The organism is Pseudomonas putida (assembly GCF_001941965.1).
In the GTDB taxonomy this organism is placed as follows: domain Bacteria; phylum Pseudomonadota; class Gammaproteobacteria; order Pseudomonadales; family Pseudomonadaceae; genus Aquipseudomonas; species Aquipseudomonas putida_L.
On record NZ_MKZO01000035.1, the window covers coordinates 1 to 57249 of the forward strand.

Annotated in this window: 52 protein-coding genes; 29 read left to right on the plus strand and 23 right to left on the minus strand. The window is 65.1% G+C overall.

The annotated features are described in order from the left end of the window. The coding region (locus PSEMO_RS19335) for a glycosyltransferase (protein ID WP_075804580.1) at positions 1–1068 on the plus strand (1068 nt) is incomplete at its 5' end. Here PSEMO_RS19335 and cobF read toward each other — a convergent pair. Further along, entirely contained in the window at positions 1029–1784 is a 756-nt protein-coding gene (gene cobF / locus PSEMO_RS19340; protein ID WP_075804581.1) for a precorrin-6A synthase (deacetylating), read from the minus strand. The genes PSEMO_RS19335 and cobF overlap by 40 nt on opposite strands. A gap of 259 nt (positions 1785–2043) precedes the next feature. Between cobF and PSEMO_RS19345 the strand changes: the two genes are divergently transcribed. Continuing rightward, the gene (locus PSEMO_RS19345) at positions 2044–2403 is read left to right on the plus strand and encodes a histone-like nucleoid-structuring protein, MvaT/MvaU family (protein WP_075804582.1); all 360 of its coding nucleotides are present in this window, start codon (positions 2044–2046) and stop codon (positions 2401–2403) included. A 217-nt stretch (positions 2404–2620) separates the two neighbouring features. Further along, positions 2621–3142 (plus strand): lactoylglutathione lyase, encoded by a 522-nt coding sequence (gloA, locus tag PSEMO_RS19350; protein WP_075804583.1) that lies wholly within the window; start codon positions 2621–2623, stop codon positions 3140–3142. Between the two features lie 192 nt (positions 3143–3334). Here gloA and PSEMO_RS19355 read toward each other — a convergent pair whose 3' ends face one another. Next, positions 3335–4735, minus strand: coding sequence for a purine-cytosine permease family protein (locus PSEMO_RS19355; protein ID WP_075804584.1), 1401 nt, complete (start codon positions 4733–4735; stop codon positions 3335–3337). 329 nt (positions 4736–5064) lie between these two features. Here PSEMO_RS19355 and PSEMO_RS19360 point away from each other — a divergent pair, with 329 nt between their 5' ends. The 10 genes from PSEMO_RS19360 (at position 5065) to PSEMO_RS19405 (ending at position 12665) form a co-directional block, all read left to right on the plus strand. Then, a complete protein-coding gene (locus tag PSEMO_RS19360; RefSeq protein WP_075804585.1) occupies positions 5065–5550 on the plus strand; it encodes a flavin reductase family protein in 486 nt (161 codons plus the stop codon). Between the two features lie 70 nt (positions 5551–5620). Then, complete coding sequence (locus PSEMO_RS19365) at positions 5621–6664, plus strand: LLM class flavin-dependent oxidoreductase (protein ID WP_075804586.1); 1044 nt, start codon at positions 5621–5623, stop codon at positions 6662–6664. Between the two features lie 91 nt (positions 6665–6755). Beyond that, positions 6756–6992, plus strand: coding sequence for a hypothetical protein (locus PSEMO_RS19370; protein WP_075804587.1), 237 nt, complete (start codon positions 6756–6758; stop codon positions 6990–6992). Positions 6993–7249: 257 nt separating this feature from the next. Further along, positions 7250–7840: an amino acid synthesis family protein gene (locus PSEMO_RS19375; RefSeq protein WP_075804588.1), complete on the plus strand. Its 591-nt coding sequence runs from the start codon at positions 7250–7252 to the stop codon at positions 7838–7840. Positions 7841–7904: 64 nt separating this feature from the next. Continuing rightward, positions 7905–8738, plus strand: coding sequence for an alpha/beta fold hydrolase (locus PSEMO_RS19380; protein ID WP_075804589.1), 834 nt, complete (start codon positions 7905–7907; stop codon positions 8736–8738). Further along, complete coding sequence (locus tag PSEMO_RS19385) at positions 8735–10216, plus strand: aldehyde dehydrogenase (protein WP_075804590.1); 1482 nt, start codon at positions 8735–8737, stop codon at positions 10214–10216. The genes PSEMO_RS19380 and PSEMO_RS19385 overlap by 4 nt, the downstream gene beginning before the upstream one ends. Before the next feature lie 13 nt (positions 10217–10229). After that, positions 10230–10715 carry a flavin reductase family protein gene (locus PSEMO_RS19390; protein WP_075804591.1) on the plus strand — a complete coding sequence of 162 codons (486 nt, stop codon included), beginning with the start codon at positions 10230–10232 and terminating at the stop codon, positions 10713–10715. A 151-nt stretch (positions 10716–10866) separates the two neighbouring features. Then, complete coding sequence (locus PSEMO_RS19395) at positions 10867–11256, plus strand: carboxymuconolactone decarboxylase family protein (RefSeq protein WP_075804592.1); 390 nt, start codon at positions 10867–10869, stop codon at positions 11254–11256. A gap of 90 nt (positions 11257–11346) precedes the next feature. Next, the gene (locus PSEMO_RS19400) at positions 11347–12099 is read left to right on the plus strand and encodes a GntR family transcriptional regulator (protein ID WP_075804593.1); all 753 of its coding nucleotides are present in this window, start codon (positions 11347–11349) and stop codon (positions 12097–12099) included. Between the two features lie 2 nt (positions 12100–12101). Beyond that, the gene (locus PSEMO_RS19405; RefSeq protein ID WP_075804594.1) at positions 12102–12665 is read left to right on the plus strand and encodes an NUDIX hydrolase; all 564 of its coding nucleotides are present in this window, start codon (positions 12102–12104) and stop codon (positions 12663–12665) included. Here the strand turns inward: PSEMO_RS19405 and PSEMO_RS19410 are convergent. Beyond that, on the minus strand, positions 12655–13536 hold the full coding sequence (locus PSEMO_RS19410; protein WP_075804595.1) for a LysR family transcriptional regulator: 882 nt from the start codon (positions 13534–13536) through the stop codon (positions 12655–12657). The two genes, PSEMO_RS19405 and PSEMO_RS19410, sit on opposite strands and share 11 nt — an antisense overlap. Positions 13537–13697: 161 nt before the next feature. Between PSEMO_RS19410 and PSEMO_RS19415 the strand changes: the two genes are divergently transcribed. Then, positions 13698–14717, plus strand: a complete 1020-nt coding sequence (locus PSEMO_RS19415) for an alpha/beta hydrolase (protein WP_075804596.1) — start codon at positions 13698–13700, stop codon at positions 14715–14717. Positions 14718–14921: 204 nt separating this feature from the next. Here PSEMO_RS19415 and ycaC read toward each other — a convergent pair whose 3' ends face one another. Next, on the minus strand, positions 14922–15539 hold the full coding sequence (gene ycaC / locus PSEMO_RS19420; RefSeq protein ID WP_075804597.1) for an isochorismate family cysteine hydrolase YcaC: 618 nt from the start codon (positions 15537–15539) through the stop codon (positions 14922–14924). Between the two features lie 57 nt (positions 15540–15596). Beyond that, positions 15597–17435, minus strand: a complete 1839-nt coding sequence (locus PSEMO_RS19425) for an amidohydrolase (protein WP_075804626.1) — start codon at positions 17433–17435, stop codon at positions 15597–15599. Positions 17436–17859: 424 nt separating this feature from the next. On the opposite strand from PSEMO_RS19425, the gene PSEMO_RS19430 reads away from it, so the two are divergent. Further along, a complete protein-coding gene (locus PSEMO_RS19430; RefSeq protein ID WP_075804598.1) occupies positions 17860–20634 on the plus strand; it encodes an ATP-binding protein in 2775 nt (924 codons plus the stop codon). Here the strand turns inward: PSEMO_RS19430 and PSEMO_RS19435 are convergent. Further along, positions 20620–21996 (minus strand): ATP-binding protein, encoded by a 1377-nt coding sequence (locus tag PSEMO_RS19435; protein ID WP_256721163.1) that lies wholly within the window; start codon positions 21994–21996, stop codon positions 20620–20622. The genes PSEMO_RS19430 and PSEMO_RS19435 overlap by 15 nt on opposite strands. Before the next feature lie 331 nt (positions 21997–22327). Between PSEMO_RS19435 and PSEMO_RS19440 the strand changes: the two genes are divergently transcribed. Beyond that, positions 22328–23473, plus strand: a complete 1146-nt coding sequence (locus tag PSEMO_RS19440) for a GGDEF domain-containing protein (protein ID WP_075804599.1) — start codon at positions 22328–22330, stop codon at positions 23471–23473. 50 nt (positions 23474–23523) lie between these two features. Here PSEMO_RS19440 and PSEMO_RS19445 read toward each other — a convergent pair whose 3' ends face one another. From PSEMO_RS19445 to PSEMO_RS19470, 6 genes are all read right to left on the minus strand, one after another. Then, a complete protein-coding gene (locus tag PSEMO_RS19445) occupies positions 23524–25935 on the minus strand; it encodes a TonB-dependent siderophore receptor (protein WP_075804600.1) in 2412 nt (803 codons plus the stop codon). Positions 25936–26048: 113 nt separating this feature from the next. After that, a complete protein-coding gene (locus PSEMO_RS19450) occupies positions 26049–26876 on the minus strand; it encodes a FecR family protein (RefSeq protein ID WP_075804601.1) in 828 nt (275 codons plus the stop codon). Then, on the minus strand, positions 26873–27406 hold the full coding sequence (locus PSEMO_RS19455) for an RNA polymerase sigma factor (RefSeq protein ID WP_075804602.1): 534 nt from the start codon (positions 27404–27406) through the stop codon (positions 26873–26875). Before PSEMO_RS19455 ends, PSEMO_RS19450 begins: the two co-directional genes overlap by 4 nt. A gap of 180 nt (positions 27407–27586) precedes the next feature. Next, entirely contained in the window at positions 27587–28225 is a 639-nt protein-coding gene (locus PSEMO_RS19460; protein WP_218641247.1) for a LysE family translocator, read from the minus strand. Then, complete coding sequence (locus PSEMO_RS19465; protein ID WP_075804603.1) at positions 28218–28625, minus strand: DUF2000 family protein; 408 nt, start codon at positions 28623–28625, stop codon at positions 28218–28220. The genes PSEMO_RS19460 and PSEMO_RS19465 overlap by 8 nt, the downstream gene beginning before the upstream one ends. 51 nt (positions 28626–28676) lie before the next feature. Continuing rightward, a complete protein-coding gene (locus PSEMO_RS19470) occupies positions 28677–29531 on the minus strand; it encodes an AraC family transcriptional regulator (RefSeq protein WP_075804604.1) in 855 nt (284 codons plus the stop codon). Between the two features lie 81 nt (positions 29532–29612). Here PSEMO_RS19470 and PSEMO_RS19475 point away from each other — a divergent pair, with 81 nt between their 5' ends. After that, positions 29613–30065 carry a MaoC family dehydratase gene (locus tag PSEMO_RS19475; RefSeq protein ID WP_075804605.1) on the plus strand — a complete coding sequence of 151 codons (453 nt, stop codon included), beginning with the start codon at positions 29613–29615 and terminating at the stop codon, positions 30063–30065. A 92-nt stretch (positions 30066–30157) separates the two neighbouring features. Here the strand turns inward: PSEMO_RS19475 and PSEMO_RS19480 are convergent, their stop codons facing one another. Next, positions 30158–30598, minus strand: coding sequence for a multidrug/biocide efflux PACE transporter (locus tag PSEMO_RS19480; RefSeq protein ID WP_075804606.1), 441 nt, complete (start codon positions 30596–30598; stop codon positions 30158–30160). 91 nt (positions 30599–30689) lie between these two features. Here PSEMO_RS19480 and PSEMO_RS19485 point away from each other — a divergent pair, with 91 nt between their 5' ends. From PSEMO_RS19485 to PSEMO_RS19500, 4 genes are all read left to right on the plus strand, one after another. Further along, on the plus strand, positions 30690–31556 hold the full coding sequence (locus tag PSEMO_RS19485) for a LysR family transcriptional regulator (protein WP_075804607.1): 867 nt from the start codon (positions 30690–30692) through the stop codon (positions 31554–31556). A 172-nt stretch (positions 31557–31728) separates the two neighbouring features. Beyond that, the gene (locus PSEMO_RS19490) at positions 31729–32223 is read left to right on the plus strand and encodes a sigma-70 family RNA polymerase sigma factor (protein WP_075804608.1); all 495 of its coding nucleotides are present in this window, start codon (positions 31729–31731) and stop codon (positions 32221–32223) included. Positions 32224–32227: 4 nt separating this feature from the next. Beyond that, on the plus strand, positions 32228–33166 hold the full coding sequence (locus PSEMO_RS19495) for a FecR domain-containing protein (RefSeq protein WP_075804609.1): 939 nt from the start codon (positions 32228–32230) through the stop codon (positions 33164–33166). 104 nt (positions 33167–33270) lie between these two features. Further along, complete coding sequence (locus tag PSEMO_RS19500) at positions 33271–35706, plus strand: TonB-dependent siderophore receptor (protein WP_075804610.1); 2436 nt, start codon at positions 33271–33273, stop codon at positions 35704–35706. A 118-nt stretch (positions 35707–35824) separates the two neighbouring features. On the opposite strand, the gene PSEMO_RS19505 is transcribed toward PSEMO_RS19500, so the two are convergent. Both PSEMO_RS19505 and PSEMO_RS19510 read right to left on the minus strand, forming a co-directional pair. Beyond that, a complete protein-coding gene (locus PSEMO_RS19505; RefSeq protein ID WP_256721164.1) occupies positions 35825–36910 on the minus strand; it encodes an XAC2610-related protein in 1086 nt (361 codons plus the stop codon). Between the two features lie 54 nt (positions 36911–36964). Then, a complete protein-coding gene (locus PSEMO_RS19510; protein ID WP_075804611.1) occupies positions 36965–37738 on the minus strand; it encodes an AraC family transcriptional regulator in 774 nt (257 codons plus the stop codon). Between the two features lie 113 nt (positions 37739–37851). Here PSEMO_RS19510 and PSEMO_RS19515 point away from each other — a divergent pair, with 113 nt between their 5' ends. Continuing rightward, a complete protein-coding gene (locus PSEMO_RS19515) occupies positions 37852–39075 on the plus strand; it encodes an MFS transporter (RefSeq protein ID WP_075804612.1) in 1224 nt (407 codons plus the stop codon). Between the two features lie 113 nt (positions 39076–39188). Here the strand turns inward: PSEMO_RS19515 and PSEMO_RS19520 are convergent, their stop codons facing one another. The 3 genes from PSEMO_RS19520 to PSEMO_RS19530 form a co-directional block, all read right to left on the minus strand. Further along, positions 39189–41669: a TonB-dependent siderophore receptor gene (locus PSEMO_RS19520; RefSeq protein WP_075804613.1), complete on the minus strand. Its 2481-nt coding sequence runs from the start codon at positions 41667–41669 to the stop codon at positions 39189–39191. Between the two features lie 105 nt (positions 41670–41774). Continuing rightward, positions 41775–42710 (minus strand): FecR domain-containing protein, encoded by a 936-nt coding sequence (locus tag PSEMO_RS19525; protein ID WP_075804614.1) that lies wholly within the window; start codon positions 42708–42710, stop codon positions 41775–41777. 3 nt (positions 42711–42713) lie between these two features. Next, positions 42714–43223 carry a sigma-70 family RNA polymerase sigma factor gene (locus PSEMO_RS19530; protein ID WP_075804615.1) on the minus strand — a complete coding sequence of 170 codons (510 nt, stop codon included), beginning with the start codon at positions 43221–43223 and terminating at the stop codon, positions 42714–42716. A 315-nt stretch (positions 43224–43538) separates the two neighbouring features. Between PSEMO_RS19530 and PSEMO_RS19535 the strand changes: the two genes are divergently transcribed. Next, the gene (locus PSEMO_RS19535) at positions 43539–44951 is read left to right on the plus strand and encodes a purine-cytosine permease family protein (RefSeq protein WP_075804616.1); all 1413 of its coding nucleotides are present in this window, start codon (positions 43539–43541) and stop codon (positions 44949–44951) included. Positions 44952–45333: 382 nt separating this feature from the next. On the opposite strand, the gene argE is transcribed toward PSEMO_RS19535, so the two are convergent. From argE to PSEMO_RS19550, 3 genes are all read right to left on the minus strand, one after another. Further along, a complete protein-coding gene (argE, locus tag PSEMO_RS19540; RefSeq protein WP_075804617.1) occupies positions 45334–46494 on the minus strand; it encodes an acetylornithine deacetylase in 1161 nt (386 codons plus the stop codon). Next, positions 46487–47164 (minus strand): DUF1028 domain-containing protein, encoded by a 678-nt coding sequence (locus tag PSEMO_RS19545; protein WP_075804618.1) that lies wholly within the window; start codon positions 47162–47164, stop codon positions 46487–46489. Before PSEMO_RS19545 ends, argE begins: the two co-directional genes overlap by 8 nt. 155 nt (positions 47165–47319) lie before the next feature. Beyond that, positions 47320–48813: an aldehyde dehydrogenase gene (locus PSEMO_RS19550; protein ID WP_086937245.1), complete on the minus strand. Its 1494-nt coding sequence runs from the start codon at positions 48811–48813 to the stop codon at positions 47320–47322. A gap of 341 nt (positions 48814–49154) precedes the next feature. On the opposite strand from PSEMO_RS19550, the gene PSEMO_RS19555 reads away from it, so the two are divergent. After that, positions 49155–50471 carry a flavin-containing monooxygenase gene (locus PSEMO_RS19555; protein WP_075804630.1) on the plus strand — a complete coding sequence of 439 codons (1317 nt, stop codon included), beginning with the start codon at positions 49155–49157 and terminating at the stop codon, positions 50469–50471. Continuing rightward, entirely contained in the window at positions 50471–50881 is a 411-nt protein-coding gene (locus tag PSEMO_RS19560) for a RidA family protein (protein ID WP_075804620.1), read from the plus strand. The genes PSEMO_RS19555 and PSEMO_RS19560 overlap by 1 nt, the downstream gene beginning before the upstream one ends. A gap of 161 nt (positions 50882–51042) precedes the next feature. Here the strand turns inward: PSEMO_RS19560 and PSEMO_RS19565 are convergent, their stop codons facing one another. Together PSEMO_RS19565 and PSEMO_RS19570 are read right to left on the minus strand one after the other, a co-directional pair. Beyond that, complete coding sequence (locus PSEMO_RS19565) at positions 51043–51951, minus strand: LysR substrate-binding domain-containing protein (protein WP_075804621.1); 909 nt, start codon at positions 51949–51951, stop codon at positions 51043–51045. A 91-nt stretch (positions 51952–52042) separates the two neighbouring features. Continuing rightward, positions 52043–52942 (minus strand): LysR family transcriptional regulator, encoded by a 900-nt coding sequence (locus PSEMO_RS19570; RefSeq protein WP_075804622.1) that lies wholly within the window; start codon positions 52940–52942, stop codon positions 52043–52045. Positions 52943–53140: 198 nt separating this feature from the next. Between PSEMO_RS19570 and PSEMO_RS19575 the strand changes: the two genes are divergently transcribed. The 4 genes from PSEMO_RS19575 (at position 53141) to PSEMO_RS19590 (ending at position 56974) form a co-directional block, all read left to right on the plus strand. Then, on the plus strand, positions 53141–54481 hold the full coding sequence (locus PSEMO_RS19575) for a dicarboxylate/amino acid:cation symporter (RefSeq protein WP_075804623.1): 1341 nt from the start codon (positions 53141–53143) through the stop codon (positions 54479–54481). 48 nt (positions 54482–54529) lie between these two features. Next, positions 54530–55429, plus strand: coding sequence for a L(+)-tartrate dehydratase subunit alpha (ttdA, locus tag PSEMO_RS19580; protein WP_075804624.1), 900 nt, complete (start codon positions 54530–54532; stop codon positions 55427–55429). Continuing rightward, positions 55426–56034 carry a L(+)-tartrate dehydratase subunit beta gene (gene ttdB, locus PSEMO_RS19585; protein WP_009407255.1) on the plus strand — a complete coding sequence of 203 codons (609 nt, stop codon included), beginning with the start codon at positions 55426–55428 and terminating at the stop codon, positions 56032–56034. The genes ttdA and ttdB overlap by 4 nt, the downstream gene beginning before the upstream one ends. Positions 56035–56107: 73 nt before the next feature. Then, positions 56108–56974: an isocitrate lyase/PEP mutase family protein gene (locus tag PSEMO_RS19590; RefSeq protein ID WP_075804625.1), complete on the plus strand. Its 867-nt coding sequence runs from the start codon at positions 56108–56110 to the stop codon at positions 56972–56974. Positions 56975–57249 lie beyond the last annotated feature (275 nt).

A 57249-nucleotide genomic window follows, 5' to 3' on the forward strand; every position in this document is an offset into this window, starting at 1 on the left:
GCCCCGGGCAGCCCGCTCCAGCAGATCCTCGACCGCTTCCTCGCCCACGGTTGGCAAGTGACTCCCGGCGACCCTGCCCCGGACATCGTGCTGTTCGACGGCCACAGGATGGAGGAACAATTCGGCGCCCACATCGAACAGCAGCATCCCAACGCCCTGCGCGTCCTCACAATCCCGCTCCTGCACAGTCTGCGCGAAGCGCGCCAGGCCCTGCTGCGCCGGCGCCTGGTGACGGGCCTGGACCCCAACGATTTCCGCGAACTCTTCACCACCTCCGGCTCCGACCTGTACCAGCAGATGGCCCCGACCGAGCTGGCCCAGCGCGAAATCGCCGCGATCCATCGCAGCGACCTGAGCCTGGTAACCTCCGACGTCGAGATCGACCTGCTGGTCAACGGTTTCGGCGTGCCGCCCGACCTGCTGCACTGGTGCCCGCCGTTGCTGTTGGCACCGCAGGCGATGGCACCCTTTGGCGAACGGGAACACATGGTCGGTTTCGTCGACTTCCGCGACCCGGCCGACTGGGATGCCGTGCTCTGGCTCAGGCACAACATCTGGCCGATGACCCGCCGTCATCTGCCCGATGTGCAATTGCGCCTGTACGGCCCTTCCCCCACGGAAAAGGCCCTGGCACTGCATGACCCTGTCGGCGGCCTGCTGATTCACGAACAGCCCGAAGTGCCGCTGGACGTCATGAGCAAGGCCCGCCTGTGCCTGGCGCCACTGCGCTTTGGCGCCGGAACCAAGGCAGTACTGGCCAACGCCCTGCTCGCCGGCACCCCCGCCATCATCACGCCGATCGGCAGCGAAGCCATGCATGGCAACCAGCCCTGGCCGGGGCTGGTATCGGGCACGGCAGAAGGTCTGGCCAAAGCCGCGATCAGCCTGTACAGCGACGAAGCCCGCTGGAACCAGGCACAGCGGGATGCCCGACAGGTCCTCGAGCGGCACTTCAACCCGCAGTGGCACGGCGCCGCGCTCGTTCAGCGCATCCAGCAAACCCTGATGGGCCTGGCCGACCAGCGTCTCTACAACTTCACCGGCGCCATGCTGCGTCGCAGCAGATAGGTGTCCATGATCCAGCCCTTGTCGGCCCGCGCCTGCTCGCGGGCGGCAAGAATCTGCGCCTTGACCTCCTGCAACGGCCCGCTGACCAGGATTTCGTCCGCCGTGCCCAGGTAAGCGCCCCAATAGATGTCCAGTTCGGGATCGTCGAGCGCGGCGAACGCGCACTTGCCGTCGAGCATCACCACCAGATTGTCGATCCGCTGCACCTCGGCCAGGCGCCGCCCGGGGAGGATCTGCAGCGGCTCGCCGATGCGGTTGAGGGGGATGCGATGGCGCGCCGCCAAGGCCTGGACGCTGCTGATGCCGGGAATCACTTCGAGGCTGAACGCCGGGCCCTCGATCAGTTCGAGGATGCGCAGGGTGCTGTCGTACAACCCCGGTTCCCCCCAGAGCAGGAAGGCGCCGCATTCGCCCACCCCCAGTTCATCGGCGAGCAGCCGGCCGTAGAGCGCGGCGCGCTGACGGTGCCAGTCCTGTACCGCGCCTACATAGTCGGCGGCCTCGCTGTCGCGCTGCGGATCATCCACCTGAACCAGGCGGTACGGTTGCGCGGCATGCTGCGCCAGCAGCTCCTTGCGCAGACGCAGCCTGTCGTCGTGCTCCTGGTGCTTGTCCAGGACGAAGAACACGTCGACGCGCTGCAGCGCATCGATGGCCTCCAGGGTGATCTGCCGCGGATTGCCCGGGCCGATACCGATCAACAACAGATGTTTCATGGATGAGGCTCCGCAGGTTGCAAGATCGACAAGTTATAGCCGGGGTACACCGCTTTTCACCCAGGTCAGGCCTTAACTTTTACTCGACGCGGCAGAACATCGGCAACTTTGAAAGTTCCTGCCGCCGCATAATAAAAGTTTACTGTTAGTCCATCCCGAGTTGGCTACACTGTCAAACATGCTGTTAGTTACCGCCACCTGTGGTCGTTGTTTCTCCCTGTATCTGAACAGCGCCCACCCTCGATAAGGAGTGACTCCCATGTCCAGACTTGCAGAGTTTCGCGCCGCCGAAAAAGCCCTTCAGGAACAGCTCGCACAGCTGGAGACCATGAAAAAGGACGCCGGCCTTAAACGCGAAATCGAATTCGAACGCAAACTTCTTGATTTGATGAAAGCCCACGACAAGGGCCTGCGCGACATCATCGCCATTCTTGATCCTGCCAGTGTCGGCAAATCGGTTGCCCGCCCCCCGAAAACCCGTCGGGCACGGGTGGTCAAAGTCTATGAGAACCCGCATACCGGCGAACTGATCGAGACCAAGGGCGGCAACCATCGCGGCCTCAAAGCATGGAAGGAACAGCATGGCGCGGCGACGGTCGACAGCTGGTTGCGCAAATGAAATGCACTTCACATATTTTTCACACGTGATGGATCAGGATGAAGGCTGCTAAAGGACTAGCGCCCCAATGCGCCCGCTTCGGCGGGCTTCTAATTCCAACGCCTCGTGGCCGCCACCACGGGGCGTTGTTGTTTGCGCAATGGTTTCAGTTCCGTATCATGGCTGCCTGTCTTTTCCGCTGGCGCTTCTGGCGCCGGCCTTTTCAAGCGGAGTGCCCATGAGCCTGCAAGATCTCGATAACCTCCCTGGCGTCACCGCGCAACCCGATGCCGCCACCCGCAACTTCGTCTTCAACCACACCATGCTGCGGGTCAAGGACGTCGCCAAATCCCTGGACTTCTACACCCGCGTGCTGGGCTTCAGCCTGGTGGAAAAGCGTGACTTCCCGGAGGCCGAGTTCAGCCTGTACTTCCTCGCCCTGGTGGACAAGGCGCAGATCCCGGCCGATGCGGCCAAGCGTACCGAGTGGATGAAGTCGATCCCCGGCATTCTCGAACTGACCCATAACCATGGCACCGAGAACGACGCGGACTTCGCCTACCACAACGGCAACACCGACCCGCGTGGTTTCGGTCATATCTGTATTTCCGTGCCGGATATCCGTGCGGCCTGCGAGCGTTTCGAAGCACTGGGCGTCAACTTCCAGAAGCGCCTGAGCGATGGCCGCATGAAGCACCTGGCGTTCATCAAGGACCCGGATGACTACTGGGTCGAGATCATCCAGCCGACCGAGTTCTGATTCGGTTGCTGAAATGAAAAATGCCGCGGATAGTCCGCGGCATTTTTGTTTGTACTCATCCTTCAGAGCCAACACCGACCCTGTGGGAGCTGGCTTGCCAGCGATAGGGCCAGCAGGAACAAAGATGTTGTCTGGCCTGGCCTCATCGCTGGCAAGCCAGCTCCCACAGGGTTCAGCGGTGCTCTCAGGAGATCATTGTGCCCGCCAGGCCGCCACCAATGCCTCCTTGCGCCCACGGGTCGCCAGGCAGTAATACAGCGGCACCGTCACCACCAATCCCACCAGCCACGACAGGTCCGCGCCTTCCACCAGGTTGGCATACGGCCCGACATACAGCGAGGTATTGGCAAACGGCAACTGCACCAGGATCCCGCAGGCATAGGCAATGATCGCGTGCATGTTGAAGCGGCCATAGATCCCGCCATCCGCCGCGAAGATCGACTTGATGTCGTAATTGCCACGCTTGATCAGGTAGAAGTCGATGATGTTGATCGATGCCCACGGCACCAGTACCAGCAGCAGCGCGAGGATCAGGCCGATGAAGTGGCCGATGAAGTCCGAGGTGGCGCTCAATGCGGTCAGGCAGCAACCCAGCAGGATCACGCTGGCCAGCACCACGCGGACCTTGATGCTCGGGGTCCAGTTGGCGGCGAAGGTCTGGATCGAGGTGACGATCGACAGCACCGCACCGTACAGGTTGAGGGCGTTGTGGCTGATGATGTTGAGCAGGAACAGCACCATCAGGATCGGCCCCAGCCAGCCGGTGGCCTGCTTCACCGCGTCCATCGCCTCGGTACCTTCCGGGACCATCAGCACGGCAATGGCACCGAAGCTGAAGCACAGGATGGTGCCCAGGGTCGCGCCGAAATAAGTGGCCCAGAACGGCTTGGCGATTCCTACTTCACGAGGCAGGTAGCGCGAGTAGTCCGAGGTGTAGGGCGAGAAGCTGATCTGCCAGATCACCCCCAGCGACACCGTGGCGATCCAGCCCGACAGGTTGAAGGCGCCGCGGGTGAAGAAGTCCGCCGGCAGGTCCTGGGCGAACATCATGATGAAGCCGGCCAGCAGCGCCGAGCCCATGACCCAGGTGCCGATGCGGTTCAGAGTATGAATGAAGCGATAGCCGATCACCCCGATGGCGGTGGCGCTCAGCGCGCCGATGATGATCGACGCCGGCATCGGCACACTCGGGGCGATGCCGTGGATCGACTTGCCAGCAAGCACGATGTTGGAAATGAAGAAGCCGACGTAGATCAACGCGGTGAAGAACACGATCAGCAGCGCGCCATAACGGCCGAACTGCCCGCGGCTCTGCACCATCTGCGGAATGCCCAGTTGCGGCCCTTGCGCCGAGGCCAGGGCGATGACGATACCGCCGAGCATATGGCCGAGGACAATGGCCACCAGCCCCCACAGCAGGTTGAGGTGGAACACCTGGACCACCATGGCCCCGGTGACGATGGGCAACGGCGCGATGTTGGTGCTGAACCACAGCGTGAACAGATCCCGCGCCTTCCCATGGCGCTCTGCTGGCGGTACGTAATCGACCGTATGGTTTTCGATCAACTGGTGTTGCGAAGACGACTGGGACATGGGCAAAAAGCTCGAAAGGTTCTGTTTTTATCTTTGTAGGAAACCACTTGCGGCACGCTGCAAGCGGCGTCGAAGCTGAAGACCATATTATGGTATTCCAAGCTTTTGACAACACTGATTCGTCCTTTTGCCGACCAACTGATCTGCTTTTTACCGCCTCGCTTTGCTCCCCTTAACGGCGCCAGGCCCCGGATTCATTGGGCGTTGACCTGGATCAACGCGTTCGTCAGGGCAGGAAAAATCCTCTTGCAAATTAGGTATTACGGTATACCATCAGACACATCAACGATAAAAACGCGGACCCACCGCTGCATCACGAGGATCACGCCATGATCGACGCAACCGTCTACAAGAACGTCCTGGGCTCCTTCCCGTCCGGCGTTACCGTCATCACCACCCTGGACGACGACGGCCAGATCGTCGGCCTCACCGCCAGTGCCTTCAGCTCCCTGTCCATGGAGCCACCGCTGGTGCTGTTCTGCCCCAACTACAGCTCCGACTCCTACCCGGTGCTGATCCGCAGCAAGAAATTCGCCATCCACCTGCTCTCCGGCCAGCAACAGGCCGAAGCCTATGCCTTTGCCAAGAAAGGCAAGGACAAGGCCCAGGGCATCGAGTGGACCCTGAGCGCGCTGGGCAACCCGCTGCTGGCCAATGCCACGGCGATCATCGAATGCGAACTGTGGCGCGAATATGAAGGTGGCGACCACGCCATCATGGTCGGCGCCGTGAAAAACCTGATCGTCCCGAACGAAGCGCCGAGCCCGCTGGTGTATTGCCGCGGCAAGATGGCCAGCCTGCCAGCTTTCGCCTGAGCCCCTATTCTTCTTAATGCGCCCGGCTGATCCGACGGGCGCCCGATAACAAGAGCCGAGGAAACGCCTCATGAAATTTTCGTTGTTCGTACACATGGAACGCTGGGATGAACAGGTCAGCCACCGCCAACTGTTCGAAGACCTGACCGAGCTGACCCTGATGGCCGAGAAAGGCGGGTTCAGCACCGTGTGGATCGGCGAACACCACGCCATGGAATACACCATCTCGCCAAGCCCGATGCCGCTGCTGGCCTACCTGGCCGCGCGCACCGAGACCATCCACCTCGGCGCCGGCACCATCATCGCGCCGTTCTGGAACCCGATCCGCGTCGCCGGCGAATGCGCCCTGCTCGACGTGATCAGCAACGGCCGGATGGAAGTGGGCCTGGCCCGTGGTGCCTACCAGTTCGAGTTCGACCGCATGGCCAACGGCATGCCGGCCTCCGAAGGCGGCGCGGCGCTGCGCGAGATGGTCCCGGCGGTGCGCGCCCTGTGGCAGGGCGACTATGCCCACGACGGCGAGATCTGGAAATTCCCCACCTCCACCTCCGTGCCGAAGCCGATCCAGCAGCCGATGCCGCCGCTGTGGATCGCCGCCCGCGACCCGGATTCGCACAATTTCGCGGTGAAGAACGGCTGCAACGTCATGGTCACCCCGCTGATGAAAGGCGACGAGGAAGTGGTCGACCTGAAGAACAAGTTCGAAGCGGCCCTGGCCAACAACCCGGACGTCCCGCGTCCGCAACTGATGGTCCTGCGTCACACCCACGTCCATGCCGAGAACGACCCGGAAGGCTGGAAGATCGGCGCCCAGGCGATCAACCGCTTCTACCGCACCTTCGACGCCTGGTTCGGCAACAAGCAGACCCCGGAAAACGGCTTCCTCGCGCCAAGCCCGGAAGCCAAGTTTGCCGAGCGTCCGGAGTTCGAACTGGAAAGCCTGCACAAGACCGCGATGATCGGTACCCCGCAGGAAGTCATCGAGCGCATCCGTTACTACAAGGAGCTGGGTGTCGACGAGTTCAGCTTCTGGTGCGACAACAGCCTGCCCCATGAAGAGAAGCGCAAGTCGCTGAAACTCTTCATCAAGGAAGTCGTACCGGCGTTTCGCTGAGTCATGACGTTCGTCGGACCGGGGCAGCCTGGTCCGACGCTGTGGTATATCGATAGGAGACTTCCGATTTTCCCGCAGCGAGGTCAGTACCATGCAAAGTCTCCATTGCGACTACCGTGGCTACACCATCACCGCCAGCGTCGAATCCCATCCCGGGATCCCCACCCCTTATGCCGGCGGCTGTCTCATTACCGATCCCCAGGGCCATACCGGAACGCGCAGGTCGTTGCCGCTGAGCATGGCCTGGATGTCCGACCTGGAAAATGCCCAGCATGCGTCGCTGGCCCATGGTCGATGGCTGGTGGATCAACAGCTCGCCAAGCACTGATAACTCCTTTGCCCTTCAGGGCCTCATCGCTGGCAAGCCAGCTCCCACAGGTTTCGCGGTGCACGCGGTCACTGTGGGAGCTGGCTTGCCAGCGATAGCTATGGCCAGAACACCACACCCCTCAAGCCCTGCCCCCTCCTCCTGACAACCACTTATCCCCTCCCCCACAGAAATTTCCTGCAACCCCTTGCACATCAAATATTATGGTATACCATCAGACAACAAGACCTAAACACACTCCACAGGAGCCCCGCCCCATGAGTTTCGAAATCCGCAAGATCGTCACCTACTCCGAAGAAACCCGCATCGAAGGCGGCAAGGCCACCGACAAGCCGGTGACCATGGTCGGCCTGGCTGTAGTGATCAAGAACCCATGGGTCGGCCGCGGCTTCGTCGAAGACCTCAAGCCGGAAATCCGCGCCAACTGCTCCGACCTCGGCGCACTGATGGTCGAGCGCCTGATCGCCGCCATCGGCGGTGCCGACAAGATCGAGGCCTACGGTAAAGCTGCCGTGGTCGGCGCCGACGGCGAGATCGAGCACGCCTCCGCCGTGATCCACACCCTGCGCTTCGGCAACCACTACCGTGAAGCGGTCCAGGCCAAGAGCTACCTGAGCTTCACCAACAAGCGCGGCGGCCCTGGCACCTCGATCCAGATCCCGATGATGCAGAAGGACGACGAAGGCCAGCGCTCGCACTACATCACCCTGGAAATGCAGATCGAAGACGCCCCGCGTGCCGACGAGATCGTCGTGGTCCTCGGCGCCTCCGACGGCGGCCGCCTGCACCCGCGCATCGGCAACCGCTACATCGACCTGGAAGAGCTGGCTGCAGAAAAAAACCAATAACAACAATGTCCACCGGGCCGGGGCGTGGGTCGCACCACGCCCGACTCTGAAGGAGCGCCCCACCATGATTCAGCCTGTCGCTGAACGTACACCTGCCGGCACCAGCTACCTGTCCACCGGCCAGGGCCAACCCGTGGTACTGATCCACGGCGTGGGCCTGAACAAAGAAATGTGGGGCGGACAGATCGTCGGCCTCGCCAGCGATTACCGCGTCATCGCCTACGACATGCTCGGCCACGGCCAGAGCCCGCGCCCGCAGGCCGGTACCCCGCTCAAGGGCTATGCCGAGCAACTGCTGGAGCTGCTCGACCACCTGCAGATCACCCAGGCCACGGTGATCGGTTTTTCCATGGGCGGCCTGGTCGCTCGCGCCTTCGCCCTGCACTACCCGCAACGCCTGGCGGCGCTGGTGGTGCTCAACAGCGTGTTCAACCGCAGCCCCGAGCAGAGCGCCGGCGTGATCGCCCGTGCCGCCCAGGCCGCCGAACACGGCCCCGACGCCAATGCCGAAGCGGCCCTGGCGCGCTGGTTCAGCCGCGAATACCAGGCGGCCAACCCGGCCCAGGTCGCGGCCATCCGCCAGACCCTGGCCGGCAACGACCCGCAGGGCTACCTGACCACTTATGAGCTGTTCGCCACCCAGGACATGTACCGTGCCGACGACCTCGGCAGCATCCAGGTACCGACCCTGATCGCCACCGGCGAGCACGACCTCGGTTCGACCCCGACCATGACCCGCGAACTGGCCGCGCGCATTCCCGGCGCCCAGAGTGTGGTCCTGGCCGAACAGCGGCATATGATGCCGGTGGAGTCGCCGCGCCTGGTCAACCAGATGCTGCTGGACTTCCTCGGGCACGCCCGCACTCTCTCCGACTCAGCCAAGGGGATCGTTGCATGACTCTCTCCCGTTTCCAGATGTGCATCGACGGCCAGTGGCTGGATGCACAAAGCGGCAAGACCTTCGACAGCCTCGACCCGGCCACCGCGCAAGTCTGGGCACAACTGCCCGACGCCGCCGAAGCCGATGTCGAACTGGCCGTTCAGGCCGCGCAGAACGCCTTCGACAGCCAGGCCTGGCGTGGCCTTACCGCCACCGCCCGGGGCAAGCTGCTGCGCCGCCTCGGCGACCTGATCGCCGAGAACAAGGAACACCTGGCCCAGCTGGAAAGCCGCGACAACGGCAAGCTGATCCGCGAAACCCGCGGCCAGGTCGGCTACCTGCCGGAGTTCTTCCACTACACCGCAGGCCTGGCCGACAAGCTCGAAGGCGGCACCCTGCCCCTCGACAAGCCGGACCTGTTCGCCTACACCGTGCATGAGCCAATCGGCGTGGTCGCTGCGATCATCCCGTGGAACAGCCCGCTGTACCTGACTGCGATCAAGCTGGCCCCGGCCCTGGCCGCCGGCAACACCATCGTGATCAAGCCGTCCGAGCACGCCTCGGCGACCATCCTCGAACTGGCCCGCCTGGCCCTCGAAGCCGGCTTCCCGGCCGGCGTGGTCAACGTGGTCACCGGCTACGGCCCGAGCACCGGCGCGGCGCTGACCCGTCACCCGCTGATCCGCAAGATCGCCTTCACCGGCGGCGCCGCCACCGCGCGTCACGTGGTGCGCAGCAGTGCCGAGAACTTCGCCAAGCTGTCCCTGGAACTGGGCGGCAAGTCGCCGAACATCATCTTCGCCGACGCCGACCTCGACAGCGCGATCAATGGCGCCGTGGCCGGCATCTACGCCGCCTCGGGCCAGAGCTGCGTGGCCGGTTCGCGCCTGCTGGTGCAGGACGAGATCTTCGACGAATTCGTCGAGCGCCTGATCGAACGGGCCAAGCGCATCCGCATCGGTAACCCGCAGGACGAAACCAGCGAAATGGGCCCGATGGCCACCGCCCAGCAACTGGCTGTGGTCGAAGGCCTGGTCGCTGCGGCCAATGCCGAAGGTGCGCGCCTGCGCATGGGCGGCAAGCGTGCCGAGGTCGAGGGTGAAGGCTGGTTCTACGAGCCGACCCTGTTCGAGTGCGACAGCAACTCGATGAAGATCATGCAGGAAGAAGTCTTCGGCCCGGTCGCTGCGGTGATCCGCTTCAAGACCGAGGAAGAGGCCCTGGCCATCGCCAACGACTCGCAGTTCGGCCTCGCCGCCGGCATCTGGACCCGCGACCTGGGCCGTGCCCACCGCCTGGCCCGCGACGTGCGTTCGGGGATCATCTGGGTCAACACCTACCGCGCCGTGTCCGCCATGGCGCCGATCGGTGGCTTCAAGAACAGTGGTTATGGCCGCGAAAGCGGTATTGACTCGGTGCTGGCCTACACGGAACTGAAAACGGTCTGGATCAACCTCTCGACCGCGCCCATGCCCGACCCCTTCGTGATGCGCTGAAAGGTGAACTGAAATGATCGAACCCGGCATCTACAAAGACGTGATGGGCTCCTTCCCGTCCGGCGTGACCGTCGTCACCACGCTGGATGCCGAGGGCGGCATCGTCGGCATCACCGCCAGCGCCTTCAGCGCGCTGTCGATCGAACCGGCGCTGGTGCTGTTCTGCCCCAACTACGCCTCCGACACCTACCCGATCCTGCGCGACAGCAAGCGTTTCGCCATTCACTTGCTGGCCGCCGGGCAAACCGCCGAAGCCTACGCCTTCGCGGGTAAAGGCAAGGACAAGGCCAAGGGCATCGAGTGGAGCCTGAGCGAACTGGGCAACCCGGTGCTGGCCCATGCCACGGCGGTGATCGAATGCGAGCTGTGGCGCGAGTATGACGGTGGCGACCACGCGATCATCGTCGGCGAAGTGAAGAACCTGATTCTTCCCGAGCAGCCGGCGACGCCGATGATCTACCACAAGGGCAAGCTGGGCGCCCTGCCGAACCTGGGCTGACCTTTCGGGCCTCACCCGATCCCTGTGGGAGCTGGCTTGCCAGCGATGAGGCCCTCAAGAACACCCAAGCTTTCAGGGGTGCCGCCGAGCAACCACTCACCTTCGGTTTGCGGCACCCCGTTTTTCATCACCCCATGCAGGAACCCCGGGCATGAGCAACGAGAAGTACGAAAAAGGCCTCGCCATCCGCACCCAGGTACTGGGCGAGGACTACGTCAACCGCTCTATCCAGAACGCCGACGACTTCACCAAGCCGCTGCAGGAACTGGTCACCGAGTACTGCTGGGGCCATGTCTGGGGCCGAGACGGTTTGTCGCTGAAAGAACGCAGCATGATAAACTTGGCAATGATTTCCGCGTTGAACCGGCCCCACGAACTCAAGCTGCACATCCGCGGTGCCTTGCGCAACGGACTGAGTCGTGAACAAATACGCGAGATTCTGCTCCAGGTCGGTATCTATTGCGGTGTACCCGCGGCGGTGGACAGCTTCCGCCTGGCCCGCGAAGCCTTCGCCGAGGCCGACTCGGAGTCAACCAGTTAATACTGGCTGTTCTTGACCCACCGCAGGACGCACCCGATCGGCGAGTGCGTCGATGTCGCTGGCGCAACAGCCAATTGCAGAGCGCAGAAGATGAAACGCCAGCCACTCGACGACAGCTTCAAGGTCAACCGCAACCCCGTTACCCTGCGCGAAATCGTGCTCGACAAACTGCGCAGCGCGATCATGAATTTCCACCTCCTGCCCGGCGACCGCCTGGTCGAACGCGACCTCTGCGACCGCCTCGGCGTCAGCCGCACCTCGGTACGTGAAGCCCTGCGCCACCTGGAGTCCGAAGGCCTGGTGGAATTCGCCGATGCCAAGGGCCCGCGCGTGGCCATCATCACCCTCGAAGACGCCCGCGATATCTACGAGCTGCGCTGCGTGCTCGAAGGCCTGATCGTCCAGTTGTTCACCCTCAATGCCAAGGCCAAGGACATCCGCGCCCTGGAGAAGGCCCTTGAGGAGAACCGCAACGCCCTCACCGACGGCGAGCTGCAACAGGTGCTGGAATCGGTGCAAGGCTTCTACGACGTGCTCCTGGAAGGCTCCGGCAACCATGTCGCCGCCACCCAGCTGCGCCAGTTGCAGGCGCGTATCAGCTACCTGCGCGCCACTTCCGTGTCCCAGGAAAACCGCCGTGGCGCGAGCAACCGGGAGATGGAAAAGATCGTCGAGGCGATCAAGAGCGGCGACCCGCTGGCCGCGCACCAGGCCTCCGTCGATCACGTCCGCGCCGCCGCCAAGGTCGCCCTGGACTACCTGCGCTCCAAGCAGGAAGACAACAGCAAGATCCGTGAGATCGCCACGCCGATCGCCATCAAAGAACCCCGCATAGGTCGCTGATCATGCCCGCCGTCCCGCGTTTCTGCCCGCAATGCTCCGCCGCGCTGCACCAGGGACGGCCGGACGGCGATACCCACGAGCGCCTGATGTGCGGCGGCTGCGGGTACATCCACTACATCAATCCGAAGATCATCGCCGGCTGCATCATCGAGCGCGACGGCAAGTACCTGCTGTGCCAGCGCGGCATCCCGCCGCGCCCCGGCACCTGGACCCTGCCGGCGGGCTTCATGGAGGCCGGGGAAACCACCGAGCAGGCGGCGCTGCGCGAGGTCTGGGAAGAAACCGGGGTGCGCGGCGACATCGTCTCGCCCTACTCGATCTTCAGCGTGCCGAAGATCAGCGAGGTGTACATCATCTTCCGCGCCGTGGCCCTGGAGATCACCGGCCAGTGGGGCCCGGAAACCATGGACTGCCGCTTCTTCGCCCCCGATGAAATCCCCTGGGACGCCATCTACTACCCGGCGATCCGGCAGATCCTCGAACGCTACATCGAGGAACGCCAGGCCGGGGTCTATGGCATCTACATGGGCAACGACGACAGCGGCAAGGTGCACTTCATGCGCTGAGGCGCTCGCGCATGAACTCGATCAGCGCCTGCACCGGGCGCGCACTCTGCCGGTGTTGCGGATAGACCGCCGAAAGCTGCAACGGCTCGGTGACGAAGTCCTGCAGGACCGTCACCAACTGACCCGCCGCCAAGGCTTCGCCGACGATGAAGGTCGGCAGGTAGGTAATCCCCATCCCCTTCACCGCCGCATCGCGCAGCAGCTCACCGTTGTTCGCGCGCATGCGCCCGCACACCGTCACCGTGCGCGACTTGCCCTGTTCGAGGAAACGCCATTGCACCTGGCGGCCGTGGCCGTAGGGCAGGCAGTCGTGGTCGACCAACTGGTCCGGGTGTGACGGCGTGCCTTTGCGCTGCAGGTACTCGGGGCTGGCGCAGTAGACCCGGTCAACCGCCGCCAGGCGCCGGGCGATCAGGGTCGAGTCTTCCAGCACGCCAATCCGCAGGGCCAGGTCGTAGCCTTCGCCGAGCAGGTCCACCGAGCGGTCGCTCAGGTCCACCTCGACGCTGACCTGCGGATAACGCTGGAGAAATTCCGGGAGCAGGCAGCCTAGATGGGCCACGGCAAACGACAGCGGCGCACTCACGCGCACCGTGCCACGGGGTTCGCTGGTCTGCCCGGCGATGCCCTGCTCCACCTGCTCGACCTCGTTGAGCAGGCGCAGGGAGGACTCGTAGTAGCTCTGGCCCAGGGGCGTCGGGTCGAGGCGCCGGGTCGAGCGGTTCAGCAGGCGCACGCCCAGGCGCTCTTCCAGGGCCATCAGCCGGCGGCTGACGAACTGCTTGGACAGGCCCAGCTTGTCGGCCGCAGCGGTAAAGCTGCCGGACTCCATGACCTGGGCAAACACACGCATATCTTCAAACGGGTTCATTGTCTCTTTCCAGTGGACAGTTAAACGCTTTATAGCGGCTTTTTCACTTCCGCGCATCCCAATAATCTAGCCACACCTTACAGCGCAGCCCAAACCAACCGCGGCGCTGATGGCTTCAAACCTTGCTGCCCACACCTCATACGAAGAAAAGGAATCTCACCATGAAACTGATCAACAAAACCCTCGGCGCCACCCTTCTCGCCCTGTCCATCGGCAACGCTTTCGCGGCCGGCAGCCCTGGCGTCGAACAGCAGACCCAGGCCTTCCTCGAAGCCCTGGAAAAAGGCGGCGGCAAACCGCTGGAGCAACTGGCCCCGAAGGATGCCCGTGCAGTGCTGACCGGTGCCCAGGCTTCGGTCCAGGTGGACCTCTCCGGGATCGAAGTCAGCGAGAAGATCATCAGCGTCGGCCAGGACAAGGTCACCCTGAAGATCGTCCGTCCGGCCAAGGTCGCCGGTGAGTTGCCGGTGTTCATGTTCTTCCACGGTGGCGGCTGGGTCCTCGGCGACTTCCCGACCCACCAGCGCCTGATCCGCGACCTTGTGGTCGGTTCCGGTGCCGTCGCGGTCTACGTTGACTACACGCCATCGCCGGAGGCCCATTACCCCACCGCGATCAACCAGGCCTACGCTGCCACCCAATGGGTCGCCGAGCATGGCAAGGAAATCGGTGTCGACAGCAAGCGCCTGGCGGTGGCCGGCAACAGCGTCGGCGGCAACATGGCGGCGGTGGTCGCGCTGATGGCCAAGGAAAAGAAAACCCCGGCCCTGCGCTTCCAGTTGCTGCTGTGGCCGGTGACCGATGCCAGCTTCGAGACGGCTTCGTACAAGCAGTTCGGTGAAGGGCACTTCCTGACTACCGGGATGATGAAATGGTTCTGGAACAGCTACACCACCGACCAGGCCCAGCGCGCCGGCATCCATGCCTCGCCGCTGCGGGCCAGTGCCGAACAGCTCAAGGGCCTGCCGCCAGCGCTGGTGCAGACTGCCGAGTTCGACGTGCTGCGTGACGAAGGCGAAGCCTATGCCCGCAAGCTGGACGCGGCCGGGGTCGATGTCACGGCGGTGCGCTACAACGGCATGATCCACGACTACGGCCTGCTCAACCCGCTGGCCAAGGTGCCGGAAGTGCAGGCGGCGATGCGTCAGGCGGCTTTGGAGCTGAAGGCGCATCTGAACTGAAAGGCAGGAAATGGGATGGGCCGCAAACGCGGCCCCTTTTGTTTTCTGTGTTGTTCTTTCGGGCCTCATCGCTGGCAAGCCAGCTCCCACAGTGTCCGCGGCGCCGCTAAACCCTGTGGGAGCTGGCTTGCCAGCGATGAGGCCATCAGCCACACAAGAAAAATCGCGGCGAGCCCAAGAGCCTGCCGCGACCCGAACCTGCTCTTACTTCAGAGCCGCATAGCTGTTCATCAGGTTGCGATAGTTGGGAATCCGCTGCGACAGCAGGTTGCCCAGGCCTTCGATATCGTTGCGCCAGTCGCGGTGCAGCTCACAGGCCACCGAGAACCAGTTCATCAATTGCGCGCCCGCAGCACTCATCCGTGCCCAAGCCGCCTGCTGCACGGTGTCGTTGAAGGTGCCGGACGCATCGGTCACCACGAATACTTCATAACCTTCCGCCAGCGCCGACAGGGTCGGGAACGCCACGCACACATCGGTCACCACACCCGCGATGATCAGTTGCTTGCGCCCGGTGTTCTTGATCGCCTGGACGAAGTCGGCGTTGTCCCAGGCATTGATCTGGCCAGGACGGGCGATGTACGGCGCATCCGGGAACAGTTCCTTCAGTTCCGGCACCAGCGGGCCGTTCGGGCCTTGTTCGAAGCTGGTGGTGAGGATGGTCGGCAGGCCGAAGAACTTGGCCAGGTCGCCCAGGGCCAGCACGTTGTTCTTGAACTCGTTGGGCGAGAAGTCCTGTACCAGCGAGATCAGGCCAGTCTGGTGATCCACCAGCAACACCACCGCGTCGTCTTTGTTCAGGCGTTTGTAGTCGTTGCTCATTTCATGACTCCTCTACAGAGAAAGAGGCGCGGGCCCCTGCCCGCGCCGGGGTGGAACTCAGAAAGCGAAGCAGGAACAGCCGAACGCGCCCCAGAAGCCCTGGAAGTCGCTGACCGGTACGTTGGACATCCGCGCGCGCTCATGGCTGTGCGAATGCACGCCGCACGGGCCGCTGCACTGGTGCACCTGGGCCTGCAACGGCGAAGACGGACGCCAGTGCCCCGGGACCTTGACCACCGGCGACCAGTCCGGCAGCACCGGAATGTCCTTCGGACCCAGCGGCCCGAACTCGCCGGCACCGTAGACCACCTTGCCGCCAACCACGGTCAGCAGCGACTCGATCCACTTGATGGCCTCTTCCTCGACGCTGAAGAAGTCGGCGCTGAGCACCGCCACGTCCGCCAGTTGACCGACCTTGATCTGGCCTTTCTTGCCCTGCTCGGAGGAGAACCAGGCGCTGCCATGGGTGAACAGTTCCAGCGCGGTGGAGCGCGGCAGGCCTTCCTGGTGCAGGGCCAGGCCGCCGACGGTGCGGCCGCTGACCATCCAGTACAGCGAAGTCCACGGGTTGTAGCTGGAGACACGGGTCGCATCGGTACCGGCGCCCACCGGCACGCCTTCGGCCAGCATGCGCTTGATCGGTGGCGTGGCCTCGGCCGCCTGGGCGCCGTAGCGGTCGACGAAGTACTCGCCCTGGAAAGCCATGCGGTCCTGGATCGCGATACCACCGCCCAGCGCCCGGACCCGCTCGATGTTGCGCGGGGTGATGGTCTCGGCGTGATCGAAGAACCACGGCAGGCCGTTGAACGGGATATCGCGGTTCACTTTCTCGAACACATCGAGCATGCGGCTGATGGATTCGTCATAGGTGGCGTGCAGGCGGAACGGCCAGCGCTGCTCGACCAGGTGACGCACCACCGGTTCCAGATCCTGCTCCATGGACGGTGCCAGGTCCGGGCGCGGTTCGAGGAAGTCCTCGAAGTCGGCAGCGGAGAACACCAGCATCTCGCCGGCACCGTTGTGCCGCAGCATGTCGTCGCCCTGGTGCAGCTTGACGCTGCCGGTCCAGTTCTTGAAGTCGGCCAGCTCTTCCTTGGGCTTCTGGGTGAACAGGTTGTAGGCGATGCGTACGGTCAGCTGGTCTTCCTTGGCCAGATGCTCGATCACCTCGTAGTCGTCCGGGTAGTTCTGGAAGCCGCCACCGGCGTCGATGGCGCTGGTCAGGCCAAGACGGTTGAGCTCGCGCATGAACTGGCGGGTCGAGTTGATCTGGTATTCCAGCGGCAGCTTCGGCCCCTTGGCCAGGGTCGAGTAGAGGATCATCGCGTTCGGCCGCGCCACCAGCATGCCGGTCGGCTCGCCACGGGAATCACGGACGATCTCGCCACCCGGCGGGTTCGGCGTGTCCTTGGTGTAGCCCGCCACGCGCAGGGCCGCGCGGTTGAGCAAGGCGCGGTCATACAGGTGGAGGATGAACACCGGGGTGTCCGGCGCGGCCTGGTTGATTTCCTCCAGGGTCGGCATGCGTTTTTCGGCGAACTGGAATTCGTTCCAGCCACCCACCACCCGCACCCATTGCGGGCTCGGCGTACGCTCGGCCTGGTCCTTGAGCATGCGCAGGGCATCGGCCAGGGACGGCACGCCCTCCCAGCGCAGTTCCAGGTTGTAGTTGAGGCCGCCACGGATCAGGTGCAGGTGCGAGTCGTTGAGGCCGGGAATGGCGCAGCGGCCCTTGAGGTCGATGACCTGGGTGGCGCTGCCACGGGCGGCCATGGCTTCGGCATCGGTGCCGACGGCGACGAAGCGCCCGTCCTTGATGGCCACGGCGCTGGCTTCGGGTTTTTCCCGGTCCACGGTGTGGAAGCGGCCATTGAACAGAATCAGATCGGCATTCATTGCAGGTCCCTGGTCTGGAGTGAGTGAGGCGAAGGACAACCGCGGCAGCAAGGTCGCCGCCGCGGTCAGGAGGGATCCGGCGGCCAGCAGGCGGCGCCGGGTCGGGTCGTTGCGGTCATCCTGGTCGGTCATGAAGGACGTTCCGATGGTGTGTGCCGGGAATTCTTCAGGGCGGGTGGGGGATGTACGAGTTAATCGTTGTTAATTATCTCCCCTTGCCCTGTAGGCCTTTGTCCAACCGGTCAAAGCCGCGTAGACCGGGCTTTTGCCAGCGAGGCGTGACAAGCGTAGCCGGGGCAAAAAGCCACCAAGGCCCAAGGAAGCATTGCCTTGTCGGGCAAACCTCCCCAACATGCTCGCAAACCACAGGCCAGAGCCCTTCCATGGCCCTTGCCGGCAGTCGGAACAGCGTCAGGAGTATGAAGTGAGCCGTCACCGTGAACAGGCCGTGCAGTTCGGCCCTTATCGGGTCTTTCCCGGCCAGCGCCTGATCGTAGAAAACGACCGCCCCCTGCGCCTCGGCCGGCGCGCCATGGACATTCTCCTGGCGCTGCTGGAACACCCCGGTGAAGTGCTGGGCAAAAGCGAGCTGATGGCCCGGGTCTGGCCGGATACCGTGGTCGAGGACATCAGCCTGCGGGTGCATATCGCCGCCCTGCGCAAGGCTCTTGGCGATGGCCAGGGCGGGCAGCGCTACATCGTCACCGTCGCCCAGCGCGGCTACAGCTTTGTCGCCCCCTTGCGCGCCCAGACCGAGGAGCCCCTGGCACCGACCCAGGTGCCGCACAACCTGCCCCTGCGGCGCACCCGCCTGATCGGTCGGCAGATCCTGGTCAATCAACTGCTCGGGCAACTGACCCGCCAGCGCCTGCTGACCCTCGCCGGCCCCGGCGGCATCGGCAAGACCACCGTGGCCCTGCGGGTCGCCGAGCAACTGATCGGCCAGTACCGCGACGGCATCCGTCTGCTCGACCTCAGCACGCTCACCAGCCCGTCCACCATCGTCAGCAACCTGGCCGGGGTGCTCGGCCTCGCCCTGCCCGACCAGGCGCCGCTGGAGGCGCTGTGCGAACACCTGCGCGAGCGGCATCTGCTGTTGCTGCTCGACAATGCCGAGCACCTGGTGGACTCGGTCGCCAGCCTCTGCGAGCACCTGCTGCGCTGCGCCCCGGAGTTGCAGATCCTGGTCACCAGCCGCGAGAGCCTGCGCGCCGAAGGCGAGGCGGTGCAGCGCCTGGAAACCCTCGAATGCCCGCCCGCCGATGCCCCCAACGATCCCGCCGTGGCCCTGAACTACGGCGCGGTGCAACTGTTCGTCGAGCGCGCCATCGCCAACCAGGAACCGTTCGAACTGAATGCCGGCAACGTAGCCACCGTGGTTGCCATCTGCCGCCAACTGGACGGCATCCCCCTGGCCCTGGAACTGGCCGCCGCGCAACTCGCCAGCCTCGGCCCTGACACCCTGCTCGCCGACCTGCGCCGCCACCTGCTGCCGGTGCCGGGCGACGAGCGCCGCCAGCACCTGCTCGGCGCCACCCTGGACTGGAGCTTCCAGTTGCTCGCCGACAGCGAACGCACCGTGCTGCGCCGGCTCAGCGTGTTCCGTGGCGGTTTCAGCCTGAACTCGGCGATGACCCTGGCGGCGGGCGAACGCCTGTCCCCGGACCAGGTGCGCGATGCGGTGAGCCAACTGGTCACCCAGTCGCTGCTCAATGTCGATGTCGGCGACGAAGACGTGTTCTACCGCATGCTCGACACCACTCGTAGCTACGCCCTGGACAAGCTGCAACAGGCCGGCGAGCTGCCCGAAGCGCTCAAGCGCCATGCCGAGCGCTGCCTGGCGATCATGCAGCAAGCCGAACGGGAGTGGTCGCGGACCAGTGCCGAACAGTGGCTGGAACGTTACTCGCGCTGCCTGGACGACCTGCGCGGCGCGCTGGAATGGGGTTTCGCCTATGCCGAGGCAGGATTACTGGGCGCACGCCTGACCGCCGCCTCCGCGCCCTTGTGGCAAGAGCTTTCGCTGCTCTCGGAACATGGCCGGCATATCCGCAAGGCCCTGCGCCGCCTGGAAGCCGACGCCCATCCCGGCGGCAGCCTGGCGATCAACCTGAAGCTCGCCATGGGCACCTTCAGCTACCACGATCACGGCGGCGTCCCCACCACCCTCGACGCTTTTGCCAGCGCCCGGCACATGGCCGAAGCCCACGGCGACCTGCCCGGCCAGCTACGGGCGATCTCCGGCAATATGGCGGTGCACCTGAGCCGCGGCGAATACCAGGAAGCCTTGCAACTGAGCCGCGACTTCGACCAGCGCGGCCTCAGTCAGGACCCGCAACTGGCCCTCAGCGCCCAGCGCCTGCGCGGTCTTGGCCTGCATTTCACAGGTGACCAGGCCGGCGCCCGGCGTGAATCGGACGACGCCCTGCAACGCATGGCCCACAGCGGCCGGCTCAACCGCTTTACCCATGGCTTCGGCGTGCAGTACGACCAGAGCGTCGCCGCCCTGACCCTGCAGGCACGGATCCTCTGGTTGCAAGGTTTGCCGGAGCAGGCCGCGTGCAGCGCCAACCAGGCCCTGGAACTGGCGGTGCAGATCAACCATGGCACCACCCTCTGCTACACCCTCGCCCTGAGCGGCTGCGTGATCCCTTGGTACAACGGCGACCGGGAGCTGGCGCGGGAGCGGGTGCGCCTGCTGCGCGAGCAGTCGCTGCGTCACTCGGTGGGCTTGTTCCGCGACTGGTCGGAGCACTACGCCCAGGCGTTCGAAACGGCGGCTGAACGGCCGCTGGACGCAGCCAACGGGTTGATCGGCGATCTGCTGGCGACCCTGGTCCCGGGCCGGGTGGACGTCACCCTGCTGCAACGGGCCCAGAGCGGCGCAGCGGGCTGGGCCAGTGCCGCCCTGCTCTGCTCCCGGGCGGCGGAGCTGCTGAACGGTGCCACCGGCGATGCCCGCCAGGAGGCCGAAAGCCTGCTGCTCAAAGCCCTGGGTGTGGCGCGCAAGCAGCAGGCCCTGGCCTGGGAACTGCGCAGCGCCACCGCCCTGGCGCAACTCTGGCTGGAACAGCAACGACCGCTACCGGCGCGGCAGTTGCTGGCACCGGTCTACGCACGTTTCAAGGAAGGTTTCGCCAGCATCGAGCTGCTGCGTGCCCGGCATCTGCTGGAGCAACTGCCGCTACGCCGGGACTGACTGGCGCACCTGCCCGAGGTACCAGCGGGTGCTGTTGAGCACCCGGTAGCGCGCCAGGCCATGTTCCACCGTGAGCAGGGACTTGGCCGCCAGTTGCTCCACCGCCCGGACCGTCACCAGCGGGCCGAGGCCGGCGGCGGCGGCATGGGCGACGGCCTGCTCCAGGCTGAAGCCCCGACCCAGGGTGACCAGGCACTGCAATACCTGCTGCTCGGCGTCGGACAGGCGCTGGAAACTCCAGTCCAGCGCCGCCTTCAACGACTGATGCCGGGCCTCGGCGGTACGCCGGCCGCGATTGAGCACCTGCAAGCCCTCGTTCAACTGCGCACGCAGGCCGACCAGGGCAAACACATCGATCTGCGCCGCCGCCAGTTCCAGGGCCAGGGGCAACCCGTCGAGGCGCCGGCAGATGTCCCAGACGGTCTTGAGGTCCTGCTGACGCAGCTGGAAATCCGGCTGGCGGGCCTGGGCGCAGGTGACGAACAGGCGTACCGCCGCATAGCTCATGAACTGCTCGACGCTGTGGGCGTCGCTGCCCGGTGGGACGGCCAGGGGCGAGACCGGCAGCAGGGTCTCGCCACGCACCCGCAGCGGCTCGCGGCCGATTACCAGCAGGCTCACGCCCGGGGCCAGTGCCAGCAGGGCGTCGACCAGGCGGCGGCTGGCTTTCGGCTGGGCCTCGCAATGGTCCAGCACCAGCAGCGCCTGGCGTTGCAGCAGATGGCCGGGCAGTCCGCCAAGGGGACAATCGCTGCGGGGTTGCAGGCCCTGGTCGCGCAGCAACCCGGCCATGGCTTCGTCCGCGCAGTGCGCCTGGGCAAAATCCAGCAGCCATACGCCATCGCGCCAGCGCTTGGCCTGCGCCTCGGCGGCGGCCAGGCCCAGGCTGCTCTTGCCCACGCCGACCGGTCCGGTGAGGGTCACCAGGCGCCGCTGGGCCAGCAGCAAGGCCAGGGCCGCCAGTTCCTCGTCGCGGCCGATGATCCGGCTCAGGCGTGTGGGCAGGTTGTTCGCCGGCAGCACGGGGGCCTGGCCTTCGCGCCGCACGGGGGCGACGAAGCAGTAGCCCTGGCCGGGCAGGTTGACGATAAAACCGTCGCCGAGGGCCCGACGCAGGGCGGCGATATGCACCCGCAGGTTGATTTCCTCAACCACGCTGCCGGGCCAGACCCGGGCCAGCAGGGTCTGCTTGTCGACCACCGCGCCGGCGTGTTCGAGCAGCACCAGGAGAATCTCCAGCGCCCGACCGCCCAGGCGCAGCGGCTGGCCGTCGGCGAGCAGCAGGCGTTGTCCGGTGTGGACGATAAAGCGGTCGAAGCGCAGTGCCTCGACCGGACTGCAAACCCTGGCCAGCGTACCCAACAGCGTCCACCTCCGCGGCAAAAGTCTTTGCCGACCATCTTGGCAGCGGAGGATGGTGGGACAACCGTGGCGGGGGGCGGGATACGGACAATCGGAGGGTGGGGACGGACATGGATGGAGGTTGTGGCTGATGGCCCTATCGCTGGCAAGCCAGCTCCCCACTGGTTCTGTGTACGCCGCGACCCCTGTGGGAGCTGGCTTGCCAGCGATGAGGCCATCAGCCCCAGCAACGAAACAAACGTGACAAAACGTCCACAACGCTCCGAAAAAACGTTTCAACAGCTTACAATCCCGCCCCATTCGTAATTAACAAGAAAGGTCCCGTCAGTACATGACGCTCGATCCCCCTACCATGCTGGTCCTCACTGTCGTCCTCGCCGCGACCGCCGCGCTGTACCTGGCGATCGAATGGGGCAGCGTGCGGGAAAACTCGCTGCTGTTCTGGAGCGCCGGCTTCGCCACCATCACCATCGGCTCGACCCTGGCGCTGATGCGCAGCAACGGCCTGCTGGTGCTGGGCATCTGGTTCGCCAACGGCCTGCTGGTGACCGCCCACTGGCTGTTCCTTCTGGGTGTCGCGCGTTTCACCGAAACCCGCCTGTTACGGGCCTGGTACCTGATCTTCGTGCTCTGGGGCGCGCTGCTCCTGCTGCCCGACGACCAGTGGTGGTCCAAGGTCATGACCTTCTTCAATGCCGGCCTGGTGGGCGTTCTGGCCCTGCGCGCCAGCGCCCTGCTGCGGCCTCACGGCAGGTCCCTCAGCGTCGGCGCCGTGCAGTTGCGCTATGTGATGCTCGGCCACGGCCTGTTCTACGTGCTCAAGGCCTGCCTGGCGATGGTCCCCGGGACCCTGCTCGACCTCGCCTCGTTCCGCGGCGAGATCATCCAGATCTCCCTGGTGGAAGGTGCGGTGGCGCTGATGCTGATCGCCCTGTCGATGACCGGCAGCGAACGCTACCGTCGGGAAAAGCGCATCGCCCGCCTCGCCGCCCGCGACCCGCTGACCACCCTGTACAACCGCCGCGCCCTGGAAGTGCGGGCGCCGCGCCTGCTGGACAATGTTTCGGTGCAGCATCCAGGTGCCCTGCTGCTGATCGATATCGACAACTTCAAGCTGGTCAACGACCTGTACGGGCATGCGGCCGGCGACCGCCTGCTGGTGAGCCTCGGCGAGATGATCCTCGCCGGGCTGCCGCAAGACGCCCTGGCGGCGCGGCTGGGCGGCGATGAATTCGTGATCCTGCTGGGCAATGCCTCCCCCGAACGCATCGTCGCCCTCGGCAGCGCCCTGCGCGACGGCTTCCGTCACCAGGCTTCGACCTTCGTCACGCCGGAGCCGGTGACCCTGAGCATCGGCGCCAACCTGTTCGAATACCCGCCGGCCAGCCTCGCGGCGCTGATCGAGCAGAGCGATGCGGCGCTGTATGAATCCAAGCGCGGCGGCCGGGACAGTATCCGCCTGGTGGATGCACGCTGATTGCTTTCGGGCACCATCGCTGCGATGGGGCCCGAAAGCACCCTCCCGAGTTAGAAACGGTATTTGGCCGTCACCATATAATTGCGCGGATCGCCGACGAAATTGCCGCCAACGGTGGTCATGATGCTGGAATAGTAATCGCGGTCGAAGATGTTGTTGGCGTTCAGGCTGACGGTCAGGTGCCGGTCGACATCGTAGCTGGCGAACAGGTCGGTCACCGCGTAACCACCCTGCTCGATGCCCGCGCTGGTGTAGATATCGCTCTGCACATGCAGGCCGCCACCGACCTTCCAGCGGTTCAAGTCACCCGGCAGGCGGTAGCTGGTGGCCAGCTTGAACAGGTTGAGCGGCAGGTTGGTACCGTAGCGCTCGCCGCTGGACTGGGTGCCGATCGGCGCATAGTCACTGGGCTTGCGGTGCTTGGCGTAGTTGTAGGTGTAGCCGGCCGACAGTTGCCAGTCCGGCAGCACTTCGCCGCTGACCTCGAACTCGACGCCCCGGCTGCGCACCTCGCCCGACGCCCCGTAGCAGTCCGGCATGGCGCCGCAGGTGGCGGCATCCAGTTGCACCGGGAGGTTCTCCAGGTCGATCTGGAACAGCGCGACACTGGCATTCAGGCGCCCGTCGAAGTACTCGCCCTTGAGCCCCACCTCGTAGTTGCTGCCCTCCTGCGGATCCAGCAGGCCGCCACCGGCCATGCTGTAGTTCTGCGGATTGAAGATCCGCGTCCAGCTGGCATAGGCGGTATAGGTGTCGTTCAGGTCGTAGGTGAAGCCCAGGTAGGGGGTGAATTCCCGGGTCGCCTTGTACTCGTCGTTGCCGGTCCAGGTGCCGGAATGGGTGGTCAGTTCGTAGGCGTACCAGTCCAGGCGCCCGCCTGCGGCCATCTTCAGGGCATCGGTGAGGCTGAAGCGCGCGGTGAGGTAGACGCTGGACTGGTCGATCTTGCCGTCCCGCGACCAGGCGTCACTGATGGCCGGCTTGGGCACGCCCTTGCCATTGAACGCCAGCGGGTCGAACTCGTAGACGAAGCCCAGGGGCCAGCCGCCAGGGCCGTCGTCGATATCCTGCTGGCGGTAGCTGCCGCCGACCACCAGCTCATGGCTGCGGCCGAACAGTTCGAACGGACCGCTGGCATAGCCGTCGAGGCTGGTCTGGGTGTTTTCGTAGTGGTACTTGCCGAAGCCGAAACCGAGGTCGCGGGAGGTCTCGTCCGGGCGATAGAGGTAGGAGCCGAACATGTCCATCTGGCTTTTCAGCGCGGTGGCGGCGAACTTCGCCGTCCAGTCGTTGGCGAAGCGGTGGGTGATGTCGGCGAAGACCGTGCTGCTTTCCTTGTCCCAATACGACCAGCTCGGGCTCATCCGGGTCGAGCGGGAAATATCGAGGAAGCTGCCATCGGCGTTGGTGCCGCGGCCGTTCCAGTCGGCGCCGGGGTTGTTGTCCTGGCTCCAGCTGTAGCCCACGGCGACCGTGGTGGCGTCGTCGAGGTCGGCTTCGAGCACGCCGTAGAACAGGCTGCGGCGGTTCTCGTAGTCGTCGATGTAGGAGTTGCGGTCCTGCAGCGACAGCACGGTGCGCCCGCGCAACGTGCCGCTGGCATTGAGCGGGCCGCTGAGGTCCAGTTCGCCGCGGTAGTTGTCCCAACTGCCGGCGCCGGCGGTGATGCTGCCCTGGAAGGTTTCGGTGGGGCGCTTGCGCACCAGGTTGATCGAGCCGCCCGGGGACCCCGCGCCCTCCATCAGGCCCGAGGCGCCACGCACCACTTCGACCCGGTCGTACATGGACAACAGGCCGGTGGACAGGCTGGCTTCGTCGTAGGCCACGGGAATCCCGTCGACCATCAGGTTGTTCAACTGGAAACCCCGGGAGTTGAAGCGCTCGCGCTCGCCGCCCCACTTGGTCAGGGTCAGGCCGGTGGTGTACTTCACCGCATCGCCGAGGGTGGTCATGGCCTGGTCCTCGATGCGCTGGCGGGTCACCACGCTCACCGACTGCGGGGTTTCCCGCGGGGTCAGGGCCAGCTTGGTGCCGCTGCTCATGGTCCCGGTGGTGTAGGAGCCGGTGCTTTCGCTGGTGGCGCCGAGGCCACTGGCGTTGATGCTGGTGGCGTCCAGTTGCAGCGCGCCGTCGTCGGCGGAAGCCGGGCTGGACACCAGGTAGCTGCCGTCCCCGGTTTTCTGGAGCTTCAGGCGGCTGCCGCGCAGCAGGCGTTGCAGGGCCTGCTCCACCGTGACGTCGCCACTCAGGGCCGGCGCCTGCTGGCCCTCGGCGCTGTCGGTGGCGAACAGGATGCGCGCCCCGGTCTGCCCGGCCAGGGCGTTCAGGGCCTGGTCCAGCGGCTGGGCCGGCAGGTTCACGGCATGCCGGGCCTCCTGAGCCTGCAGGCTGGTCGCCAGGGTGATGCTGACGGCCAGCAATGACAGGCGACGCAAACGGCGCGATGTGGTGTTGATGCTCATTGGACTCCCCGATAGTGCAGTCGAAATACGCGTTCTGAATCGACGCTCACAGGGAGTGGCGAATGGGCCCGGGAAAATGTTGAGGTCCGGGATGAAAAATATTCTCTTTTCCGTCAACGACTGCGGATCGACACCTGGCCATCGGCGGCACGCTCCACATTGATCGGCAGGATCGACGGCAGCAGGTCGAGCAGCGGCTCCACCGCAGCGCTGTCGAATTCACCGGAAAGCCGCTGGCCGGCAGCCCGGCTGTCGAGCAGGTGGATCGGCGCCTGGCGATAGCGTTGCAAGTCGACGATCACCTCGCGCAACGGCGTGCCGTCGAAGCGCAGCTTGCCCTGTTGCCAGGCGGTGACCCGGGTCGGGTCCACCGGGATGACCGGGCCGATCTGCGCGTCCCTGGCCTGCACCTGCTGGCCACCGAGCAGGCGCCGGGGCGCGACGGCGGCGCTGGAGACTTCCACCTCGCCCTCCACCACCGCCACGGCGACGCCGCGGCTGTCGCTGCGCACGTTGAACACGGTGCCGATATCGCGCACGGCAACGCCCTGGCTGCGCACGATGAACGGTTGCGGGCCGTGGGCCACGGTGAAGGTCGCTTCGCCCTCGAGCAGCTCGAACTGGCGGCTGCGCAGGCGGTGTTCGATGCGCAGGTGGCTGTTGCTGTCGAGGACCAACTGGCTGCCGTCGGCCAGGGTCAGGCGCTCGCGCTGGCCGATGGCGACGCGCACCTCGTCGCTGTAGTACGACGGGTCGAAAGCCCAAGCCGCAGCGGCCAGCAGCAACACCGACAGTCCACCACCCAGGGCATGCTTGCGCTGGCGTTGGCGCGCGCTCTGGGCCTTGGCCTCGGCCAGCAGGGCATCGCGGGACGGCACACGCTCGCGCACGGCCTGCTCGAACGGGGTCAGGGCGTCGGCGGGTTTCTCGGTGTTCTTCATGGGGTCGCCAGGGCCCGGCGCGCCGGTTCCCACTGGCGGGCGATGGTGTGCATGGCGCGGGAAAAATGCTGGGTGACCATGTTCAGGGAAATGCCCAGCTCGGTGGCGATTTCCTTCTGTGGCATGCCGTGGATGCGATGCAGCAGGAACACCTGGCGGGCCCGGGCCGGCAGGCTGTCGATGATGGCCAGCAAGGCATGCAGTTGTTGCTCGAAGTCGAGGCTGGCGGCGCCGTCGAGGTCGTGCACATGCCAGTCGGGGACGTCGGCGGTGTAGTCGATCAAGGCCGCACGGCTGTTATCGGCGCGGCGGCGGTCGATGGCCTTGTTGAAGGACACCTTGCGCAGGAAAGCGAACGGCAGCTTCACCGGCTGTTGCGGGGGTTTCTCCAGCAACTGCACGCAAACGTCATGCACCACCTCGCGGGCGAACTGGCTGCCCTGGAAGCGCCGGCGGATATAGGCGACCAGATCGTCGTAATGCAGCGCCAGGGCCCCGATCAGTTCGGGGTTGGAGGTGGAATCGGGCATGATGGCAAGGGTGTGCGAATGGGAGTGGTTCGCATTATATGCATTAGGGAAGCGTTGCCAAGGCATGTTGTTCTGGTGACTCTCAGGGCCTCATCGCTGGCAAGCCACCCACAGGGTCCGAGTCGCTGCAAAAACCCTGTGGGAGCTGGCTTGCCAGCGATGAGGCCCTGAACATCCACATCAAACCAACCCGCTCTCCGAGCACACCAGCATCACCGCCAGCACCAGCATCGCCCCGCCCGACACCCGGCCGACCCAGCGCGTAGCCGCCGGCCGCGAACGCAACGCGACCCCGGCGCCCAGCCCGACCAGCGAATACACCACCGCGCAACTGGCCGTGTAGATCAAACCCAGCACCACGATCTGCCAGGCGACGCTCAGGCTCGCCTGGGCAGTGGTCCACGGCGGGACGAAGGCGACGAAGAACAGGAAGCCCTTCGGATTCAAGCCGCTGACCAGCGCACCACGGACGAACTGCCCGAGCCGGCTGACCCGCAGTGCCTCAGCCCCCGCCTCCACCACCGGCGGATTGCGCAACAAGCCCATGCCCAGCCAGCCCAGATACGCCGCGCCCACCAGGCTCAGGCCCGTGAGAAAAGTGGTATTGCCCGCCACCAACACCTCGAAGCCGCCGGCCACCACCAGCGTCAAGGCGATATACCCGGCGAGCAACCCGGCCACCGCCGCCATCACCCCCTTGCCGCGCAGGCCTTCGGCGATCGCATAGGCCCAGTCCGGCCCCGGGATCACCACGAAGACCATGGCAAAGGCCCAGAAGCCCCACAGCGTCGCCGCACTCATTCCGGTGAACTCAGCCATGCAATGCGAGCCCCTTCAACGCCTTGTCCACGGCCTTCTTCGGTCCGCGCAGGGCCAGGCCCACCAGGTTCAGGTTGGACGGATCCTCGGCAAGGAACACCTCACGATTGGCTACGTCATGGCCGGTGGCGAACATCGCCTGGACATAGGGCGACAGGGTCAGGCCGCGCTCCAGGCCGATGCGGTGAGCCTTCTGCAACCCGGCCAGATCGCCTTCGAAGATCATCATCGGCTGGCCGAACAGGTTACCGTAGGTGTTGCCGGCGGCGTCCACATAGGGCTCGCCCATGACCTCGGGCGCGGCAGCGGCGATACCGGTGGAAAGGAAGGCCACCACATTCAGGCGCTGCCAGGTGGCAAGGTCGTCGCGCACGACGATGGCTACTTTGCTGTCGAACATCGGGAAACTCCAGATCAGAACCGAGGCGTCATGATCGGAGCCGGGGGCGGATCAGTCTGTAAGGTTTGTGCACTGTCGGCGGTAGGCCGCCGGGGTCATGCGGAACGCACGACGGAACCACACGCCGAGGTGGCTCTGGTCGGAGAAGCCGGTTTCCGCCGCCACGTCCACCGGCTTCATGCCCCGCGCCAGCAAGGCCCGCGCCGCGCGCAGACGCAGGCGTACCAGGTAGGCATGGGGCGATTGGCCATAGGCTTTCTTGAACTGCCGGGTCAGGCGGAAACGGTCGACGCCCGAGTAGGTCGCCAGCTCTTCGAGGCTGACGTCGTGGGCCATCTGTGCATGCAGGAAGTCCCGCGCCCGTTGCAGCTCCTCCGGCGAATCGCGGCGCAATGAAGCCGGCTTGAGGTACAGATGCCGCGACAGCACGGCGAGCAACTGGTCCATGCCCTGGTCCCGGGCCAGCCGGCCCTCGTTGTTGTGCAGGGCGAGAAAGGCCTGCTGGATCGCCCCGGTCAGGTGCACGTCGTCGGTCAGGGTGCTGTGGAAGGCCGCCTGCAGGCTGGAGGCATCACCCATGCCGAGGCGCTCGGTCATGCCGCTGACGAAGGACTGCGGCAGGTAGAGCATGGCGTAGGTGAACCCCTCGGCTTCCGGGGCATGGCCATCGTGCACCGCGCCCGGCTCGATCAGGATCGCCCGGCCAGGCGTACTGACATGCAGCGAGCGGTTGCAACTGAACTGCTGCACGCCCTGCTGGGTCACGCCCACCAGCATCTCGTCGTGGTCATGGGGATCGTAGGCGTGGCCCTCGAAATGCGCATGAACGCTTTCGATGCCGGTTTCCGCGTCACGACGCATGTGAATCCAGTCGTTGTCGCGGGTGTCGTGTGATTCAACGCTCATAAGGGCCGTCGGGGGTTGAATGGCGGGCTGCGGAGCCGGAGGATGAACACCTGACTCGTGCCGTGCAAGGAGACCGGAAAAATGCCAGCGGGAAATACAATCTATCTGGATGACCTGGCGGTTGGCGATGTTTTTGTCAGCGAGGAACATGCGCTGGACGCCGAACAGATCATCCGTTTCGCTACAGAGTTCGACCCACAACCTTTCCATATCGACGCAGATGCCGCCAGGAGCACCTTCTTCGAAGGGCTCGCCGCGAGTGGCTGGCACACGGCGGCGATCACCATGAAACTGCTGGTGCAAAGCCTGCCGTTGTCACGCGGGGTGATCGGCGCTGGCGGGGAAATCAGCTGGCCAAGGGCGACCCGGCCGGGGGATGTGCTCAAGGTCACCAGCACGGTGCTGGAGCTGTTGCCGTCGCGGTCGAAGCCGGACCGGGGGTTTGTGGTGGTGGAGTCGTTGACCCGTAACCAGGCTGGAGAGGTTTGTCAGAAGCTGGTTTCGAAGGTGTTGTGTTTCCGCAAGGACAGTTGAGACATCACTGACGCTATCGCTGGCAAGCCAGCTCCCACAGGGTCCGCGGCGCACAAGAACCTGTGGGAGCTGGCTTGCCAGCGATGAGGCCTTCAGCCGCACACCAGCTTCGCGGCCATCCGCCGCCGCTCCAGCAACCGGTCGAACCCCAGGTTGTACAGGTAGGTATACGGCAGCAGGAACACCAGCAAGCCCACCTCCATCAGGAACGCCTCCACCAGCCCGATCGACAGCCACCAGGCGGCCGCCGGTACCACGGCGAGGATCAGCCCGCCTTCGAAGCCCAGCGCATGGGCAATCCGCACCAGCGGCGTGCGCTGGAAGCCCAGGCGCCCCTGCAGCCGGTCAAAGAGGACGTTGTAGAGCATGTTCCACAGCGTCGCGGTGACCGAGATGGCCAGGGTCAGCAGCCCGGCGCTCATCAGCGGCTTGTCCATCACCAGGGCGATGGTCGGCGCGCACAGCAGCAGCGCGAAGCATTCGAAGCCCAGCGCATGGACGATGCGGGTGAGCAGGGTCTTTTCGGTGGTCATGTAATGACTCCTGGAAACGTTTGAACCCGGCCAGCTTATGACCTACATTTCCGTACCTCAACAGCCAATATCCCAAGCAGTGGTTGCAAATATGAAACGCCTTGAATGGGACAACCTGCATGTCCTGCTGGCCGTGGTCCGCACCGGCAACCTGAAACGCGCGGCCCAGCGCCTGCGCCTGAGCACCGCCACCCTGTCGCGGCGCCTCGATGCGCTGGAGGAACAACTCGGCGGGCAACTGCTGGAACGCAGCTCCACCGGCTGCCTGCCCACCGCCTTTGGTCAGCGCATTGCCGGCTTCGCCGAGCAGATGGAGGGCGCGGCCAACGAGATCCTGCGCGAGGCGGACTCGCCGGAAAGCGTGGAAGGCACGGTACGGGTCAATGCCGACGAGTGGCTGTCGTTCCTGGTGATCGCCCTGCTTGCACCGATCCGCCCGCGTCATCCGCTGCTGGACATGGAAGTGCTGACCACGCCGCATCCGGTCAACCTGGCCCGGCGTGAAGCGGATCTCTCACTGCGCTATGCCGAACCGGAAACCAAGGACTTGATTGCCGAGCCCCTCGGCGAGATCGAATTCGCCCTGTACGGCGCCAGCCAGTACCTCGAACGCCATCGTCCGGCGGTGACGGCGCGGGACTGGGCCAACCTCGACTTCGTCGGCCTGGAGGAATCGCGCCTGGACCAGGACCTGGAAACCTGGTGGCAAGGCCTTGATGGCGCGCCGCCGCCCTGGCTGCGCTGCAACCAGACCCTGGGCATCTACGACGGGGTGATCGCCGGGGCCGGGCTGGGCATCGTGGAGAAGCGCACGGCAAAGCTGACGCCGACCCTGGAGCTGGTGATGGAGATGCCCGGGCTGACCCGGGAGGTGTGGTTGTGTACCCATCGTTCGTTGCGCGAGAGTGCGCGGATCAAGGCGGTGAGGGATTTTCTGGTGGAGGCGTGGCCGCATTAGAATTTCATCGCTCTTGAGGGCCTCATCGCTGGCAAGCCAGCTCCCACAGGTTTCGCGGTGCACGCGATACCTGTGGGAGCTGGCTTGCCAGCGATGGGCCCTCTGGAGCCTTGTTATTGCGGCCCCTTTTCGCCAACAATACAGCGAATAATTCTCAATAACCTTTTCCGCCATGTCCGACACCTCCGCCCTGCACCACCTCTACCAGCAACACAACGGCTGGCTGAACACCTGGCTGCGCACGCGCCTGGGCAACTCCAGCGACGCGGCGGACCTGGCCCAGGACACCTTCGTCCGCGTGCTCAGCGCGCGCAATGTCGAGGCGATCCGCGAGCCGCGCACCTACCTCAGTTCTATCGCCCGCGCCCTGATGATCGACCGTTTCCGCCGCCGCGCCGTCGAGCAGGCCTACCTCGACACCCTGGCCCTGCGCCCGGAAGCCACGGACATCTCCCCGGAAACCCGGCTGCTGATCATCGAGACCCTGACCGCCGTCGACGCCATGCTCGACGAACTCGGCGAGCGCACCCGCAGCATCTTCCTCGCCGTGCAGCTCGAAGGCCTGAGCTACGTCGCCGTGGGCGAGCGCCTCGGGGTGTCGGTGACCACGGTGAAGAAGCACATGGTCCGCGCCATCACCCATTGTCTGCTGCTGGCCCAGGGCTGAACCGATGCTTGATCGCGAAGTGCTGGAAGCCGCCGCCACCTGGTACGTCAACCTCAGTGCCGCGCCGGCCTGCGAGCAGGAACGCAAGGCCTGGCGCAACTGGCTGGCCGAAGACGCAAGACACGCCGAGGCCTGGACCCAGGTGGAGCAACTGCAACAGCGCCTGGCCCTGCTCTCCCCGGAACTGGCCCTGCCGACCCTGGCGGATGTGCGGGCCAAACGGCGTGCCGTGAACAAGGTCCTCGGCCTGCTGCTGATGGCCGGCGCCACGGGAGCCAGCCTGCAGACGCTGGAGCCGCTGTCGTCGCGCTTGGCCCGGTACCGCACCGCCAAGGGCGAGCGCCGCGAGCTGCAACTGGCCGATGGCAGCCAGTTGATCCTCAACACCGACAGCGCCGTGGATGTGCACTACGGCAGTTCGTTGCGGGAGATCCAACTGCACCGCGGCGAACTGCTGTTGCAAACCGCGAAGGACCCGGCCAACCGGCCGCTGCTGGTACACACCCCGGAAGGCAGCGTGCGCGCCCTCGGTACCCGTTTCAGCGTGTACAGCCACCACGGGCGCAGCGAGGTGAAGGTGTTCGAGCACGCGGTGGAACTGCGCCCGGCCAGCACACCGGCAACGCTGCAACGGGTCGAAGCTGGACAGCAATCGGGCTTCGATCCTCGGCACCTGCTGCCTGTCACCCCATTGGCCGACGCCAGCGACGCCTGGACCCACGGCATGCTGATGGCCGTGGACTGGCCGCTGCAACGCCTGCTCGGCGAACTGGGCCGCTACCGCCGGGGCTACCTGACCTGTGCCGACAGCGTGGCCGGGCTCAAGGTCACCGGCGCCTTCCGCCTCGACGACACCGACACCGTGCTGGAAAACCTCGCCACCGCCCTGCCCGTCCGGGTGCGCTACCTGACCCGCTACTGGGTGCGCCTCGATGCCGCGTGAAAAAACTTTCTTCACTGGGGTTGCCGATTTTCATTCTCATCCGGCCATGCACTGAAGCGGCGACAACTGCCGCATATGTGCCACGCCAACCGAAGGAAATCCGCATGTCCCGTTTTGCCAAGCAAGCCGCGAGCCCCCTGGCCCGCGCCGTCCATCTGGCCCTGCTGGGGGCGCTGGCCAGCCCCGTGCTGGTGCTGCCCGGCGTGGCCATGGCGCAGACCCAGGTGGCGCGCTTCGATATCGCCCCCAGCCCGCTCGGCGTGGCCCTGAGCCAGTTCGCCGCCCGCGCCGGGGTGACCTTCTCCTTCCCCAGTGAACAGACCCAGGGCCTGACCTCCCCCGGCCTGCAAGGCGAGTACTCGGTGGACGAAGGGCTGGCCCGCCTGCTCGAAGGCAGCGGCCTGCAGGCCCGGCGTGAAACCAATGGCAGCTACGTCCTGATGCCCCGCGCCGCGGCCGGCGACGGCGCCCTGGAGCTCACCGCCCTGAGTATCTCCGGCAAGGCGCCGGGCTCCACCACCGAAGGCTCCGGCTCCTACACCACCGAGTCGTCCAGCAGCTCGACGCGCCTGAACCTGTCGCTCAAGGAAACCCCACAGTCGATCACCGTGCTGACCCGCCAGCGCCTCGAGGACCAGAAGCTCGACAACCTCACCGACGCCCTCGACGCCACTACCGGCATTACCGTGGTCCGCGAAAGCCTCGGTGCCGACAGCACCGCCTACCTGTCCCGCGGCTTCGCCATCAGCAACTTCGAGATCGACGGCGTGCCGACCTCGTCGCGCATGGACAACTACACCCAGAACACCGCCATGTATGACCGCGTCGAAGTGGTGCGCGGCGCCACCGGCCTGGTCAGCGGCCTGGGCAATCCATCGGCGACCATCAACCTGATCCGCAAGCGGCCCACGGTCGAGCCGCAGGTATTGATCAGCGCCGAAGCCGGCAGTTGGGATCGCTATGGCCTGAGCCTCGACGTCGGCGGCGCGCTCAATGACGCGGGCAACGTGCGCGGGCGCTTCGTCGCCGAGCAGAAGGACCAGCACGCCTGGATCGACCGCTTCAGCCAGGAGCTGAGCACCCTCTACGGCATCGGCGAGGTGGACCTGAACGAGGACACCCTGGTCACCGCCGGTTTCAGCTACCAGGTCACCCACAGCAACGCGCCGATGCGCACCGGCTTCCCGCTGTTCACCACTGACGGTGCGCGTACCGACTTCAAGCGTTCGTTCAACACCTCGCCGGACTGGTCCTACTACGATCGCCAGCAAAGCACCGTGTTTGCCTCTCTGGAACACCACTTCGCCAATGGCTGGAGCGGCAAGCTGGAGTACAGCCACGCGCGCAACGACTACGACACGGTGGTCGCCTACATGGATGGCGAAATCGACATGGCCGACGGCAGCGGCGCCTACATCATGCCGACCCGCTGGCAGGCCGCGCCGACCCAGGACAATATCGACGCCTACCTCACCGGCGGCTTCGAACTGTTCGGCCGCGAGCACGAGCTGATCGGCGGCGTCACCCTGTCGCGCATCGAGGAGCGCGGTACCGCCAACTACGGCGGCTGGCAGCGGGCAAGTTCGGGCTACGCCGGGAGCATCGACACTATCTTCACCTGGGACGGCCACACGCCGAAGCCAGTGTTCAACAAGCTCGGCGAAAGCGACCTGACCGAAACCCAGTACGCCGCCTACCTCACTTCGCGCTGGCACCTGACCGACGCCGCCAGCCTGATCCTCGGCGCGCGGGTGGTGGACTGGAACCGCGACAGCAAGAGCTGGCTGTACAGCAGCGGCGCGGTGACCAAGGCCGAACGCACCGAGACCGGTATCGTCATCCCCTATGCCGGGCTGGTCTACGACCTCGACGACACCTGGACGGCGTACGCCAGTTACACGCAGATCTTCAACCCGCAGAACGCCAATATCCGCGACGTCAACGGCACGCCGCTGGATCCGCAGGAAGGTACGGGCTACGAGGTGGGGATCAAGGCCGGCTTTCTTGAAGACCGTCTGAATGCGAGCCTGGCGCTGTTCCGTGTGGAGCAGGACAACCTGGCGGTGGCCGATGGCGGCCGGCTGCAACCCAATGGCTTCCAGGCCTACAAGGCGGAAAGCGGGACCACCAGCGAAGGCGTGGAACTGGAGGTCAACGGCGAGATTCTCGAGGGCTGGCAGGTCACCGGGGGCTACTCGTACAACGTCAGCGTCAACTCGGAGGACGAGCGCATCGTCACCGAGATCCCGCGCAACAGCGTCAAGCTGTTCACCACCTATCGGCTGCCCGGGGAACTGGACAAGCTGACCCTGGGCGGCGGAGTCAACTGGCAGAGCGAGACGGGGTATGCCCTGAGCTATGCCACCACCCAGAGCAGCTACGCGATCGCCAACCTGATGGCGCGCTACCAGATCAGCCCGTCGCTGTCGGCGACGGTGAACGTCAACAACCTGTTCGACAAGGAATACCTGACGACCACGGCGGCGGGGTTGTATGGGGCGCCGCGCAACTTCATGACGACCTTGCGCTACGCCTACTGATCCGGAATTTTCGGTGGGGCTGATGGCCTCATCGCTGGCAAGCCAGCTCCCACAGGTATGGCATGCGCCGCGAACCTTGTGGGAGCTGGCTTGCCAGCGATGAGGCCAACTGAGATCTTCAGCCAGCCTCCGCCATGGCCGCCGCCACCTTCTCCAGCGACCCTTCCACCCCACCCGGCATCAGCTTCAGGTCAGTCACCTTGCCCTTCACTTCCACCTGCATCTTCAACAGCCGGCCCTGCTCGTCGGCGAGGATTCGCCAAATGGTGTCCCCACGCGAGAAACGCACCTGGCGTGCATCCGCCTCGATCCCCTCGCCCTCCTCGTCCGGGTACAGCAATACCGCTTCGTCACGCTGGTCCAGCGCTACATAGGCCGGACGCCCGTCGTTCGGGCTCTTGAACAGGATGATGCGCTTGCCCGACGGCGCCAGGCGGAACGCCAGCAGCACCTCGGGCGGGTCCTGCGCATTCCAGTAGCGGTGCACACTGTTGACCCGCTTGCCGCCCCGGTTTTCCTCCAGGGTTTCGACGATCAGCCCGGACGGGTCGTTCTGCCCCACCGACGCGCGCACCTTGAACACCGGCTCACCCTTCTCCAGGACGAAGGTGCTGGACTCGTGCCAGCAGCAGCCATCCTTGGTGAAGGTGTTGATCTCCCGGGCCTTCTCGTCCACCGAGAACAGCCCGCAGTACTCCTGGGCCAGGCGGGTGAAGGATTCACTGTGACGAAAGCCGTCGGCAGTGCCGAGGAAGACCTGGTACGACGGGCCGTGGTAGCAGCTGAACTGGCCGTCCATCAGGGCCAGGTCCTTGATCCCGTCGAGGTTGAAATCCTGGTACACCAGCACGCTCTGCTCGCCGTAGGGCAGCTCGTGGATATTGACCCGGACTTCCTCCGAGCCGGTCTGCTGGTCCAGCACCAGCTCCTCCGAACGCACCTGCAACAGCGCCTGGCCGCCCTGCTTGTCATAGACGCTGATGATGCCGGGACGGAAGACATCGTCCTGGTCGGCGATCTCCAGGGTCGCGCGATAACGCTCGGAGAAGTTTTCCAACTGGTAGGTGGACCGGGACAAGCCCTCGAAGTGCGCGGCATCCAGTTCGCCACGGCTGTCGGTGGCGCTGGCGAGCAGCGGGACAAGCGCGGCCAGGCCGCAGGAAAGCAGGCGAACCAGGGTTCGCGGGAGAGATGGGACCCGCACGGGGTGACTCCTGTCTGAAGGGGCAAGCGCGGATTCTAGCCGCAAAGCCGGGGCTCAGCGGAAGAAGCCGCTCGGCGTGCGCCCGAAATGCCGGCGAAACATCGCGCTGAACGCGCTCGGGCTGTCGTAGCCCAGCGCCCCGGCCACATCGATGATCTTCTCACCCAGGGCGATCCGTTCCAGCGCCGCCAGCAAGCGCGCCTGCTGGCGCCATTGGCCGAAGGTCATCCCGGCGTGGCGCTGGAACAGGCGCTGGATGGTCTTCTCGTCCAGGCCCAGGCGCGCGCTCCAGTCGGCCAGGGTCGAGGCATCGCCGGGGTCGGCCTGCAAGGCGGCGCAGATCGTGTGCAGGCGCGGTTCGTCCGGTTGCGGCAGGTTCAAGGGCAGGGTCGGGAGGATTTCCAGTTCGTCGAGGATCAAGCGCAGCACCCGTGCTTCCCGGGAGTCCGGAGCATGGGGATGGCGGATCTCCACCGACACCTTGATCAGTTCGCTGAGCAGGCTGGAGATGCTTACCGCGCAGGTCTGCATCGGCAGGTCGAGGCTATCGTCGGGGTGGACGAACACGCTGCGCATCTTCACCGGGCCGACGCAGCGGATCGAATGCACCTGCCCTTTCGGCATCCAGATGCCGCGGCTGGGGGGCACGGTCCACTGCTCCTGGGCCGAGTGCACCACCATCACGCCCTCGATGGCGTAGATCAACTGGTGCTTCTCGTGCGAGTGAGGATGGATAAACCAGTTTTCCGGGTAATCGGTGGCGCTGCTGACGAGGCGCCAGTCGCCACGGTCGATATCGCGGACAAATTCGTCCAGTGTTCTGATCATCTTGCCCGTTTCTCGACAGCTGTTGTCCCAATCGCGCGAGACAGGCGACCGGGGGGCGCCTAGCATAAGCTCGCTTTCTCCTTGTGTGTCGAGTTATTTCCGGAAGGTCCCGCATGTCCAGTACAACAACCAGTACCGCTCCACCCGCTTCAGCCACATCGACCGCCAGCCCCGGCAGCCAGCTGGTGATGCAGATCATCGCCGGTTGCGCCCTGGCCCACCTGGTCAACGACCTGATCCAGGCGGTGCTGCCGTCGATCTACCCGATCCTCAAGGCCAACTACGGCCTGAGCTTCACCCAGATCGGCCTGATCACCCTGACCTTCCAGCTCACCGCCTCGCTACTGCAGCCGTGGGTCGGCTACCACACCGACCGCCATCCGAAGCCGTGGCTGCTGCCGGTCGGTTCGATCTGCACGCTGGTCGGCATCATCATGCTGGCCTTCGTTGGCAGCTTCGGGTCCATTCTCCTGGCGTCGGCGCTGGTGGGCATCGGTTCCTCGACCTTCCACCCGGAAGCCTCGCGCATTGCCCGCCTGGCCTCGGGCGGCCGCTATGGCCTGGCCCAGTCGACCTTCCAGGTCGGCGGCAATGCAGGTTCCGCCTTCGGCCCGCTGCTGGCGGCGGCGATCATCATTCCCTACGGCCAGGGCCACACCGCCTGGTTCGGCCTGGTCGCGCTGTTCTCGATGTTCGTCCTGTACAAGCTGAGCCGCTGGTACAGCCACCACCTGAGCCTGTTCAAGCTCAAGGCCGGGACCAAGGCCACCCACGGTCTGTCGAAGCGCCGGGTGACCTTCGCCCTGGTGATCCTGGCCCTGCTGGTGTTCTCCAAGTACTTCTACATGACCAGCTTCACCAGCTACTTCACCTTCTACCTGATCGAGAAGTTCGACCTGTCGGTGGCCAGTTCGCAGCTGCACCTGTTCCTGTTCCTCGGGGCGGTGGCGGCTGGGACCTTCTTCGGCGGGCCGATCGGTGACCGGATCGGGCGCAAGGCGGTGATCTGGTTCTCCATTCTTGGTGCTGCGCCGTTCACTCTGATGCTGCCTTACACCGACCTGTTCTGGACCAGTGTGCTGAGTGTGATCATCGGCTTCATCATGGCGTCGGCGTTCTCGGCCATCGTGGTGTATGCCCAGGAGCTGGTGCCGGGCAACGTGGGGATGATCGCCGGAATCTTCTTCGGCCTGATGTTCGGCTTCGGCGGGATCGGCGCGGCACTGCTCGGGCACCTGGCGGACCTGCACGGGATCACCGAGGTGTACACCCTGTGTTCGTTCCTGCCGTTGCTGGGGATATTGACGGTGCTGTTGCCGTCGACCAAAGGGGTCTGATTTTTGCGGGGTTCTTGAGGGCCCTATCGTTGGCAAGCCAGCTCCCACAGGTATTGCATGCGCCGCAAAACCCTGTGGGAGCTGGCTTGAACTGCGATGAGGCCCTCGGATCCTTACCAGTCGTAGGTCATCTGCACCGAAGCCACCCGCTCCTGCCCGTAGTAGCAGCCGAACGCATAGTTGCAGTCCGACACGTACTCGCGATCGAACAGGTTCTGCAGGTTCACGCTCGCCTGCAACCCGCGCAGGCTCGGCTCCAGCCTCCCGAGGTCGTAACGCACGGTAAGGTCATACACCGTGTAAGACGGCACCTCGAACGAATGCGACGAGTCCCCCGGCTTGCGCCCGGTATAACGCGCCCCGCCACCCACCGTCAGCCCGTCCAGCCCCGCCGCCGTGACGTGGTAATCCACCCACAGGCTGGCCGAGACCGGCGCCTGGGATTCGTTGCGGTTACCTTGATCGCCATAGGTGCTTTTGGTGTAGAACGAGTCGATATAACCCGCCGCCGCCAGCACATCGAAAGCGTCCAGGCTGCTCTTCAACTCCAGCTCAACACCCCGCGAACGCACCTCGCCACTCTGCGCCTGGTACTGCGGATACTCGGTATCGCCGGTCAGCACGTTCTTCTGCTTGACCTGGTACACCGAGGCCGTGAGCAGGGTCTTCTCCAGCGGCTGGTACTTGACCCCGATTTCATACTGTTCGCCCTCGGTCGGCTCGAAGGCCTTGCCGCCGCGCTCCGGTGCAGCGGTGCCGACACTGGGCAGGAAGGATTGCGAGTAGCTGACATAGGGCGCCAGGCCAAAGTCGGTGAGGTAGGTCAGCCCCACCCGGCCGGTGAACTTGCTGTCGCGCTGCGAGGCGATGGAGTGGGCGAGCAGGTCCTTGTTGTCGATCTCGGCCCAATCCTGGCGCCCGCCGACGGTGAGCAGCCACTGGTCAAGACGGATCTGGTCCTGCAGGTAGACGCCAGTCTGGCGCACGGTGTTGTCCCACTGGGTATCCAGCACCGGGGTGACGCTGGAGGTGTCGTAGTTGTTCTTGCCGTAGAGGTCTACCGGCAGCACGTTGTTGGCGTTGTAGCCATCGTACTTGCGGCTGAAGTGGCGGTAGTCGACGCCCACCAGGGTGGTGTGCTGCAGGGCGCCGGTGGCGAAGCGGTACTCCAGGTTGTTGTCCACGGTGTACGCGATGTTGTGCTGGCGCCAGTCGAGCTTGGTGCGGTTGGCCCGGGTGTAGTCGGTAACCCCGCCGTCGCTGACGAAGCTGCGCAGGTAGAAGCCGCGGTAACGGTCGCGGATATCCAGGTAGCGCGCGGTGGAGCGCAGGGTCAGGTCGTCGTTGAAGTCGTGGCGCAGCTCGTAGCCGAGGATGTACTGGTCGCGGCGGTAGTCGTTGTAGTGCGAGTCACCGGAGTAGAAGTTGCGGTCGATGCGCTGGCCGTTGGGGCCGCGGTCGAGGGAGCCGATGCGTGGCAAGGACTGGTAGTCGACCGCGCCATTGTCGCGCTGCAGTTGCGCCAGCAGGGTCAGGGTGGTCGCCTCGCTCGGCCGCCAGCTCAGGCTCGGCGCCAGCAGCATGCGCTCGCTGTGGGTGTGGTCGACCTGGTCGCCGCCCTTGTTGGCCACGCCGACCAGGCGATAGGCGAATGTGCCCTGCTCGTCCAGCGGCCCGCTGCTGTCGAAGGCACCATTGACCCGGTCATAGCTGCCGGCACCCAGCTTGACCTGGTTGCGCGCTTCGAAGGTCGGACGCTTGGACACCATGTTGACCAGCCCGCCCGGCTGGTTCTGCCCGAACAGCACCGAGGATGGCCCTTTGAGCACCTCGATGCGCTCCAGGGTGTAGGGGTCGATCTGTGGCGCACCGCCGAGGCTGCCCGCATAAGGCACGTAGGCACCGTCGAAATACAGCGGGGTCGGGGCGAAGCCGCGGCTGGTGATTTCGTCGGCGATGCTGTTGCGGTCGGTAAAGCCGCCGATGTTCAGGCCGGGGGTGTAGCGCAGGGCCTGGGTCAGGTTGCGTGCGCCCTGGGTTTCCACTTGCGCGGCGGTGACCACGTTGATGCTCTGGGGGATTTCCAGGATCGCCGTGTCGGTTTTCGTCGCGCTGGCGCTGCGGCTGGCGACATAGCCGTCCACCGCGCCCCAGGCCGACTCGGCGACGGTGCCGGTGATGGTGGTGCTGTCCAGCTGCATTGCGCCCTCGCCCGCCATCGGCAACAGCGAGTAGCTGCCGTTGGCCTGGCGCAGCGCCTGCAGGCGGCTGCCGCTGAGCAACTGACGCAGGCCGCTGTCGACGTCGTACTGGCCGTGCAGCCCCGGCGACTTCAGGCCGCGGGCATGGGCCGGGTCGAACGACACGGTCACCCCGGCCCTGGCGGCGAACTGGGCCAGGGCGTTGTCCAGCGACCCGGCGGGGATATCGAAGGTGGTGGCGCCCAGGCTGTCGGCCAGCACCGGCTGCACGTTGCCGAGCAGGCCGACCGGCACGGCCAGGGTGGCGCCCAGCAGGGCACAGCGGATGGCCCGGCGCAGGGCGCAGGTGGTGAAGGTCACGCGGGGGGAACGATGCTCGATGTAACGGGACATGGGTTTTCCTTTCGCCCTGTGGCAGTGATTAACGGCGTCTCTGTGGCGCCTCTACCTACAAGTCGAAGCTGTTGCGCAATCGATAACCCCCCGCTGGAATTTTTTTCAGGCAGCCTCGACCCGCGCCCAGAACCGGCTGAAACGACGGATGCGCACCGGCAAGGTGCTGGTGAGGTTGTCGAGGACGATATCGCTGTCGGCCAGATGAAAGGCCCCGGAGATCCGCAGCCCGGCGACAGCCTCGGCACAGCCCAGGTGACCGGGGCGGTAGCGTTGCAGCTCGGCGATGAAGTCGCCCAGGCGCCAGTCGCTGACCACCAGCATGCCGCGGCTCCAGGCGTCGGCCTGGGCCGGGGCGGCCTGAAGCGGGCCGGGCTGCGCGGTGCTGAAGGCCAGTTGCTGGCCGGCGTCGATGCGGATTGGCGTGGTGCTTGCGGCGCAGCGTACTTCCACGGCGTGCTCGAGCACGCAGACCCGGGTCAGCCCGGCCTCGCGGCGCACCAGGAAGCGCGTGCCGAGCGCGCGCAGGCTGCCTTCGGCGGTGTGCACCACGAAAGGCCGGGCCAGGACGTCGCGTGCAGTTTCCACGAGGATCTCCCCGTGCAGCAGTTCCAGTTGGCGCAGGTCGGCGCTGTAGCGGATGTTCAGCGCGCTGGCGGTGTTGAGTTGCAACTGGCTGCCGTCCTCCAGGCGCAGGGCACGGCGCTCGCCGGTGGCGGTACGCTGGTCGGCGAGCAGGCCCTGCACCGTGGTATCGCGCCAGGCCAGGGTTCCCGCAGCGCCTGCCGCGAGCAACAGCGAGAGCACCTTGAGCACTTCGCGGCGCTTGGCCCTGGCCCCGGCCAGCGTGGTCCGCGCCAGTTGCGGGGCGACCTGGCCGAAGGTGCCCTGCAGACGCCCGAGGCGCGCCCAGGCCTGCTGGTGGCGCGGGTCGCTGTCGAGCCAGTGCTGGTGGGCGGCACGGGTCGCCGCATCCGGCTCGCAGCGCAGCTCGACGAACCAGTGCGCGGCGGCTTCCAGCACATCACGGGGCAGCGTCACGCGTCAGTCCTCGACCAGCAGCAGGCAATGGGTCAACGCGCGCACTGCGTGTTTCTTCACCGTGGTCACCGACACCTCCAGGCGCCGGGCGATCTCCACGTAGCTCAGGCCATCGAGCTGGGCCATGAGGAAGATCTCCCGGGTGCGGCTGCCGAGGCCATCGAGCAGGCGATCGATTTCCACCAGGGTCTCGATGATCTGCAGGCGGGTTTCCGGGGAAATGTCCAGGGCTTCCGGGCGCGCGGCCAGGGCCTCCAGGTAGGCCTGTTCCAGGGCACGGCGGCGGAACGAATCGATCATCAGGCTGCGCGCCACGCTGCTCAGGTACGCCCGCGGCTCGCGCAGGTCGGCGGCCTTGCGCAGGGTGATGACGCGGATGAAGGTGTCCTGGGCCAGGTCCGCCGCATGCTCGACACAACCCAGGCGATTGCGCAGCCAGGCGCAGAGCCAGGGGTGGTGATCCTCGTACAGGGTGTGCACGGCCTTTTGCAGGGAGAGGTCGGGGGAGGACATGGCGGGGGGACTGCACCGAAACAAATGGTAATTAATCGCATTTAACCTGAGCCTGCCGTGAAATGGCAAGGACTGGACACGGTCCCTGTGGGAGCTGGCTTGCCAGCGATGAGGCCGGCTTGGGCAATGATGTTGTCAGGTCTGGCCAAATCGCTGGCAAGCCAGCTCCCACAGGGACCGAGTCGACCCCCAAGTTTTTTTAACGCCTGAGAACACATATTTACTAATTTCGCCCCCGCCCCTGCCCCCTCAAGATCGGCTCCCTACAAAAACTGAAGTGCGCCCAGCGTGCTCATCCTTGCCTTGGAGTCCGTCATGACCAACGCAGCGTCATCCGCACCGCTCATCGAGAAACATACGATCGGCTACGTGCCCCCTGAAGATCGCCATGGAAAGGTAAGGGATCTGTTCACCCTCTGGTTCGGCGGCAATATCGCGCCGTTGCCTATCGTTACCGGGGCCCTCGGGGTCCAGCTGTTTCACCTGAACCTGGTCTGGGGCATCGTCGCGATCCTCGTCGGTCACCTGCTCGGCGGCGTGCTGATGGCGCTGCACTCGGCCCAGGGCCCGCAGATGGGCATCCCGCAGATGATCCAGAGCCGCGCCCAGTTCGGTTCCCTCGGCGCCCTGCTGGTGGTGGTGATCGCCGGGCTGATGTACATCGGCTTCTTCGCCTCCAACATCGTCCTCGCCGGCAAGTCCCTGCATGGCGTGGCCGAGAGCATTCCGGTGCCGGTGGGCATCGTCATTGGTGCCCTCGGCTCGGGGATCATCGGCATCATCGGCTACCGCTTCATCCACGTGCTCAACCGCATCGGCACCTGGGTGCTGGGCATCGGCATCGTGGTCGGCTTCGGCTACATCCTCACCCATGTGCAGTCCGATGACTTCCTCACCCGCGGCAGCTTCAACCTGTCCGGCTGGCTGGCCACCGTGTCCCTCGCCGCGCTGTGGCAGATCGCCTTTGCCCCATACGTGTCCGATTACTCGCGCTACCTGCCGGCCAACGTGCCGGTGGCGGCGACCTTCTGGACCACCTACCTGGGTTCGGCCCTGGGGTCGAGCCTGTCGTTCGTGTTCGGCGCCGTCGCGGTGCTGGCGGTACCGGCCGGCATGGACAGCATGGACGCGGTCAAGCTCGCCACTGGCGCCATCGGCCCGCTGATGCTGGTGCTGTTCCTGCTCAGCGTGATCAGCCATAACGCCCTCAACCTGTATGGCGCGGTGCTGTCACTGATTACCCTGGTGCAGACCTTCGCGTATCGCTGGATCCCCACCGCGAAAAGCCGCGCCGTGCTGTCGCTGGTGGTGCTGCTGGGTTGCTGCGTGGTGGCGGTATTCGCCTCGGCGGACTTCATCGGGCACTTCGTCGATATGGTCCTGGTGCTGCTGGTGGTACTGGTGCCGTGGACGGCGATCAACCTCATCGACTTCTACGCGATCCACAAGGGCGACTACGACATCGCCTCGATCTTCAAGGTCGATGGCGGCATCTATGGCCGTTACAACCCGCAGGCGCTGCTGGCCTATGCCATCGGCATCGTGGTGCAGATCCCGTTCATGAACACTCCGCTGTATGTCGGCCCGGTCTCGGCGCATATCGATGGCGCCGACCTGTCGTGGCTGGTGGGGTTGCTGGTGACGTCGCCGCTGTATTACTGGCTGGCGACCCGGGACAGTGCGTATCGTCGGCGGCAGACGAGTGCGAAGCTGGCAGCTGCGCACTGATCGCGCAGGCTGGTTGAAAGCAAAGGCCGCGGAGGGTTGCTCCGCGGCCTTTTTTTCGCGAGTGGGTGACAGCTGTACGCGGGTTAGCAGACCGAGGGCTAGGAGACCCGGCGCACCCGAAGGTGCCCACACGCACAGCCGCCATTACAAGCGTCGCTGGAATGCACTAGCCATTCGGACTGCTAATCCGTGTCGTCGATGTGCGACGACCGGCGAAGACTAGGCAGGGTTTCCCAAGGACGCAACCACCAAGCGGGGGTCGGGAGTATGCTTGGGAAATTGCCTACAAGAAAGTCGGAAATCGGTGAAGTTTCCAGACATATGCAACAGAAGTTGAGCGGGCCGACTGATGCACCGATTGTGGCCGCTCCCACAAGGGTTTTCACTGCTCCTGCAGATAGCTCAGCAACCGCCCCAGCATCGCGTCACAACCCTGCAACTGCTCCAGGCTGACGAACTCATCCGGCTTGTGCCCCTGGTCCATGCTCCCCGGCCCGCACACCACGGTGGGAATCCCAGCCTGCTCGAACAGCCCGCCCTCGGTGCCAAAGGCCACGGTGCCGAACTCATCGGAGCCACTGAGCATCGCCAGCAACCTGGCCGCTTCGCTATCCGGCGCCGTCGCCAGCCCCGGATAGGCGCTCAACGGCCTCAGGCTCACGCCGGTGTCAGCCTTGACCGCCTGCATCCTCGGCACCAGCTCCGCTTCGGCAAAGCGCTCCAGTTCATCCGCCACCACCTGGGCATCGAAGCCCGGCAAGGCACGGACCTCGAAGTCGAATTCGCATTCCGCCGGGACGATATTCAGCGCACGGCCGCCCTTGATCACCCCGGTCTGCACCGTGGAGAACGGTGGGTCGAAGCGTTCATCATGCAACTCGGGCGCACTCAGGCGCTCACCGATCTCTCCCAGCTTGCCGATCAACCGCGCCGCATATTCGATGGCGTTCACGCCATAAGGCGCATAGGCCGAATGGCAGGCCGCGCCATGCACCTGGCAACGCATCGCCAGCTTGCCCTTGTGGCCGAGGACCGGCTTGAGCCCGGTGGGCTCGCCGATCAGGCACAGGGTCGGTTTGTGCGCACGCTGCTCCAGGGCGGCGAGCATCGAGCGCACGCCGAGGCAGCCGACCTCCTCGTCATAGGAAAACGCCAGGTGCACCGGCGTGTGCAGCGACGCGGCGGCAAAGGCCGGGGCCGCTGCCAGCACGCAGGCGATGAACCCCTTCATATCCGCAGCACCACGGCCATACAGGCGACCGTCACGCTCGCTCATGACAAAGGGCTCGACCGTCCATGCCTGGCCGTCCACCGGCACCACGTCGGTATGCCCGGACAGCACCACGCCACCGCGATCGCGCGGACCGATGGTGGCGAACAGGTTGGCCTTGGTGCCTTCATCGTTGAGGAACAACTCGCTGTCCACGCCGTGGCTGGCCAGGTAGTCGCGGATAAAGGCAATCAGCTCCAGGTTGGAATCACGGCTGACCGTCGGGAAGGCGATCAGGCGCTCAAGCAGATCACGGCTGCTCGTCTTACTCATCGCCCGGCACTCCGTAGCTCGGCGCGGTGGTGGGGTCGAGGGCGCGGGTGACGTAGTCCTGCATCTGCGGGCGGTAGGCTTGCCAGAGGGCATCGAGCTGGCCGATCGGGTCTTGGTCAGCCCAGTCGACCCGCAGGTCTACCAGCGGCCAGGTCAGTTCGCCGGCCACTTTCAAGGCTGCCGAGTGCACCGGACCGGCTTCGCCACCGGCGGCCATGGCGGCGTGCATGGCGGCCAGCAGACGGTCGGGCAACTGGCCGTCGGCCTGTTCGAAAGCGCTGACCATGGCTTCGATCACATGGCGACCAGACAGCAGGTTGCCCGCTGCAGCGCATTGCTCGCCGGCTACCGCGTTATGCACGCCGAGGGCTTCGCTGCCGGTGAACAGGGCGACCTTGCCGTTGCTGTCGATCACCGTGACCTGACGGTATTCGCTCCAGCCGTTGGAGCCGAGCACCCGTTCCAGGGCCTCGGCGGGCGCGATCTGTTCGCGTTCGAGCAGGTCGAGGATCTGCGGGCCCAGGGCTGGCAGGGTGATGTTTTGCGTGGAGACTGCGCCGACGCCGGCACGCACCCAGGGGCAACGGGCGCCGACGGCGATGCTGGAGGAGCTGATGGCGATGCCGACCTGGCCGGTTTCGGGGCAGCGGCCGATGATGGAGAAGGTCATGTTGGGGATCCTTGAACTGGGTGTCTGAGAAGTAATGTGGTGGCTGCACCGGCCTCATCGCTGGCAAGCCAGCTCCCACAAGGTTCGGCGGCGACGCGGACACTGTGGGAGCTGGCTTGCCAGCGATGAGGCCGGAACAGCCAGCGCAAATCTGCTTAGCCGCGCAACTGGAACCAGGTGGTCTTCAGTTGCGTGTACTTGTCGAACGAATGCAGCGACAGATCACGGCCGAAGCCCGACTGCTTGCCGCCGCCGAATGGAATGGTCACGTCCAGCGCATCCACGGTATTCACCGATACGGTGCCGGCCTTCAACTGGCGGGCAACACGATGCGCACGGTTGAGGTCGTCGCTCCACACCGAGGCGGCCAGCCCGTAGATGCTGTCGTTGGCCAGGCTCACCGCCTGCGCTTCGCTGTCGAAGCTGCTGATCGCCAGCACCGGGCCGAAGATCTCGTCGCGGACCACGCCCATCTCGTTGTCGACGCCGACGAAAATCGTCGGTTCGATGAAGTTGCTGGAGCCATTGAAAGTCAACTGGCGACCACCGCTCAGCAGACGAGCGCCCTCCTCCTGCGCCTTGCCGATGGCCTTGACGATGCGCCCGGTCTGTTCGGCATCGACGATGGCCCCGGCACGGCTGGCCGGGTTCAGCGGGTCGCCCGGTTGCCAGTCGCGGGCCTTGGCCAGCAGGCGTTCGACGAATTCGTCATGGATCGAGCGCTGCACATACAGCCGCGAGTTGGCCGAGCAGACTTCGCCCTGGTTGAAGAAGATGCCGAACGCGGCTTTCTCCGCCGCAAGGTCGAGATCCTGGCAGTCGTCGAACACCAGGTTCGGGCTCTTGCCACCGCACTCCAGCCAGACCTGCTTGAGGTTGGACTGCGCCGAGTAGCCCATGAAGTACTTGCCGACCTGGGTCGAACCGGTGAACACCAGGCAGTCCACGTCCGGGTGCAGGCCGAGGGCACGGCCGGCGCTTTCGCCCAGGCCCGGCACCACGTTGAACACCCCGTCCGGAATCCCGGCCTCCAGGGCCAGCTCGGCCAGGCGCAGGGCCGAGAACGGCGACTGCTCGGCCGGCTTGAGCACCACGCTGTTGCCGGCGGCCAGCGCCGGGGCGAGTTTCCAGGCGGCCATGTCCAGCGGGAGGTTCCACGGCACCACGGCGGCGATCACCCCGAGGGCTTCACGGGTGATGGTCGCCAGGGCGTTGGCGGCGGTCGGGGCGACCTGGTCGTAGACCTTGTCCAGCGCCTCGCCGTACCAGGCGAAGACATGGGCCGAGCCCGGCACGTCGATGGTGTAGGCGTCCATCACCGGCTTGCCCATGTTCAGCGAGTCGAGCAGGGCCAGTTCCTCGCGGTGGCTCATGATCAGCTCGGCCAGGCGCAGCATCACCTTCTTGCGCTCGCCCGGGGCCATGCGCGCCCAGGGGCCCTGCTCGAAGGCGCGGCGGGCGCTGGCGACGGCGAGGTCGACTTCCGCTTCGCCAGAGGCCGCGACGCGCGCCAGCAACTGGTTGGTAGCCGGGTTGATGGAATCGAAGGTGGCGCCGGATTGCGCGCTGACACGGCGGCCGCCGATCAGTGCCTGGTCGATGAAGGTCTGTTGCGCAGCGCGTTGCTGCCAGAAGCCGAGATCTTGCACGTGCTCTACCTGAGGACCGTCCATGCGGCCCGTTTGTTGTGGCTGTCCGGGCGATGGTGGGGCAATGGGGAAATGGGGGAAACGATGAAAAATGTGCTTCGGGCTTAGGAAAAAGGTTGTCTGGACTGCCCTCATCGCCGGCAGGCTCGCTGCATAACCTGTGGGAGCTGGCTTGCCAGCGATGAGGCCCGAAAGAACACCCCCACCCTCGCCTTTTTATCGCCAACCCCCAGCTATTAACTATTTTCGCCTTTCCCTGCGCTTCCCTAGTCTGGCCCCAGGCAACGGCGGTTCCACTGACCGTCCCTGAACAACAACGCCTAGAGAACAGGGCAATGGACATGACTTTGAACAACCTTGAAATCGATACCCTGGTGGTCGGCGCCGGCCAGGCCGGGGTGGCCATGAGCGAACACCTGAGCAAGCTCGGCGTGCCGCACCTGGTGCTGGAACGCAACCGTATCGCCGAAGCCTGGCGCACCGGCCGCTGGGATTCCCTGGTGGCCAACGGCCCGGTCTGGCACGACCGCTTCCCCGGCCTGGAGTTCGACCTCGACGCCGACGCCTTCGCCGGCAAGGACCAGGTCGCCGATTACTTCGAAGCCTATGTGCGCAAGTTCGACCTGCCGATCCGCACCGGTGTCGAGGTGAAGAAGGTCACCCGCAATGCCGACCGCCCGGGCTTCACCATCGAGACCAGCGAAGGCACGATCCGCGCCGCCCGCGTCGTCGCCGCCACCGGCCCGTTCCAGCGCCCGGTGATCCCGGCCATCGCGCCAAAGGACGAAGCCCTGCACCAGATCCACTCCGCCGCCTACTTCAACCCCGGGCAACTGCCGGAGGGCGCCGTGCTGGTGGTGGGTGCCGGCTCTTCCGGCGTACAGATCGCCGACGAACTTATGCGCGCCGGCCGCAAGGTCTATCTCTCCGTGGGCGCTCATGACCGTCCGCCGCGTGCCTACCGCAACCGTGACTTCTGCTGGTGGCTGGGCGTGCTCGGCGAGTGGGACGCGGAAATCATGAAGCCGGGCCGCGAGCACGTGACCATCGCCGTCAGCGGCGCCCGTGGCGGCCATACCGTGGACTTCCGCGCCCTCGCCCACCAGGGCATGACCCTGGTCGGCCTGACCCAGTCGTTCGAGGGTGGTATCGCGCGCTTCCAGGACAACCTGGTGGACAACATCCGCCTTGGCGACGAGAACTACCTGGCCCTGCTGGACGCCGCCGACGCCTATATCGAACGCAATGGCCTCGACCTGCCGGAAGAGCCGCAAGCCCGCGAGCGCCTGGCCGATCCCGAGTGCATGACCCACCCGATCCGCGAACTGGACCTGGCCAAGGCCGGCGTCACCAGCGTGATCTGGGCCACCGGCTACGGCCTGGACTTCAGTTGGCTGGCGGTGGACGCCTTCGACGCCAATGGCAAACCCAGGCACCAGCGCGGTGTGTCCAGCGAACCGGGCGTGTACTTCCTCGGCCTGCCATGGCTGTCCCGTCGGGGCTCGTCGTTCATCTGGGGCGTGTGGCATGACGCCAAGCACGTCGCTGGCCATATCGCCACCCAACGCACTTACCAGGCGTACCAGGACAAGGCCCAGCGCCAGTCCCCCGCCGCTACCGAACCGTCTGAAACCGCCGCTCTCGAAGGAGTCAACTGATGCCTACCCATACCCGCATCCGCATGTTCAACACCAAGGTCACCTACCCCAACCAGACCCTGGACAACGACCTGTGCCAGGCCGTGCGTGCCGGCAACACCGTGTATGTGCGTGGCCAGGTGGGCACCGACTTCGACGGCAACCTGGTGGGCCTGGGTGACCCGCGGGCACAGGCCGAGCAGGCGATGAAGAACGTCAAGCAACTGCTGGAAGAAGCGGGCTCGGACCTCAGTCACATCGTCAAGACCACCACCTACATTACCGACCCGCGCTTCCGCGAGCCGGTGTACAAGGAGGTGGGCAAGTGGCTGAAGGGCGTGTTCCCGATCTCCACCGGCCTGGTGGTGGCCGGGCTGGCGCAGGCGGAGTGGTTGATGGAAATCGATGTGATCGCGGTGATTCCGGAGTAAGCAAGACCGCAAGACCATGCACCATCCTGTGGGAGCTGGCTTGCCAGCGATGAGGCCCGACTGGACAACATCTTTGTTGTCGACGGCCAAATCGCTGGCAAGCCAGCTCCCACAGGGTTTTGGGCCAGCCGTACTTTTTTTGTATGGCCGGCGCCGGGGATTCAGGAAAGCCCGGAGAGTTCTTCCCTGCAAAAATCCACGAACAACTGCGCCGGCCGGGTCAGTTGCACCCGCTTCAGCCTGGCCGTGACCAGCCCGGACAATTCCACCGGCTCGGCAATCTCCACCGCCACCACCTTCTGCCCGTCATAAGTGCATTCCGAACTCGGCCGGGTCACCAGTAGCGAGAAGCCGAAGCCCTGCCCGACCATGCCACGCACCATTTCGATCGACGGCGAGCTGAAGACGATGTTCGGGGTCAGCCCCAGGTCGTTGAACAGGCTGACGAAGTAGGTGCGGCTCGGGGCGACGTCCAGCAGGATCATCGGTTCCGGACACAGGTCGCGCAACGAGACCTGGGCCTGCCCGGCAAAACGGTGCTTGTGCGGCAGCAACACGTAAGGCTTTTGCGGCGGCATCAGCGGCTCGGTCTCGATGGTGTTGTCGAGGTAGTGGTCATACAGGAACGCCAGGTCGAACGCCCCGGACGTCAGCCCCTGGACCAGCTCCTGCTGCTCGCCGTCACGCATGCGGATATCCACCCCCGGATACCGTTCGCGAAAGCCGGCGATCAAGCGCGGCAGGTACAGCGGCGCCACCGTCTCGAACACGCCGATATCGACCTGCCCGGCCACGGTGTCGTTGTCGGCCAGGGCGTTCTGCTCGAACTCCCGGGCCATCTGCAACAGCGATTTGGTCTTGGCATAGAAGCGCTTGCCACTCGGGGTCAGCGACACACCCTGGGCGTGATGGCGGATAAACAACTGCACACCGAAGCTTTCTTCCAGGCTCTTGATCGCCGTGGAAATCGACGGCTGGGCGATATACAGCTGGCGCGAGGCCTCGGCGACACTGCCGGCCTCGACCGTGGTGACGAAGTACTTGAGTTGTCGCAGGGTGTAGGTCGCCACGTGAACGTCTCCTGGCAGTTTGACCCGTCACCTTACCCTAGCCGCAGAAAACGCCGACCGAGGATTTTCCTGCACCCGAGCGATATTTTTCCTATTTCCAGGCTTCACGCTGGAAGAACGCGCGCAGGTGCTCGATGAAGAACGACACCTTGGCCGACAGGTTCAGGCGCTCCAGGTACACCGCGTAGATATCCGCCGGCGGCGTTTCGTACTCGCCGAGCACTTCCACCAGCTCGCCGGAGCGCAGGTGCCGGGCCAGGTTCCACTCCGCCCGCATCAGGATGCCGTGGCCGTCCAGCGCCCAGTTCAACGCCACTTCGCCGTCGTTGGTGCTCAGCCCGCCACGCACCTTGACCGACTCCGCCTGCTTGCCCCGGCTCAGGCGCCAACTGCCGAAGGCGGCGTCGTTCTGGCGCAGGACGATGCAGGCGTGGTTGGCCAGGTCCCTGGGGGTTTCGGGCATCCCGCAACGTGCCAGATAAGCCGGCGAGGCGCACAGGCGCCGGCGGTTGCTGGCGATCTTGCGGGCAATCAGCCGCGAGTCCGGCAGGTCGCCGAAACGGATGGCCACGTCGATGGCATCGTCCGGCAGGTTGATCGGCCGGTCGGTGAGCTGCAACTGCACTTCCACTTCCGGATGGCGCAGGACGAACGAGGAGATCGCCGGCCCGACATGAGTCCGCCCAAAGCCCAGCGGCGCATTGACCCGCAACAACCCCTTGGGCTCGGCCCGGCTGCTGGACACCTGGCGCTCCATCTCCTCGATCTCGCCAAGGATGCGCTGGGCATTGACCAGGTACAGCTCGCCCTCGGCGGTGAGGCTGATGCTGCGGGTGGTGCGGTTGAGCAGGCGCACGCCCAGGCGCTGCTCCAGCTGGGCCAGGCGCTTGGAAACCGCCGGCGGGGTCAGGTTCAACTCTCGCGCCGTGGCCGCCAGGCTGCCAAGGCGCACCAACTGAATGAAAAAGGCCAATTCCGAGACCGGGCTCATTAGTAACCTCAGGTAAACAATGAAGTGAATTTCATTGTATTACCACATTCCAGAAAAACCTTTAACTTTCCCTCCCGTGATTACCCACACGAAATCTGGGCTATCCCGCCGCCACGACTTGCCTGGTCGCAGCGGCGCGACAAGCCCGGCCGACAAGAAAAAATCCGACTCACAACAATAAAGCGGAGAAAAACGGCCATGAAAGTTCTAGGCAAGTTGTATGTGCAGGTCCTGATCGGTGTCAGCCTCGGTATCGCCCTCGGGGTGTTCTGGCCCGAGGTCGGCGTCGATCTCAAGCCCTTGGGCGACGCCTTCATAAAACTGATCAAGATGGTCTTCGCGCCGATCATCTTCGCCACGGTGGTGCTCGGCATCGCCAAAATGGAAAACATGAAGGAACTGGGCCGGGTCGGCGCCCGTGCCTTGATCTACTTCGAAGTGCTGTCCACCTTCGCCCTGGTGCTGGGCCTTGTGGTGGTCAACCTGGCGCAGCCCGGCGTGGGCATGAACGTCGATCCAGCGACCCTGGATACCAAGAGCATCGCCAGCTACACCTCGGCAGCAGCGGCCGGCTCGGGCAGCTTCACCGACTTCCTCCTGCACATCATCCCGGCCAGCGTCACCGACGCCTTCGCCAAGAACGAGATCCTGCCGATCCTGCTGTTCTCGACCCTGCTGGGCATCGCCCTGGCCCACCTGGGCGAGCGCGGCAAGCCGGTGGTGGACGTGCTGGAAAGCTTCTCCCACGGCATGTTCCATATCGTCGGCATGGTGATGCGCGTCGCCCCGCTGGCGGCCTGTGGCGCCATGGCCTTCACCGTCGGCAAGTACGGCCTGGGCTCGATCGTGTCCCTCGGCAAGCTGATGGCGACCATGTACATCACCTGCTTCCTCTTTGTAGTGATCGTCCTCGGCTTCGTCGCCCGCCTGTCCGGCTTCAGCCTGTGGAAGTTCCTCAAGTACCTGAAGGAAGAGCTGTTCACCGTACTGGGCACCAGTTCCTCGGAATCGGTGGTGCCGCAACTGATGGGCAAGCTGGAAAAGGCCGGAGTCTCGAAACCGGTGGTGGGCCTGGTGATTCCGTCCGGGCTGACCTTCAACCCCGATGGCCAGTGCATCTACTACACCATGGCGGCGATCTTCATCGCCCAGGCCACCAACACGCCGCTGAGCCTGACCGACCAGCTCATCGTCCTCGGCGTGCTGCTGCTCACCTCCAAGGGCTCGGCAGGCGTGACCGGCTCCGGCTTCATCACCCTGGCCGCGACCCTGGCCTCCTTGGGCAGCATCCCGGTGGCCGGCATGGTCCTGCTGCTCGGCGTCGACCGCTTCATGTCCGAGGCCCGCGCCATCACCAACACCATCGGTAACGCCGTCGGCACCCTGGCCATCGCCAAGTGGGTCGGCGCCCTGGACAGCGCCCAGCTCAACCGCGTCCTCGACGGCCAGCCCGAACCCGAAGCGCAACGTGCAGAAGCAGCCCCGGTGCTGCAGAACAACCAGACCGTGAAACCGGCGACCAGCGCCAGCGGTGCGTGACCCGCACCCGAACCCAACCGCCTTGTGATGCTGTAAGGAGATAAGACCGTGGAAAAAGAAGAAGCCGTCCAGTCGTTGACCGACACCCTGGCGAAATTCACCGCCTACATCGGCAAGCGCCTGCCCAAGGACGTCAAAGCCAAGACCGCCAAGCTGCGTGCAGCGGAAACCAACCCCCTGGCCATCGCCGTGTACGACTCCATGGCCGAGAACCAGGACTACGCCGACAAGCTCAACCGCCCGAGCTGCCAGGACACCGGGGTGATCCAGTACTTCATCTCGGCCGGTGCGCGCTTCCCGCTGCTGGGCGAGATGGAAAGCATCCTCGAGAACGCCACCAAGGAGGCGACCATCCAGGGCCCGCTGCGGCATAACGCCGTGGAAACCTTCGTCGAGAAGAACACCGGGACCAACACCGGCTCGAAGATCCCGTGGCTGGACTGGGAAATCATCCCCGATGCCGACTACGCCATCGTCGACGTGTACATGGCCGGTGGCGGCTGCACCCTGCCCGGCTCGGCCAAGGTGCTGATGCCTGGCCAGGGCTACGAAGGGGTGACCGAGTTCGTCTTCGACGTGATCACCTCCCGCGGCGTCAACGCCTGCCCGCCGCTGCTGGTTGGCGTCGGCGTGTCGACCTCGGTCGAGACCGCCGCGCGCCTATCCAAGCGCGCCATCCTCCGGGAAGTCGATTCCAGCCACCCGAACGAAAGTGCGGCGCTGATGGAAAAACTGCTGGAAGACGGCCTCAACGAAATCGGCATCGGCCCCCAGGGCCTGACCGGCAACAGCAGCGTCATGGGGGTCAACATCGAGTCCTCGGCGCGGCACCCGTCGACCATCGGGGTCGCCGTGTCCACCGGCTGCTGGGCCCACCGCCGCGGCAAGATCCGTATCAATGCCGACCTGTCCTACGACATCCTTTCCCATGAAGGTGTAGTTCTGTGAAAAAGATCCTCAGCACCCCGATCAAAGACGAAGACCTGGCCGAGCTCAACGTAGGCGACGTGGTCTACCTCACCGGCCAGCTGGTCACCTGCCGCGACGTCGCGCACCGCCGCCTGATCGAACTGGGCCGCGAACTGCCGGTGGACCTGCGCGGTGGCGCGATCTTCCACGCCGGCCCCATCGTCAAGAAAAAGGACGACGGCAGCTTCGAGATGGTCTCGATCGGCCCGACCACCAGCATGCGCATGGAGAAGTTCGAGAAGGAATTCATCGAGCAGACCGGCGTCAAGCTGATCGTCGGCAAGGGCGGCATGGGCCCGGAAACCACCACCGGCTGCCTGGAGAACAAGGCAGTGCACGCGGTATTCCCCGGTGGCTGCGCGGTCCTGGCGGCGACCAAGGTGGAAGAGATCGAACGCGCCGAATGGCAGGACCTGGGCATGCCCGAGACCCTCTGGGTCAACCGCGTGCGCGAATTCGGCCCGCTGATCATCTCCATCGATACCAAGGGCAACAACCTGTTCGAACAGAACAAGAAGCGCTTCAACGAACGCAAGGGCTCGGTGATCGAGAAGATCAACGCGCAGGTGCGCTTCATCAAGTAAGACCGCGACCGGCCGGGGCCCACGCCGCCCTGGCCGGTTGTTCCCTCCTTCTACAGAACAACGTGAGATCGCCATGTATCCAGCCAGTCATCACGCACTGCGCGAGACCTTCCGTGGCCTGCTCGCCAGTCCGACCTGCCAGCGTACCGCTTCGGTGTTCGATCCCCTTTCCGCACGCATGGCCGCCGACCTGGGTTTCGAAGTCGGCATCCTCGGGGGTTCGGTGGCTTCGCTGCAGGTGTTGGGCGCGCCGGATATCGCCCTGCTGACCTTGAGCGAATTCGTCGAACAGGCCACCCGCATCGGCCGGGTGTCGCGCCTGCCGGTGATTGCCGATGCCGACCATGGCTATGGCAATGCCCTCAATGTCATGCGCTGTGTCGCAGAGTTGGAGCGGGCCGGGGTCGCCGCCCTGACCCTGGAGGACACCCTGCTGCCGGCGCGCTTCGAGGAGCCGCTGTCGGAGCTGATCAGTGTCGAGGAAGCCGTCGGCAAGCTGCGCGCGGCGCAGCGGGCGCGGCAGGACCGCAGCCTGGCGCTGATTGCCCGGACCCATGCTGGGGTGCAATCCTTGCCGCAGGTCATCCAGCGCGTGCAGGCCTACCAGAAGGCGGGCGCGGACGGGATCTGCCTGATCGGGGTCCGGGATTTTTCGCAACTCGAAGCCATCGTCGAGGGCTTGCGGGTGCCGGTGATGCTGGTGACCTATGGCAGCCAGGAACACTGGGATGCACAGCGCCTGGCCGGGCTCGGCGTGCGCATCGTGGTGGACGGGCATGCCGCCTGTTTCGCGGCGATCAAGGCGACCTACGACACCCTGCGGGCGCAGCGCGGGCCCGCTGCCGGGGCCGAACTCAAGACTGGCGAACTGCTGGCGCGGTACAGCCGGGCCGAGGAGTACCTGGGCTTGGCGCGGGAATATATGGGGGTGATTGCCTGATTGGCCTTGTGGTGCCTGTGCGGGCCTCATCGCTGGCAAGCCAGCTCCCACAGGGTTCTGCGGTGCCGCTCAGATCCCTGTGGACTCCTATTGCTGGCAAGCCAGCTACACAGGTTTGCGGTGCACGCGATCCCTGTGGGAGCTGGCTTGAACTGGCCTAATGATCCCGGACACCTCTTAAGGGCGATATGATTCGCCCATTCAGGAGGTTCTATGCAAGAACGGAAGACCTACACCCGCGAGTTTAAGCAACGTGCTGCCAGCATGGTTCTTGA

Bases quoted from the DNA above. Each gene is read 5' to 3' on its own strand.
- PSEMO_RS19500 (WP_075804610.1), top strand. From the start codon at position 33,271: ATGTCCCGTTTTGCCAAGCAAGCCGCGAGCCCCCTGGCCCGCGCCGTC.
- PSEMO_RS19345 (WP_075804582.1), top strand. From the start codon at position 2,044: ATGTCCAGACTTGCAGAGTTTCGCGCCGCCGAAAAAGCCCTTCAGGAA.
- PSEMO_RS19465 (WP_075804603.1), bottom strand. From the start codon at position 28,625: ATGTTCGACAGCAAAGTAGCCATCGTCGTGCGCGACGACCTTGCCACC.
- PSEMO_RS19395 (WP_075804592.1), top strand. From the start codon at position 10,867: ATGAGCAACGAGAAGTACGAAAAAGGCCTCGCCATCCGCACCCAGGTA.
- PSEMO_RS19385 (WP_075804590.1), top strand. From the start codon at position 8,735: ATGACTCTCTCCCGTTTCCAGATGTGCATCGACGGCCAGTGGCTGGAT.
- gloA (WP_075804583.1), top strand. From the start codon at position 2,621: ATGAGCCTGCAAGATCTCGATAACCTCCCTGGCGTCACCGCGCAACCC.
- PSEMO_RS19455 (WP_075804602.1), bottom strand. From the start codon at position 27,406: ATGCCCGATTCCACCTCCAACCCCGAACTGATCGGGGCCCTGGCGCTG.
- PSEMO_RS19495 (WP_075804609.1), top strand. From the start codon at position 32,228: ATGCTTGATCGCGAAGTGCTGGAAGCCGCCGCCACCTGGTACGTCAAC.
- PSEMO_RS19575 (WP_075804623.1), top strand. From the start codon at position 53,141: ATGAAAGTTCTAGGCAAGTTGTATGTGCAGGTCCTGATCGGTGTCAGC.
- PSEMO_RS19355 (WP_075804584.1), bottom strand. From the start codon at position 4,735: ATGTCCCAGTCGTCTTCGCAACACCAGTTGATCGAAAACCATACGGTC.
- PSEMO_RS19535 (WP_075804616.1), top strand. From the start codon at position 43,539: ATGACCAACGCAGCGTCATCCGCACCGCTCATCGAGAAACATACGATC.
- PSEMO_RS19400 (WP_075804593.1), top strand. From the start codon at position 11,347: ATGAAACGCCAGCCACTCGACGACAGCTTCAAGGTCAACCGCAACCCC.
- PSEMO_RS19445 (WP_075804600.1), bottom strand. From the start codon at position 25,935: ATGAGCATCAACACCACATCGCGCCGTTTGCGTCGCCTGTCATTGCTG.
- PSEMO_RS19380 (WP_075804589.1), top strand. From the start codon at position 7,905: ATGATTCAGCCTGTCGCTGAACGTACACCTGCCGGCACCAGCTACCTG.
- PSEMO_RS19470 (WP_075804604.1), bottom strand. From the start codon at position 29,531: ATGAGCGTTGAATCACACGACACCCGCGACAACGACTGGATTCACATG.
- PSEMO_RS19410 (WP_075804595.1), bottom strand. From the start codon at position 13,536: ATGAACCCGTTTGAAGATATGCGTGTGTTTGCCCAGGTCATGGAGTCC.
- PSEMO_RS19440 (WP_075804599.1), top strand. From the start codon at position 22,328: ATGACGCTCGATCCCCCTACCATGCTGGTCCTCACTGTCGTCCTCGCC.
- cobF (WP_075804581.1), bottom strand. From the start codon at position 1,784: ATGAAACATCTGTTGTTGATCGGTATCGGCCCGGGCAATCCGCGGCAG.
- PSEMO_RS19490 (WP_075804608.1), top strand. From the start codon at position 31,729: ATGTCCGACACCTCCGCCCTGCACCACCTCTACCAGCAACACAACGGC.
- PSEMO_RS19460 (WP_218641247.1), bottom strand. From the start codon at position 28,225: ATGGCTGAGTTCACCGGAATGAGTGCGGCGACGCTGTGGGGCTTCTGG.
- PSEMO_RS19590 (WP_075804625.1), top strand. From the start codon at position 56,108: ATGTATCCAGCCAGTCATCACGCACTGCGCGAGACCTTCCGTGGCCTG.
- PSEMO_RS19360 (WP_075804585.1), top strand. From the start codon at position 5,065: ATGATCGACGCAACCGTCTACAAGAACGTCCTGGGCTCCTTCCCGTCC.
- PSEMO_RS19415 (WP_075804596.1), top strand. From the start codon at position 13,698: ATGAAACTGATCAACAAAACCCTCGGCGCCACCCTTCTCGCCCTGTCC.
- PSEMO_RS19510 (WP_075804611.1), bottom strand. From the start codon at position 37,738: ATGATCAGAACACTGGACGAATTTGTCCGCGATATCGACCGTGGCGAC.
- PSEMO_RS19390 (WP_075804591.1), top strand. From the start codon at position 10,230: ATGATCGAACCCGGCATCTACAAAGACGTGATGGGCTCCTTCCCGTCC.
- PSEMO_RS19475 (WP_075804605.1), top strand. From the start codon at position 29,613: ATGCCAGCGGGAAATACAATCTATCTGGATGACCTGGCGGTTGGCGAT.
- PSEMO_RS19375 (WP_075804588.1), top strand. From the start codon at position 7,250: ATGAGTTTCGAAATCCGCAAGATCGTCACCTACTCCGAAGAAACCCGC.
- PSEMO_RS19520 (WP_075804613.1), bottom strand. From the start codon at position 41,669: ATGTCCCGTTACATCGAGCATCGTTCCCCCCGCGTGACCTTCACCACC.
- argE (WP_075804617.1), bottom strand. From the start codon at position 46,494: ATGAGTAAGACGAGCAGCCGTGATCTGCTTGAGCGCCTGATCGCCTTC.
- PSEMO_RS19365 (WP_075804586.1), top strand. From the start codon at position 5,621: ATGAAATTTTCGTTGTTCGTACACATGGAACGCTGGGATGAACAGGTC.
- PSEMO_RS19515 (WP_075804612.1), top strand. From the start codon at position 37,852: ATGTCCAGTACAACAACCAGTACCGCTCCACCCGCTTCAGCCACATCG.
- PSEMO_RS19450 (WP_075804601.1), bottom strand. From the start codon at position 26,876: ATGAAGAACACCGAGAAACCCGCCGACGCCCTGACCCCGTTCGAGCAG.
- PSEMO_RS19480 (WP_075804606.1), bottom strand. From the start codon at position 30,598: ATGACCACCGAAAAGACCCTGCTCACCCGCATCGTCCATGCGCTGGGC.
- PSEMO_RS19545 (WP_075804618.1), bottom strand. From the start codon at position 47,164: ATGACCTTCTCCATCATCGGCCGCTGCCCCGAAACCGGCCAGGTCGGC.
- PSEMO_RS19370 (WP_075804587.1), top strand. From the start codon at position 6,756: ATGCAAAGTCTCCATTGCGACTACCGTGGCTACACCATCACCGCCAGC.
- PSEMO_RS19485 (WP_075804607.1), top strand. From the start codon at position 30,690: ATGAAACGCCTTGAATGGGACAACCTGCATGTCCTGCTGGCCGTGGTC.
- PSEMO_RS19560 (WP_075804620.1), top strand. From the start codon at position 50,471: ATGCCTACCCATACCCGCATCCGCATGTTCAACACCAAGGTCACCTAC.
- PSEMO_RS19570 (WP_075804622.1), bottom strand. From the start codon at position 52,942: ATGAGCCCGGTCTCGGAATTGGCCTTTTTCATTCAGTTGGTGCGCCTT.
- PSEMO_RS19530 (WP_075804615.1), bottom strand. From the start codon at position 43,223: ATGTCCTCCCCCGACCTCTCCCTGCAAAAGGCCGTGCACACCCTGTAC.
- PSEMO_RS19425 (WP_075804626.1), bottom strand. From the start codon at position 17,435: ATGAATGCCGATCTGATTCTGTTCAATGGCCGCTTCCACACCGTGGAC.
- PSEMO_RS19405 (WP_075804594.1), top strand. From the start codon at position 12,102: ATGCCCGCCGTCCCGCGTTTCTGCCCGCAATGCTCCGCCGCGCTGCAC.
- ycaC (WP_075804597.1), bottom strand. From the start codon at position 15,539: ATGAGCAACGACTACAAACGCCTGAACAAAGACGACGCGGTGGTGTTG.
- PSEMO_RS19555 (WP_075804630.1), top strand. From the start codon at position 49,155: ATGACTTTGAACAACCTTGAAATCGATACCCTGGTGGTCGGCGCCGGC.